Origin of the sequence: Dysgonomonas sp. HGC4, assembly GCF_001261715.1 — a bacterium.
Lineage (GTDB): Bacteria > Bacteroidota > Bacteroidia > Bacteroidales > Dysgonomonadaceae > Dysgonomonas_A.
Genome location: NZ_CVRU01000020.1, coordinates 1 through 57,671 on the forward strand (window position 1 = coordinate 1; position 57,671 = coordinate 57,671).

A 57,671-nucleotide genomic window follows, 5' to 3' on the forward strand; every position below is an offset into this window, starting at 1 on the left:
ATAGTGGCGGATATAGCTCTGACTTTAATATGAAAAGTGGACAAGTAACTAGAACCACAGCTACTGCTGGAGCTCATACTCATACTTTTAGTGGAACCTCAGCCAGTGGTGGTGCGGCTCATACTCATACCGTTAGTGGTACAGTAGCTAATGGTGGCGCAGCCCACACTCATACTTTTAGTGGAACCTCTGCTAGTGGCGGTGCAGCTCATACTCATACTTTCAGCGGAACTTCGGCGAGTGATGGTGCAGCTCATACTCATGCTGTAGCAGGTACAGTTGCAGTTCCTATTAAAGGGAATAGTCTGGCATTAGATAACAAATCAGCATACTATGTTGTAAATACGTTTGTGTATTTAGGTGTGTAATTAATTTCCAGAAAGAATATATTCTTTCACTATTGTGTAAAATAATAAAAGAGACAAATTGATATGTGTCATCAAAGTTTAGACAAGCTAAAATTGATTATCAAGATTGACTTTTGTCCGTCCTCTAAGATGTCCAACAATAAATAAAAACTTTCTAAATTATTCTTTGCAAGAAAACAAATAAAAAAGACTCTCAATTTCTTGAAAGTCTTTTTTGTTTTGTGATCCCGCTGGGGCTCGAACCCAGGACCCCATCATTAAAAGTGATGTGCTCTACCAACTGAGCTACGGAATCTACCTATTTGCTTTTCTTGAAAGCGAGTGCAAAGGTAGTATAATTATTTAAAAAATGAAATTTCAGAAAGAAAAATCATAACTTTGTTTAGATAAACTATATTCAAGAGGCCTTAAAGGCACAAAAAGACTGTCATAATGAACGAATCACCACTCAATACTCAGCAATCAAAATTAACAAAAAGCACCCTATGGCTCATGACAATAGGAGCAGGATTAGTTGTTGCTAATAACTACTACAATCAACCTCTCTTAGGCAAAATTGCAAGAGAGTTAAATGTATCGGAAGCCATAGCAAATAATGTTGCAATGATTACCCAAATAGGCTATGCAGCTGGATTATTCCTTCTTGTTCCACTTGGAGATATGTTTAGAAAGCGAAAAATCATAATTCTAGATTTTGTCCTTATTATAGCTTCTCTTATCGCCTTTGCCCTTAGTGAAAACATTACAACAATGATTATAGCCAGTTTCTTTATTGGCTTAAGCTCTGTTGTTCCTCAAATGTTTGTTCCTTTAGCTGCACAATTATCCGACCCCAAAGAGAAAGGTAAAAATGTAGGAATGGTTATGACCGGATTACTCATCGGGATATTAGCCTCTCGTATTTTCAGTGGAGTATTAGGAGAATATTTAGGATGGAGACAGGTCTATTATATAGCTGCAGGAATTATTTTCATCCTTTGGATATTAATATTCTTTCTGTTGCCTGATATAAAACCGACTTTTAAGGGTAGTTATTGGGGGCTTATGAAATCTATCTCACATTACATTAAAACAGTACCAAGTTTACGCCTTGCTTCAATAAGGGGAGCTTTGGCATTAGGATCTTTTCTAGCTTTCTGGACAACATTAACCTTTCACCTAGAAAGACCTCCATTCTTTGCAGGTAGCGATATTGCAGGAGAATTGGGTGCTGTTGGTATTGGAGGTGCTTTAGCTGCCTCCATGGTAGGACGAATTGCCGACCGTGTAAATAAAAATACATTAATAATGTGTGCTGCTGTTTTAATGATAGTATCGTGGGCTGTTTTAGGAATTTGGGGATTTACATATGCAGGACTTATTGTGGGTATCTTCATTCTCGATGTAGGGCTGCAATCTATCCATGTAAGTAATCAAACCATTGTTTTTTCAACGAATCCTGATGCTACAAACAGACTTAACACCGTATATATGACAAGCTACTTTATAGGAGGATCATTCGGTACTTTTGCAGGAGGCAAGGCATGGGAATATATGGGTTGGAACGGAGTTGTATTGACTGGAGGCGCATTTGTTGTTATATTATTATTAATACATTTGATTTTCTCTCCTAAAATGAAATAGCATGAATAATAAGTCTAATGAAAAATTCTCTTTAAGCAAAAGACTCAGAAGTTTCTCATATGCTTTCAATGGATTAAGAACAGTAGTCGAAGAAGAACATAATGCACGTATACACCTTATAGTATCTTCAATTGTAATAGTGTGCGGATTTATATTTCAAATTTCGATTATTGAATGGATAATTCTTTGCTTTGCAATAGGGCTTGTTATTTCTATTGAAATTCTTAATTCCGCAATTGAGAATCTGGCTGATTTTGTATCTCCTGAATATCATAATTTAATCAAAAAAGTAAAAGATATTTCAGCAGCAGCCGTACTCGTTAGTACAATATCAAGTGTTGTAATTGGCATTTTAATTTTTCTGCCGAAAATAATCCTTTTAGTAAATAACTAAAGAGAGATTTCACAGACCGACTAATTGGACTACTCATCTAATTCACTATTATTGAACCAACTACCACCATTAAGTGTTTTAAGAACAAACACTATCAATATGAAAAAGATATCTATAATAACCAGCCTTATCTTGCTTGCTATTCTCATTGGATGTAAAACAAAAGAATTAACGCCTGAACAACAAGCTAAGGCAAAGGAGTATGCCGAAAAAATAAAGAATCGCAACTTCACATTTCACGCAACCAGTGCACAGCCAATGTCTGGAAGAACGGTTAATCTCAATTACGACTACTATCTAAAAGTAAAGAACGATACTATTATAGCCAATCTTCCCTATTATGGACGTTCGTATGTTGCACCTATCAATCCAAGAGATATCAGCATAGATTTTACCAGCACCAACTTTAATTACTCTGACACCAAGAAGAAAGATGGAAGCTATGAAATAAAAATTGAGCCTTTGGATATAACAAACAGAGAAAACGTAGGAATCTCAATCTTATTACGAATAAGCCCAAGCGGGTATGGCACACTAAATGCTTTACCAACCAACAGACAAAATATCTCATTCTACGGTACAATTGATTAAAAGAATAATCCATTTAGGATATATCTGCTCCAAAATGCTAAATAATTTGTTAGCCAATATCAAATTGTTCCCTATCTTTAGAACAGACAAACTCCCTTTTGAAATAGCATCAAAACCGAGAAGGTCTATATATCAAAAAACAAACCAGAAAATAATACTATAAACTCAAAACCAATAAACGATGTCAATAGAACCCAGTGTAAGTGTTGGTATCTTATCCAATAAAACCATCACCTTTAATTTTCATACTGATTATCTATGTCTGCAACAAACTGCAAAAGGTAAGAATACTGCAACTTATCAGGAAGGAAAAATCTTATGGGATGGAGCGCTTTACGATCAATTATTATTTGAATCGACAAACAAGGAAGCTTCTTTTGTGATAGAAGATGTTATTATAGGAGTTAATTTTCATTGGGAACGAAAAGAGAATCAAGAGTTTCAAGGTGCATTGAAACTTATAGTTGAAGACGAGCAAATAACGGTCATCAATATAATAAAGATTGAAGATTATCTTACCAGTGTCATATCATCCGAAATGAGTGCAACAGCATCTCTGGAATTATTAAAAGCACACGCCGTAATATCCCGAAGCTGGCTTTTAGCTCAAATAGAAAAAAACAAAGAAATAGTAGCCGATAAAACTGAATATTCGTCTTTTTCTGAAACTGAAACCGAATCCATACGATGGTATGATCGTGAAGACCATGTAAATTTTGATGTTTGTGCAGACGATCACTGCCAACGCTATCAAGGAATAACAAGAGCCTCATCAAATATTGAAATTGTAAAACAAGCCATTGCAGAAACCAGAGGACAGGTTTTGACCTCTGAAAGTAAAATATGCGATGCACGTTTTTCTAAATGTTGTGGAGGTGCAGTAGAGGAATTTCAAAATTGTTGGGAGAACACCAAATTCTCATACTTAGTAAAACTCAGAGATGACATTAATCCAAATGACTTACCCAATCTAACAAAAGAAACAGAGGCTTTGAAATGGATAAAAACTCGTCCTTCTGCATTTTGCAACACACAGGATAAAAAGATTCTGGGTCAGGTTCTTAATAACTACGATCAGGAAACTATCGATTTCTACAGATGGAAGGTCTCATACAGTCAAGAAGAATTATCTGCCCTTGTATTAAGACGTTCGAGTATTGACTTTGGTGTAATACAAGAACTCATTCCTATACAACGCGGAACTTCAGGCAGGCTTATTAAATTAAAAATTGTCGGATCGAAAAAGACTTTAACTATAGGTAAAGAACTCGAAATACGCCGAATACTATCCACCTCACACTTGTATAGTTCTGCTTTTTATGTAGAAAAAGAAGGCAAACAATTTACTCTGATTGGTGCAGGTTGGGGGCATGGTGTAGGTTTATGTCAGATAGGAGCAGCTGTAATGGGTGAAAAAGGATATCTGTACGATCAAATATTGCTTCATTATTATGTGGGAGCAGATATTGAAAGGAGCTATAATTAATCTAAAAAATCACTCTTAAAGCAGATGATTACTTAATCCAAAATAATGAATCGCAATAAGTTTTTCTTTTTAGTGCTTATCTTGCTATTATCAGCAATTGGACTCTTTTTCATTTCACATAATGAGAAGTCTATTGACGATCGCATTATTGATTATAAAGTGGATTTAGCATCAAGTGATCTCGCATTGTATTGGAAAAATGACAGCAGCAAAATTATTAAAAGCATCCAGAATCTAAAAACATTTGCTGAAAGTAAAAATCGTGAACTTCTCTTTGCCGTAAATGGAGGGATGTACAACGCAAACAACACCCCACAAGGGCTTTATATTGAGAACTTCAAAACCTTAAGCCCCATAGACACGACTTCGGGAAGTGGGAATTTTTATTTGAAGCCTAACGGCGTCTTTTATATTACGGCAAATAACATCCCCGTGATTTGCAAAACTGAAGATTTTATTAACAATGGACATATAAAATATGCAACCCAGTCGGGTCCAATGCTAATAATTGACGGGCAGATACACCCCGAATTAAAAGAAGGATCTACAAATCTACAAATCCGCAATGGTGTGGGTATTCTGCCCGATAACAGAGTTGTTTTTGCCATGTCGAAAACTAAAATAAATTTTTATGACCTTGCGATGTATTTCAAATCGCAGGGTTGTAGAAATGCACTTTATCTTGATGGCTATGTATCACGCACCTACTTACCTGAAAAGGACTGGAAGCAAACCGATGGAGATTTTGGGGTAATTATAGGAATAACCAAGCCTCTTACAAACTGAACAAACAAAACCCAAAAGAGATAACACACCTTGACCAAATTACAGACTACAAACACTCTTTAATTACCAATAATAAAAAGTCTGACTAAGTATATCTAAACCTATTCTATCGGACAGATAACGTAGTACACTTAATAAACACTATCTGTAATGAAGGGTTATAGAAACTTTAATTTAAAATCACGCAACAAATAGCACATTTGCTACCTAAAAAAGCGGTATTTGAAATTTTCAGCAAATATTATTTCGTTAAATACCTTAAAATGGTGGCGAGTAGCTTTCTAAAACTTATCTTTGCTCTGAAAAAATAAATCTTAGGATATTCTACTTTGAGGAATAAAAATGTAAAATTATCCTGGAAATATTATATTTATTAGAATACTAGACATTAGATATTTGCAACTATCCATTGCCATATTTAATTGTTATAACCTATTATTGCTATTATTTATTTGAGCAATAAGAAGGTCTCAGACCTTAAGATAACAGACTATGACTCAACAAGCATCTAACCGACTACTCTCTCTGGATATTTTACGTGGGATAACCATCGCAGGAATGATTCTGGTAAATAATCCAGGCTCATGGGGTTCTATCTACGCTCCACTACAACACGCTGCGTGGAATGGATTGACCCCGACAGACCTTATTTTCCCTTTCTTTATGTTTATTATGGGGATCTCAACCTATATATCCCTCCGCAAATTCAATTTTGAATATAGCAAAGCAACCGTTCAAAAAATCATTAAACGTACTATAGTCATCTTTCTTATTGGCTTGGGCTTAGCATGGTTTGGCTTGTCGTGCAGTAATTTCAGAAGTTTATCGGACAGCGATCTTGGCTTTTTTGAACGATTCTTCCAATCCATTACCAATATGGAACATATACGAATCCTGGGAGTAATGCAACGGTTAGCTCTGGCATATGGTATTACCTCTCTGGTTGCTATATTTGTTAAACATAAATACATTCCCTATATAATCAGCGTCACCCTCTTCGCCTATTTTTTACTTCTTTTGTTTGGCAATGGGTTCGAATTCAGCGAAAATAATATAATCTCAGTCGTAGACCGAGCTATTCTCGGTGTCAATCATGTATATAAAGATGCAGGTATAGCAATTGACCCTGAGGGATTTTTAAGTACTATCCCAGCAGTTTGTCATGTATTAGTCGGTTTCTGCTGTGGTAAAATCCTGATGGAAGTAAAAGACAATCAGGTTAGAATCACCCGTTTATTTATTCTCGGAACAATACTTACATTTGCCGGCTTTTTGTTAGATTATGGATGCCCAATCAATAAAAAAATATGGTCACCAACCTTTCTTCTTGCCACTTGTGGTTTAGCCTCAAGTTTCTTGGCACTACTTATCTGGATTATCGACATAAAAGGGTATAAACGATGGAGTGTATTCTTCGAATCATTCGGTGTAAACCCTCTGTTTATTTATGTTCTGGCAGGAGTCCTCTCTATTTTAGTTGGTAATATAACATTTACATACAATAGTGAAACCATCAGTCTACATGGATTTATATATAATGAGGTTCTTCTTCCTTGTTTGGGCGATTACTTGAGTTCATTTGTTTTTGCACTCTTATTTGTAGCTGTAAACTGGTTTATCGGAAACATTTTATACAAAAGAAAAATCTATATAAAGATATGATATTACTGGCAGATGGCGGATCAACAAAAGTTGATTGGTGTTTGATAGATCAGGGACAAAAAATAAAACAAATTTATACCAGAGGAGCCAATCCCTTCTTTCGATCGCGCGAAGAAATAGGAGAAGAATTAAAATCCTTTTTGGTTCCAGAATTAAAAGGTTATTCTATTGACAAAGTGTATTTCTACGGAGCAGGTTGCGCTTTTACAGAGAAGAACGAAATCGTTCGCCTAGCAATAGCCGATAATATCAATGTTTCCGAAATCTATATCGGGAGCGACTTATTAGCAGCAGCTAAAGGATTATGCAACAACAAAGAAGGTATAGTTGCAATTATGGGTACGGGCTCAAATTCGTGCTTTTATAATGGGAAAGAGATTGTTAGTAATATATCTCCACTCGGATATATCTTAGGAGACGAAGGTAGTGGTGCCGTATTAGGAAAGCTTCTATTAGGGGCATGCCTCAAAAATCAACTGACAGAAGGATTAAAAGAAAAATTTCTCACCCAATTTGAACTAACTCCTGCCATTATATTAGACAGGGTATATAAACAGCCTATGGCTAATCGTTTTCTGGCAAACCTATCTGTATTCCTCATAGAGAACATTGAGGATCAAACAATATACAAGTTGGTATATAATGCTTTTAAGGACTTCTTCTTACGAAACATAATGCAATATGACTATATGAACAATGAGATTCATTTTACAGGTTCGATTGCTTTTCATTACCAAGAGTTATTAAAAGAAGTTGCCAAAGAACTAGATATTGAGATTACAACAATAATAAAGTCTCCTATGGAAGGGCTTATCAGGTATCATTCTCATTTAGAATAAGGGCACAGAAAGCAAAATAAGACAGATAAATTTGAGTCTATTTGCGACCTTAAATGTGCCCATCTTATAAGATAGATACTTATGTTTGACCTGTACTTGATACCCTAGATATCCATAAGATTAACTACAAAGCTGATTATGACCTTTAGAAAAATAACAGAGCAACCTTCGTTATATGACGATTTAGAGAAAAAGTCGGTCAAAGAACTTCTCATTGATATAAATAACGAAGATAAGAAAGTTGCACTAGCAGTAGAAAAAGCAATTCCCCAGATAGAAAAACTAGTCTCTCAAATTGTACCGCGCATGGAACAAGGCGGACGTATATTTTATATGGGAGCAGGCACAAGCGGTCGTTTGGGTGTATTGGATGCCTCGGAAATACCGCCTACTTTCGGTATGCCAAAAACTCTTGTCATCGGTCTGATTGCAGGAGGAGATACAGCATTACGCAATCCAGTTGAAAAAGCAGAAGACAACACCGAAGCCGGATGGAAAGAGTTACTAGCTCACAACATCAACGAGAAAGATACGGTAATAGGCATTGCGGCATCGGGTACCACTCCCTATGTTGTGGGAGCTTTACGCGAATGTCACAAACATGGAATACTAACTGCATCCATAGCCAGCAATCCTGATTCACCCATTGCACAGGAAGCCGAAATAGCCATAGAAATGATTGTAGGCCCTGAGTTTATTACAGGTAGTTCGCGGATGAAATCGGGAACGGGACAAAAAATGATACTCAATATGATTACCACCGCTACCATGATAAAACTAGGCAGAGTTAAAGGGAATCGCATGGTGAATATGCAATTATCGAATGCTAAATTAGTAGACCGAGGTACACGAATGATTATAGATGAGCTAGGACTAAATTACAATGAAGCCAACAGACTACTGTTATTACATGGTTCAGTAAAAAGTGCCATAGATGCTTATCGGGCAGAACATAAATAAGGTCTTAGATGTTTTAATGTCTTGTATTTGTTTTTTATTAATCAAACCTAAATTCTGCACAGAATGAATTTCTCCAAAATAATAAACAGGTCAGCAACCTTACTATTTATTTTGATCTCATGTTTATCTATTCATGATCTCAATGCACAAACCCTTCCTAAAAATGTAATAGCCAACATCAGTCAATACCTCACTTCTACTGCGCGCCAGGAAGTAGCAGGAAGACCAATAGCTATAGACTCTATAAGAATAGTAAAGAAAACAATTAATATATATGCAGGAGTAGAATTGTCGTATATACCTTTTAGAAAGAACAATGTTACTACGATTTATGCACAAGTAAAAAAACGCCTGCCTAAAGAATATGCAAGTTACTCTTTAGCTATCTTCTCCGACAAATACAAAATAGAAGATTATGTACCTTCATCTCTAAATGATCGATTCGCCAACAAACTAGATAAACCTCTTATAACAAACACCTCCCGTCCATTCAAAGCAGACCGAGGTTTACTAGGACACCATCTAGCCGTTTGGCAAAGTCACGGTTGGTACTATGAACAAAAGCTAGGCAAATGGCAATGGCAACGTGCTAGAATATTCCAGACCGTAGAAGATTTGTACACGCAAAGCTATGTACTACCCTATCTTGTACCTATGTTAGAAAATGCAGGCGCAAATGTACTTCTGCCTCGCGAGCGTGATACTCAATTGCATGAAATTATTATAGACAACGATCATAATAAAAGCCAATCAACATATAAAGAAAGAAAAGGCAAAGAGAAATGGGATGATGGAGAGGCTCCCGGATTTGCAAACTTTAAAGGAAATTATCAAGCAGGAGAAAACCCTTTTAAGATGGGTACATTCAGAGAAATACCAACTATATCGAAAGGCAAGGAAAGCTTTTGCGAATGGATACCCAATATTCCTGAGGCGGGAAAGTATGGTGTATATATTTCTTATCAGACAGTAGAGAATAGCACAGATGATGCGCTTTATACAGTACACCACCTTGGAGGAGAAACCGAATTCAAGATAAACCAGAAAATGGGAGGAGGTACATGGATATTCCTCGGATACTTTAGTTTCGAAGAGGGCATGAATGACAATTGTAAAGTTGTACTTTCGAATAAAAGCCAAAAATCGGGACGCATCCTTACTGCTGATGCTGTTAAAATAGGCGGAGGTATGGGTAATATTGCTCGCGTGCCACTTAACAACGAAACTAATACAATTACCTATAAACCAACTATCAGTAATTACCCCCGATATACAGAAGGTGCGCGCTATTGGTTGCAATGGGCAGGTGTACCCGATACTGTTTATAGTAGAACCGCAGGAGAGAATGACTATTCGGACGATTTTCAGAGTCGTGGTTTCTGGGTTAATTACATTGCCGGAGGTTCTAGTGTTTTGCCCGAAAAAGGAGGACTGAATATCCCTATCGATCTGGCAATGGCTTTTCACTCTGATGCAGGAACTACACCTAACGATTCTATTATAGGAACTTTAGGTATTTGCATGACACACTTCAACGACGAAAAATTTGAGAACGGAAAACCTCGTCTGGCCTCCAGGCATTTAGCAGATATGATTACAGATGAGGTAATAAAAGATATTCGCCAGAATTATGAACCTAAGTGGACACGCAGGCCCATATGGAATCGTTCTTACAGTGAGGCTCGCGTACCCGAAGTTCCCACTATGCTACTTGAATTATTATCGCATCAAAACTTTGCCGATATGCGCTATGGTCTCGATCCCCGATTTCAATTCATAGTGAGCCGTTCTGTTTATAAAGGAATGTTGAAATTTGTAGCCCACCAGTACGATTATGATTATGTGGTGCAACCATTACCCGTAACTAGTTTTAGTTTAGAATTTGTAGGTGATACCGAAGTCCGTCTAAATTGGATTCCGACATTAGACAGTACAGAGCCAACAGCTAAGCCAACTAAATACATAATCTACATGCGAGTTGATAACGGAGACTTTGACAATGGCGAAATAGTGCCTTACAGCAATGCCCAAGTGTCAATTGAAAAGGATAAGATATATAGTTTTAAAGTAGCAGCTGTAAATGATGGAGGTGAAAGTTTTCCTTCAGAGATATTATCTGTTTCGCGAAAATCTAACGAAAAAGGAAATGTTCTCGTTGTGAACGGATTCGATCGTATATCAGCCCCTATAAGTTTTACCGCTCAAGATAGTATTGCAGGTTTTCTGGATGCCATAGATCATGGAGTACCTGACAAAAATCAATATAATTATACCGGAAGTCAGTATGAATTCCGAAGGGATATACCCTATATGGGAAATGATACTCCCGGTTTTGGAGGTAGCAACTCCGATTATGAAACAACGGTGGTAGCAGGAAACACTTTCGATTACCCATTTCTCCATGGCAAATCGATACTTAAAGCAGGGTATTCCTTTATATCTTCGAGTCGTGATGCTGTTATTAACGGACAAACAAAGCTTGCCAAATATCAACTTGTTGATTTGATTCTTGGTAAACAAAGACAAACCAATATAGGCAGAGGATACTTTGTTCCCGATTTTAAAACTTTCCCTAAAGAACTTCAAACAAGAATAACAGCCTATTGCCACCAAGGTGGTAATATATTTGTTAGTGGGGCATTTGTAGGTTCTGATCTTTGGAATAGCGAAAATGTACTAGATGAAGATTTGGCGTTTGCATCTAATATTCTAAAATACAGATGGCGAGTAGGTCTAGCCGCAACAACAGCAGGTAATGTAAAATATGTAACATCTCCATTCCCGATGTTTAAAGGTCAAATGGATTTCTACAACAAACCCAATACAGAGTCATATGGTGTAGAAGCACCCGATGCTTTAGAGCCGTTAGGAGAAAACAGTTATACAATTTACAGATATTCGGATAATAACCTCAGCGCAGGAGTAGCTTCACAAACAAACTACAAAACATGTGTACTTGGCTTTCCATTCGAGGTTATTGAGGAGGAAGATCAACGAAACGATCTAATGAAAGGTATTCTATCTTTTATGTTTCGGAAGGATTAAGTTCCTTAGCTGTTCTGCTACGGGAAACACTGATCATCTGTAGCAGAATAGACAACATAATAATACCTAAACCGATAAAGAAAACCGGAGTCAGCTCCTTTGCTTCACCAAAGATGATTATAGCGAGGATGATACTGTATATAGGTTCTAGATTATAACTAAGATTGACCGTAAAAGCTGAAATATGCTTTAGTGCCTGTATCTGTAAAAGATACAACCCAATGGTACACACAGTAGATAACAGTACTAGATATATCCAATCGGGTATACTCGGCATTAAAGTTTCAACGGGAATAAAATAGAGATAAAACGGAAGAATAAGACTCATACAAACAAAGCCGCCAATCATCTCATAAAACAACATTGTTGTTGAACTATGGCTCACCCCTACCCTTTTGTTCATAATGGTAAATAAAGCACACAAAGCAGAGGATACAACTCCTAGAATAATCCCCATCCGATACTGACTATCGAATTGAAATATCAAGACAATACCGCCCAGAGTAATCAAGCTAAAAAGAAGCTCTTTATAAGAAACTCTATGTCGGTTAATCATAGGTTCAAGCACAGCAGTAAAGAAGCCCACTACCGAGAAGCAAACAACGCCTATGGATACATTCGAAGCTTTGATGCTCCCATAAAAGAATATCCAGTGTAAACCTAGTAATAAGCCCATTCCTCCAATTTTGAAGATTTCACGCTTTGGAATAGTTGGAAGTTTTTTTGTAGCCCAAAGGAGTGCATATAAAAGAAGTGAAGTTATAAGCATCCGATACCAAACCAGCAATCCCTCATTGAGAGAAATCAGTTTGCCAAAAATCCCCGTAAACCCAGCTATCAGGATGGATAGGTGCAGCTTAATAAATGCCTGTTTCATCTTTCTGTTCTAAAAATCGAGCAAAGATAATCTATATAAATAAGAAAGACCACCCAAAGGGCAGCCTTTCTATATAGGGAAATGACGAAGTTAATCGCTTATCATAATCTTTTAAATAAACCATCCTTATTGATCAAAACACTTGATAGAATAAAAAATATTCCAGTTATCACGAAAACAAGCCATATACTGACAAATGAATCAGCTTTAGCTAGATTACCAATCATATAAATAAGTGCAGACATAAGAACCACAATACCCGAGTAAAAGAGTAATTTACTTACCATTGAAACAATGCGGTTATTGCTCGCCTTATTATTCGTTTTCGTTAGGGAAAATCTTGTTTGTCTCATAGTCCTTAATTTAAATAGTAAACCTTTGATTAGAGTATAACTTTTAGAAACCTAAATATAATAATAAAAAACAAAAAAGGGGCTACGTAATATAAATTCCGTTCCCCTCTTCTATATCTGCTTCTTTGTAAAGCTCCTTACAACCTTTTAGGTTTAATATTCGTCTTCGTTAAAGAAAAAGTCTTCCTTACTTGGATAATCTGGCCAAATATCTTCGATTGTATCAAAAATTTCGCCCTCATCTTCCAATTCCTGAAGGTTTTCTATAACTTCCAACGGTGCACCCGAGCGTTGAGCATAGTCAATCAACTCGTCCTTAGTAGCAGGCCATGGTGCATCTTCCAATTTCGATGCTAATTCTAGTGTCCAGTACATAGTAATGTATTTATTATAATTCTCTTAATTCTTATTTTCGGCAAAAATAGCAGAATATTCCTTAGGAACAAGTAGTATCCCAGAAAATTTCCTTTCCATTCTTATTACATTCTCTTCGGGCAAGGATAAAGAAGTAATCAGACAAGCGATTCACAAACTTTAAAATATTGTCTTCCACTGGATAATCTTCCTTAACTCGGTAAATGCAACGCTCTCCACGACGTGCTATTGTACGACAAATATGAGCTCTGGCTGCAGCTTCGCTTCCTCCCGGCAATACAAATTGTCTAAGTGAAGGTAACTCGCTATCCATGCGATCCATTTCCTTTTCTAACAATGCAATATTCTCATCGGTTATAATACTGGCAGCTTTTGGAGAAATGGCCTCTGTCTCTGTTGCCAGATACGATCCCACAGTAAACAATTTATGCTGAATGAAAGAAAGTACTTTCAGAATATCTTCCTCTTTTATCTCACAAATAAGCAATCCTAAAAACGAATTTAATTCGTCGATAGTACCATATGCATCTAACCTTACATGTGACTTAGGAACCCTCATCCCACCAACTAAGCCGGTAGTTCCCTTATCTCCTGTTTTTGTATATACTAAACTTTTTTTCATCAATAAGTAATGTTAAATATCTATTACTATATTCTACAATAGCTAATCTTAGTTATCACTCTATTCAAAGGAATAAAAAGTCTGAGAACTTAACCTCAGAAACTGAGTTTGTAATTTCGTTTGTAATATTTTTTATCGAAGAATAATATTCCAAGATGGAATAAATCTAAAGACACTATTACATCATTTTGTTGAACTAACATTTTCCATAACGTTTGTAGCTTTCTATTTGTTCGGATTCCATCAATAATAATTACAGAATCTTTGTGTACCAAAGACAGCAAATAGATAACCAGTTCATTATGAGAGACATTGTAATTTTTAAGATTCACGAAGATACAATCTTTTTTTCCGTTTATTAAAGGAAATGGCTCTTCTGATTGTATTATATTACGATCCCACTCATTATAAAGCATTTGTGCCTGATTATATTTGGATGGAGTAAGTTCCACACTCAAACATTCGATATCGGAAGCCGTCGCGGTCATGTATAAAGTATGAACTCCAATACCTCCTCCCAATTCAAGAATTTGCTTTAGATTGAAATAATTAACAATCTTGAATAATAAACGATGTGTTTTATTCTCCTGAAAAGATAAGGCTGGAAAATCTTTCATGTGATTGCGAACATCCTCATAAGCATGGTAAGGTGTTTTTTCTTCAATCACTCTAGTGATAAAGCTGAAAACAAAAGGAGAGTGTATGCCATGCCCTTTGTGATGTCGTACTTTAAACAACAATCTTACACCAGCTTTTGACAAACGAAATATTTTAGGCATAGGGTTTAATAAATTTCCACAAAAATAGAATCTTATTGCAACAATCAAAACTCAAAACAGGACTAACCTGCAAAAAAATAAAAAATAGAGTAATATCTTTAGTCTGATATACTCTATTTTCTGTTTTATCTCTTATCAATTGAATTTATTTAGCTTTCAAGTCGTGCAAGATTGGAATCTTGACTGTCTTTACTTCTTTCTTCAATTCATCATTTTGCTGCTCGAAGATCACAATATTGTTTCCTCCTTTTTTCAACCAAACTCCGGGTATATATAAAGTTTGTTGTGGACCAACATTCCAATATCTTCCAATATTTTTACCGTTGATAAAGATGATACCTTTACCCCAAGCAGACATATCAATAAAAGTATCGCCAGTTTCAGCTAAATTAAAAGTACCTTCATAAATAACAGGTCTGCCTGCTAGCTTAGCATTCAATTTGCTATTAGTATCTTGAAGATTATCTAAAGCTTCCGACTTTCCAATCTTTGCCATTGTAGGAGCTTCGCTCATCGGAAGTTTATACATTTCCCAATCTCCCTCAATATCCATTCCATTGATCTGAACAGGGCTTATTATACCTTTATTGTTATGAACAATCTCTGCTCCATAATTGATACGTCCCATATTTTCGACCAATATTTCCAGAGAAGAGTTAAACGGAATATCAATTTCCATTGAATAGTTCTTATAATAGCGATTCAACTCACCTACTTTTTCGCCGTTCACATATACAATAGCATAATCACGTAACCCTGTAATTTCTAATGTTCCACTAATTGGTTGATTAAAATGTCTCGAATAAAGAACATATCCGTAACCTTGGTTCAATTGTTCAAAAGTCAATGGCTTTTGACTTTCAACTTTCTCCTGCTTCATTGCAAAATTTAAAGCATCAGCCACTTTAGTCAGTTTGATAGAAGGAATCTCAATCAATGGTATTTGCTTTGGAGCTTCCGGAATATCGTATTTTGCATATTTCTTAATTACATTCTTAAGAGAATCAAACTTAGGTGTTACCCAACCTGCTTCACTTATTGGTGCATCATAATCATAACTTGTTAAATCGGGTTGAATATCGTGATTCTTATCATAGTTAGCTCCACTTGTAAAACCAAAATTGGTACCACCGTGAGCCATATAATAATTGATAGACACATCATTCTTTAAGTACTCCTCAGTCTGTCTTGCAACTTTAGACGCATCCACTTTAGGATGAGGCTCAGCCCAATGAGCTAACCATCCGGGATAAAATTCGGCTACCATATACGGACCTTGTCCTCCGTTATACTTATCAACCACCTTCTTCAGGTTAGCAATATTGCTCTCTCCGTTAGCCGTAGGTAAAGCTCCGGGAGTAGAACCTCCTTCGAACAACCAACTACCATCGGATGTAAAGAAGGGTACTTCTGATCCTGCTGTTTTCAACTGAGCCACAATCTTTGCATTATAAGCACGATGCTCCTCTAATGAAATATCTTTACGTTGAGCCACATAAGAGCCAAACTCATTTTCAGCCTGAACCATAATGATCGGACCCCCTTTAGTTATTTGAAGATGGCCAACCTCTTTAAACAATCTATTGATATAAATCTCTGTATATTTCAAAAATTGAGGATTGTCTCGTCTGATTTCCATTCCTTCCACATTTTGAAGCCACCAAGGATAACCTCCAAACTCCCACTCTGCACAAACATAAGGACCCGGACGTAAGATCACCATCAAACCTTCTTCTCCTGCTATTTTTATATATTCTGCCAAATTATTATCTCCCTCGAAATCCCATTGACCGGGTTGAGGTTCATGAGCATTCCAAAAGACGTAAGTGGCAACAGCATTTAACCCCATTGCTTTCAACATCTGAAGTCTATGTCTCCAATACTGATGCGGTATTCTTGCATAATGCATCTCTCCCGAATGAATCTGAATCGGTTTTCCATCATAGACAAAATTTCCATCTTTAATTTCAAAGGTGTGTTTTGCCTGCCCATTGATCACCAAAGGGCTCATTAGAAAAAGGGTTAATAAAAAGAAGATCGTTTTTTTATTCATGGTTATTATATTAAGAGATCAGTGTTCTACTATTTTTTTGAATGGTATAAATTTACAGTACTTTTAATGAAAAACGAAATTTTAATGTATCAAATAAGCCGATTCCGGCCTAAAGAGCGATTAAAACAAGGGTTAAAGTAGAGACCATTCCGAGATTATTTTTATCTTTGATTAATTAATATTTTACCAACGGTATATCATATGAAATATATCAGCCTGATAATATCACTTTGCCTATGCTTCGCTTTAAATGCTCAAACTACTAAAGATTTGGCTCAGGCAAAACTTGACTATAAAAATAACGACTTTGCTAAAGCTTTACCTGTATTTGAAAGAGAGCACAGCAGCAAACCGACCGATCCGTCACTCAATCTTTGGTTAGGTGTATGTATCTTTGAAACAGGTGGAAACATCAAACAAGCCGAAGAATACCTACTGATTGCCGCTAAGCGCAATTTACCGGAATCGTATTTATATCTGGGTGATATCTACATCAAACAATATAGAGTTAGTGAAGCTCAACAACAATATGAGCGATATGCAAAAGTCAGACCGAAAGAAAAGGAAACAACTCTAGGCACTCGTAACCAATATTTAGATAAACTACAGAGGGCAATATCCAGAACTGAAGACATCCAAATTATCGATAGTTTGATTGTAAGTAAAGATGCTTTCCTTTCGGCTTATAAATTATCATCAGATGCAGGTTCACTAGCTGCTTTTAATGATATTTTTGATGCAGACAGAAGAATAGAATCTACAGTTTATATAAATGGAAAAGGCTCAAAAATCTATTTTGGGCAACCAACCAATAATAAGATGAGTCTTTTTTCGATGGATAAACTCCTAAATGGATATGGCAACGAAAAGAAAATATCAAATAACAACTTAGGTCTTACGGGTAACACTAATTATCCTTTCGTCTTAACTGATGGTTCTACAATTTACTTTGCTGGACAAGACGAAAAGGGTTTAGGAGGATATGATATTTATGTAACCAGATACAATCTGAATAATGATACTTATCTAACACCCGAATTACTAAATATGCCTTTTAACTCAACAGCAAATGATTACCTTTATGTATTCGATGAAGAAAAAGGCATAGGATGGTTTGCAACAGATCGCTTTCAACCCGAAGGAAGAGTATGTGTCTATACTTTTATCCCCAACGAAGAAGTGACGCTAGTGGAAAGTGATGATGAGATATACAAAGAAAACAGAGCAAAAATAGCATCTATCAAAAGTACCTGGAGACCAGGTAAGAACTACTCAAGTCTCATTGCCACAGCTAGAAAAGAAAATACAGTAGTTGAGAAGAAAGTCTCAGACTTTACATTTGTAATTGACGATAGATACACTTATAATGCATATACAGATTTCAAAAGTTCTACTGCACGAAACCTTTACTTTGAAGCTAATGAGAAAAGAAAAGCATTAGAAGCAACTGAAAAGGACTTAGAGGATAAAAGAACTGAATATATAAATGTATCAGGCAATCAACGTTCAACTTTAGCCAGCGTAATTCAGAATCTGGAAAATAGACAATCTCTGCTTTACAAAGAAGTTCAGGATTTAGATATCAAGGCTCGCAATGAAGAGATCAAAGCCTTACGGTAAAATCCAATCAGGCAGTGTAACATATTTATTATCTCGGGCAGTTTTAACCATCTTTGTTTTTTTAGACCGTTCAGAAACAAAAATGTTTGAAACCCTAAAACGCATTTAAAACTAATATTAATATATGACAGTCGAAATTATCATCATCGTTTTTTTGATTATACTAGGTGTCGGTCTTTTAGCAGCAGAAGTTTTTCTATTACCGGGAATAACAATAGCAGGCATTGCAGGAGGACTTATGCTTATTGGCAGCATTGCCTATGCATTCTATTATATAAATGAGACTGCGGGATATATAACCATTGCAGCAAACATTATAATCTCCATCGCTGCCTTTTTATTTATACTCAAATCAAATGCCCTGAATCATATCGCACTAAAAACGGACATTGATGCAACTGTAGATCAAACAGAAATTTTACAACTCACCATAGGACAGACTGGTATTACTTTATCCCGTCTCAACCCGATTGGGAAAGCCGAGTTCGACAATCAATATATCGTAGAAGTAAAATCTATTACGGGCGAATTTATTGATGAAGGAGAAAACGTGCAAATCGTAAAAATAGAAAAATCAAGTGTAATGGTACAATCTGTACCTCAATTAGAAAATCAAACAAGTATTAACTAATAATTTTATAATTATGCCATTTCTCGTAGTTACAATTGCATTAGCAGCATTCGTGCTTCTACTCATCTTTTTCTACTACGTTCCATTCTTTTTATGGATCAATGCCCTATCGGCAGGCGTACGTATATCACTCGTCCAGTTATTTCTGATGAGATTACGTAGAGTACCGCCACGCACCATCGTATATGCTATGATCGAAGCTCATAAAGCAGGTCTTAGAAATATTACTCGTGACGAACTAGAAGCCCACTTTCTAGCAGGTGGACACGTCGAGAAGGTAGTACATGCATTGGTATCTGCATCTAAAGCAAATATCGACTTAACATTTCAAATGGCAACAGCTATTGACCTTGCCGGACGTGATGTATTGCAAGCAGTACAAATGTCGGTAAACCCAAAAGTAATTGATACCCCTCCTGTAACTGCGGTTGCTAAGGATGGTATCCAGCTGATCGCTAAAGCCCGTGTAACGGTGCGTGCCAACATTAAACAGCTAGTTGGTGGTGCAGGTGAAGAAACAATCTTAGCTCGTGTAGGCGAAGGTATAGTATCATCTATCGGTTCATCCGAAAGTCACAAATCTGTACTAGAAAATCCTGATTCTATTTCAAAACTTGTTTTGAAGAAAGGTCTGGATGCAGGAACTGCATTCGAAATCCTATCTATTGACATCGCAGATATCGACATAGGTAAGAATATTGGTGCAGTACTTCAAATAGACCAAGCTCAAGCAGATAAAAACATTGCACAAGCAAGAGCCGAAGAACGTCGTTCAATGGCTGTTGCTCTAGAGCAAGAGATGAAAGCAAAAGCTCAGGAAGCTCGCGCAAAAGTAATAGAAGCAGAAGCTCAAATACCTATTGCAATGGCAGAAGCCCTTCGCAGTGGAAATTTAGGAGTAATGGACTATTACAAAATGCAAAACATCCAAGCTGACACAGACATGCGTGACTCTATCGCACGTCCAACAGGCAACTCTGGAGGTGGTAAAACAGATAAGAAGTAAAGGTTCATACCATTCATTACAATACAGAAAAGGGTCTGAGATTATTATTCTCAGACCCTTTTTATATTTATGCAAACCTCTTATACAATAACACTACATTGTATAGCTTTGATATTAGCTTTTAGCTATCAGATATGTTGCACCAAGAACTAAAAAACCTCTGAAATAAATTATCTCAGAGGCTTTTAATATATTAGAATGTAAATCTTCTTATTTCTTAGTGAAACGTTTACGTTCGTTCTCATCCAAATATATCTTACGCAAACGAGTTGCAGAAGGCGTAACCTCTACATATTCATCTTCTTTAATATATTCCAAAGACTCTTCTAGACTAAAGATAATAGCAGGCACAAGCTTTGCTTTATCATCAGTTCCGGAAGCACGCACGTTGGTAAGTTTCTTTGATTTAGTCAAGTTAACAACTAAGTCTCCTTCTTTTGAATGTTCTCCTACGATCTGACCCATATAAATATCGGTTTGAGATTCGATGAAGAAACGTCCTCTATCTTGTAGTTTATCTAAAGCATAAGCAAAAGCATTACCCGATTCACTTGCAATAATAGAACCATTTTGACGTTTTTCAATATCCCCTTTCCAAGGTTGGAATTCTAAGAAACGGTGAGCAATAACAGCTTCTCCTGCAGAAAGGGTCAAAGCAGCATTACTGATACCGATAATTCCTCTCGAAGGTATTGTGAATTCTAAGAATACTCTTTCGTTTTTCGATTCCATCATTGTCAACTCACCACGACGACGAGTTACAAGGTCAATAATCTTACTTGAATATTCCTCAGGAAGATTTATTGTAAGTTGTTCAATCGGTTCGCATTTCACACCATCAATCTCTTTGATAATAACCTTAGGTTGTCCAACCTGAAGCTCATATCCTTCACGACGCATTGTTTCGATCAATACTGATAAGTGTAATACTCCACGACCAAAAACAATCCAAGAATCCGTTGTTTCGGTAGGCTCTACACGTAAAGCAAGATTCTTGTCCAATTCTTTCATCAATCGCTCATATATATGACGAGATGTAACGAATTTACCGTCTTTTCCAAAGAATGGAGAGTCATTAATTGTAAACAACATAGACATTGTTGGCTCATCGATATCAATAGGCTCAAGAGGTTCAGGATTAGTAATATCTGCAATAGAATCACCAATTTCGAAACCTTCTATACCAATCAATGCACAGATATCACCACATTGCACAGACGAAACCTTAGCTCTACCTAAACCTTCAAAGACATTCAATTCTTTGATTTTAGATTTTACAATCGTTCCATCACGCTTACATAAAGAAACATCCATGTTTTCTTTTATTTCGCCGCGATGTACACGTCCGATAGCAATACGACCTACATATTTTGAATAATCAAGTGATGTAATCAACATCTGAGGTGTTCCCTGTAAAATTTCAGGAGCAGGAATATGCTCAACAATAGCATCAAGCAACGCAGTAAAGTCTGTTGCTGGTGTTTTCCAGTCATTCGACATCCAACCGTTTTTAGCTGAACCGTAGATTGTAGGAAAATCAAGTTGCTCTTCTGTAGCATCTAGGCTAAACATTAGATCGAAAACCATTTCGTGCACTTCATCAGGACGACAGTTGGGTTTATCTACTTTGTTTATTACAACAATAGGCTTCAAACCTATTTCGATTGCTTTTTGAAGTACAAATCGAGTTTGAGGCATTGGACCTTCAAAGGCATCAACCAACAATAAACAGCCATCGGCCATGTTTAGTACTCGTTCTACTTCTCCTCCAAAGTCAGCGTGACCCGGAGTATCAATAATGTTGATTTTTGTTCCCTTATAATTTATCGAAACGTTTTTAGAAAGGATAGTTATTCCCCTTTCTCGCTCCAAGTCGTTATTGTCTAGAATTAATTCACCCGCAGTCTGATTGTCCCTGAAAAGCTGCCCGGCAAGTAATAATTTATCTACCGTTGTAGTCTTGCCATGGTCAACGTGTGCGATGATCGCGATATTTCTAATATTTTGCATACCTATTTTTTGAGGCTGCAAAGATACAACAAAATATCGACAATCTTCTCATTCTATGAGAATACTGTCGATATTTAATTCGTTTATAATGATTATTTCTTTATCGAAATATCTGATCTAAAATAGCTGCCAATCGCAAACCGCCTCGCTGCAATTGTAATTCTACAACATCTGTATATTTATAAGCGTAGTCGTAAGACAATCTATCCTCATTATTTACTGACGAATAAATCTCATTTGCCAGGCAATGAGATTCATACAACCAATCCTCTAATGTTCCAGCCTCCAAAGTCTTCTTCTTCTCTTTAGATATAGTATTCAACAGATTAGCATATTCTGTATAGCTATATTTCATATAATCAATCAACTTACCATCCCAAACAGAATGTAGGTTGCTTTTATCACTAAACCACAATACCGAAATACGATTACCTCCCAGATCCTCTTCACGACCTACGTGCATGGGCTGATGTGCATCCCCCATAAGGTGTACCAAGAAATAGAGTGCAACTCTTTTTTGCTCAACAGACGAAACATTATCGGCTATAATCTGCTCCAACTTAGGAATCTCTTTGTAAATATTATCTTGTTGAATATTTTTGATATAAGCCACAAAATCTTCTTTTGACAAATTACCCGGAGCATTCACGTAGTGCCAAGTATGGGTATGATCATACTCTCCTGTTTTATCCGATTTGATAAAATCAGGCCAATTTGCCCAATATGCAACTGGCATATTATTTAGCAACTGGTTAATCTTTTTGCGTGTACTCGATTTAATATTCTGATCGGCAATTTGAGCCACGACTCTATGCCCAGTCATTCCCCAAGCGAATAATTGAGATGGTAATAAAATAGAAACAGCAAGAATACTAAGAACTAAAAACTTCTTCATATCAGGAATTTAAGGTCATAGACCCATTTATATTACTTAGGAAAGTTAAATAATTATATTAATCCACTATAACTAAACCAAGTAACGAACAGTTTAAATTATTCAAAAATTACAACAAATCTACACATTTTTCTAGTTGAAGCCCCCTTGACCCTTTAATTAAAATAAAGCGATCTTCTATCGGATTGTCTTTTAAGAACTTTGTAAAATCATCTAATGTAGCAAAACAGGGGTAAGTTGTATTTGTCTTACTAAAATGATCTCCTACAAAAAAAGCATTATCAATAGAATTTGAAGCTATAAAATCAACAATCTTTTGATGCTCTGCTGCACTATCATTACCAAGCTCCCTCATATCTCCCAAAATAAGAGTCTTGTTAGGAACATCCATTTTTGTAAAATTCTGTAAAGCAGCACCCATACTGGTAGGATTTGCATTATAGGCATCTATGATTAATGTATTTTTTTCGGTCTTTTTTAATTGTGAACGATTATTATTTGGAACATATTCTTCAATAGCCTTGCATATTTTTGCCGTTTTCACGCCGAAATACTTACCAATAGCAACAGCAGCCAATGCATTCGAAAGATTATATTCACCTATTAAATTCGTTTTTACAATATGATCATTCTTCGAGAATTTCCACACAAAGCTTAGATAGGGGTCATTTGCAACAGCCCTTCCACAAACGAAAAGAGAATCGTCGTTACCATAACTTATCGTAGCTATCCCCTCAGATATATTCTTTAAGTATGGATTATCATTATCTATAAATATTTTACTATTTTTTTGTTCTCTCAGGAAATCATAAAGCTCGCCTTTCGCTTTTATAATATTTTCAAATGAGCCGAACCCTTCGATATGTGCACGACCAACATTAGTGATAAGACCATAGTTCGGTCTGGCTATTTCTACCAATGTTTTTATTTCACCCACGTGATTAGCTCCCATTTCGATAACCGCTATTTCATGAGCTTTAGTCATCTTCAAGAGAGTTAGAGGTACCCCAATATGATTATTGAGATTACCATGAGTTGATAATACATTAAACTCTTGAGAAAGCACTGCTGTTATCAACTCCTTAGATGTAGTTTTACCATTAGTCCCGGTCACCCCAATTACAGGAATAGATAATTTACTACGATGAAAACTTGCCAGCTTCTGCAATGTAGTCAAACAATCATCTACTAAAAATATATTTTGAGAATCGTCGGCAAACTCGGCTTCATCTACAATTGCATATTTGCAACCTAACTCTAAAGCCTTTTTAGCATATAAATTTCCATTGAAATTGGAACCTTTCAAAGCAAAGAAAATAGAATTCTCTGCACAATTGCGTGTATCGGTAGTTATTGACGGATATTGTTTAAATATTTCGTACAATTGAGATATTTCCATAAATTGCGTATATGATATAATAAATAAAACTTATGCTTGATAAGGAACACCTCAGTGATCAATTTTGTTGACCTGAAAAGCAATAATCTTCCTTAATTTTTTAAGGTATGAAACCTTTTTTTAATTTTGACTAATATTAAGTGTAATCTGCTACTATAATTGCTGATAATGTAGCATTAAAAACTTAGTATTATTTTGTATCTTTCGCTTATATAAATACTCTGCAAAAATACCCCATTTATGGTATTTTATTTATGGTTTGAAGCACGTAATTTTGTATCAATTAATAATAAAACAAAAAAATATATTGGTCATGACTAAAATAGCAAAAAAACTTACCGACCTAATTGGTAACACACCTTTATTGGAACTATCAAATTACGAAAAAAATCACAATATCGATGCAAAAATCATTGCAAAGTTAGAATATTTTAATCCCGCATCAAGTGTAAAAGATCGTATTGCTTTTGCAATGATTACAGATGCCGAAGAAAAAGGAATATTAAAAGCTGATAGTGTTATTATTGAGCCAACCAGTGGAAACACAGGAATAGGTTTGGCTTTTGTAGCAGCTGCAAAAGGATACAAACTGACTCTTACAATGCCTGAAACGATGAGTATTGAACGCCGAAACCTATTGAAAGCTCTTGGCGCAAATATTGTTTTAACTCCCGGACCTGATGGAATGAAAGGAGCTATTGCAAAGGCTGTAGAGTTGAAAGAAAGTACTCCTAACGGAGTTATACTTCAACAATTCGAGAATCCGGCCAATCCTGCTATACATCGTAAAACTACTGCTGAAGAAATTTGGAGAGATACCGATGGACAAGTAGATATTTTTGTTGCCGGTGTGGGAACTGGTGGAACTGTAAGCGGAGTAGGCGAAGTTTTGAAGCAACGCAATCCTAAAATACAGATTGTTGCCGTAGAGCCAACCGATTCACCTGTATTATCAGGCGGTAAACCAGGTCCTCACAAAATACAAGGAATAGGTGCTGGCTTTATCCCTAAAACTTATGATGCATCGGTAGTTGATGAAATCATTCAAGTAAAGAACGATGATGCTATACTTACCAGCAGACTTCTAGCTCGCGAAGAAGGTTTATTAGTTGGTATCTCATCAGGTGCAGCAATATATGCTGCTGCTGAATTGGCAAAACGCCCAGAAAATAAAGGTAAGAACATAGTAGTAATACTTCCTGATACAGGAGAACGTTATTTATCGACTGTTCTTTATTCTTTTGAAGAATATCCCTTATAAGAAAAAGGTCTGTGACCTTATGATTGCAAATAATAAAGTGTACTATATTATACCCGAGAGCTATGTAAAAGTAGCTCTCTATTTTTCATAACCCATTTAACCATATCATTTATGAGCACCTATAAATTTGAAACACTCCAAGTACATGCCGGACAAGAGGTAGACCCAACAACTCATTCGCGTGCAGTACCCATTTATCAAACAAGTTCGTATGTATTTGAAGATGCACAAGATGGTGCAGATTTATTCGGATTGAGAAAATTCGGAAATATCTATACCCGTTTAATGAATCCAACAACTGATGTTTTCGAAAAACGTATAGCTGCTTTAGAAGGAGGTATAGCTGCTTTGGCAACTTCATCAGGTCAATCGGCTCAATTTATAGCTCTCAATAATATTGTTTCAGCCGGAGATAATTTCATTTCGACTTCACATCTCTATGGTGGTACATATAATCAATTCAAAAACCAATTCAAACGTTTAGGCGTAGAGGTTAAATTTACACCAAATGATACTCCTGAAGAGTTTGAGAAATTGATAGACAATAGTACCAAAGCTATTTATCTTGAAACAATTGGGAATCCTGATTTAAACATTCCTGATTTTGAAGCAATAGCTGCGGTTGCAGATAAACACAACATTCCTCTTATTGTAGATAATACTTTCGGTGCAGGTGGATATCTATTCCGTCCATTGGAACACGGAGCAACTATTGTTGTAGAAAGTGCTACTAAATGGATTGGTGGACATGGAACTTCATTAGGTGGTGTAATTATCGATAGTGGAAAATTCAATTGGGGAAATGGTAAATTTCCAGAATTCACAGAACCATCAGATAGTTATCACGGATTAGTATTCTGGGATACTTTTGGAGCTAATAGCCCATTTGGGAATATCGCCTTCATTATACGAGCTCGTGTAGAAGGACTGAGAGACTGGGGTAACACAATCAGCCCACTGAATTCATGGTTACTCATTCAAGGACTCGAAACTCTCTCATTACGTGTAGAGCGTCATGTAGAGAATGCTCTTGCAATTGCCGAATGGTTAGAACAACATCCACAAGTAGAATATGTAAACTATCCGGGATTGAAGAGTAGTAAATACCATGACCTTGCAAAAAAATACTTAAAGAAAGGTTTTGGAGGTGTATTATCCTTCAAAGTAAAAGGTGGTGCTGAACAAGCAGATAAATTGATCAACAGCCTTGAGCTGATTAGTCATCTAGCCAATGTGGGAGATGCTAAATCATTGATCATACATCCGGCAGCAACAACTCATGAACAACTTGACGAGAAAGATAAAATCGCAACAGGTGCAATTCCCGGGTTATTGCGAATCTCTGTCGGAATCGAAAATATTGCAGACATTAAAGCTGATTTAGATCAGGCATTCAAGAAACTATAATAAATAAAAAGAGACGTAAATTTACGTCTCTTTTTATTTTAACTAGATAAACCTTATTGAACTTCTTACTTTTGTGAACTACTTGCAACTGTCAATAAATCTGTTTTCGACTCATATACATGCATTACATACTGAATATCGTTTCCCCAAGCTTTCGTCGATTTATTCCACTCAACATATGATATAGCTTTAAGGCTTCCCTTATCATATTCATACATATACTTTTGATATGCTACCCATACTTTTTTACGAGATTCCCATTTATAAGAAATTCTTTCCTTAAGACTTCCATCTGCATTGTATTGGAGAACACACTCGGTCAATGGAACCAAGTTCATATCGTTTTCACCTTTACAAACAGTAGTTGTTACTGTACGCTTCTCTTTATCTTCAATTACATTCTTGTATAATTTATCACCTGCAAAGGAGTTGCTTATTGATAAAAAGAATGCCACCACCAAAGTACCTATTATTGTTTTCATGATTATGCTATTATTTGATTGTTATACTATTAATATTTTTTATTCTTACTATCTGTTATAGATAAGTATTTTACAGGAGAAGACTCATTGCTTTTATCATAAATATACATGGCATACTGAACATCTTTGTTCCAAGAATTAGAAGATTCATTCCACGACAGATATGAAATATTAATTAATTCGCCATTTATATTGTATTCGTATTTATATTTACTTACTACAAGCCATTGTTGTGTATTTGAATCCCATTTATAAGAGATTCTTTCTTTTAGATTTTTATCTGTATTGTATTCAAAAACTGTTTGTTTAAATGGAACCAAGTCTCTATTATCCGTACCATTATAAACGGTTGTTGTAACAGTACCAGTTTCTTTACTACCTTCTACATTCTTATGTATTGTATTGCCTCCAAAAGAAGTACTGATTGACAAACAGGCTGCTAGTATTGTAATAATTGTTGTTTTCATAATCTTGTTGTTATTTGCTTTATATTTAAGACGCATAATCTAAGCGATTGGTTACAGTCTGTTCTGATTTTTTTAATCGTATACTGATTTCTCAACCAGTATACGATAGATTGATTAATATGAGTAATGTGCTAAGTGTATTTCTGAGGTGACTGGTTTAGTATCTAAATAATTTACAGAAAGGTTTTCTTCATTTGTATCATTTATATACATCGCATATTGTATATCTTCCGCCCAAGTATCAGTAGTCTTATTCCATCGAGTAAAAGAAAGAGATAGCAATTTGCCATCAGCATTATAATCGTAATTGTATTTTTGAACAGCTACCCAGCTACGATTATTCGAATTCCATTCATATATTTTCTTTTCGATGAGGCTACCCTTGGAATCTGATACAATAACATATCTTTTAATTGGTGATAAGTATTTCTCGTTTTCTCCTTGGCAAACAGTAGTAGTGGTAGTACGATCTTGCTCATTAGTCTCAACACTCTTATAGATTGTATTACTTCCAAAAGAATTGCTTACTGATAATAATGCTACTACTGCTAGTGTGATAATTGTTGCTTTCATAATGTTATATATTTATTTGTTTTAATTTTTTACGTTTCTACTATATATAATGCCAAAGCCATGCCAAAACAATTAATCATCTAACAATCAAGAAATAACACATTTCACAACAGATCTAGATGTGTAAAATTTATTTACACACAACAGTATTTATTTTTACATATTAGATATTTCCAAAGGATTATAGACATAAAAAACGGATGCTGATTCTACAATCAGCATCCGTTTAGGAAATATTCTCTATTTTATTTTTTGTCTAGATCAATTATAATCATCTACACCCATAGCATCTGTAGAATTTCGAGCAGCCTTATTTGTTATATTAAATCGATAACCCAAACTAAACATAAAATATTGCCCAATCATATTAGTCTTCGTATCTGAAATATAATTTCCTGAAACAACACGCATAAGGTTATTACGATCATCCAAAATATCATAGCATTGAAACTTAGCTGTACCCTGTTTCTTCTTCAAGAAAAGCTTGGCAATAGACAAATTCCAAAGCATCTCCGATTTTCGGAAATTCTCAGCATACCCTTGATTATAGGTAAAACTCATCTCATTCTGAATAACAAAATCATTGGGAAGCTTTAGTAGCGTAGATGATTTCAGACCATAATTAGCCGTATTCATTCCCTCCTGATTAGGAAGGTTGTTTCTTGTTATATTATACGAGATATTAGCCTGTAAACGCTGCTCAAACTTATCAGACCGATAGTTTATAGAAAAGGTTTCACTCATTGTCAAATTATAAGTAACACTCTTGACACTATTCGAAAATCCTATATTTCGGACAAAATAACCAAAGGAGCTATTATCCACAGTAAATTTTTTATTTCTCAACGGAGTATTGAACATTATACCTCCATTTAAGCCCCAGTTTCCATTGACATTTCGATATGAGCTTTCAACATTTCCAAATTCGTCAATCGTATTATAATCAACTATTTTATTTACAATATAATTACCACCACCGGTAATCATAAAAAATGAGCCTTTCTCATAATTCGATTTCTGATAATAAAGACTAACCGTATTATCAAAGCTAGGTTTTAAGTCGAGATTTCCATACGTTCTATTAAGAGCATCAAGTATTATAGTATCTGCTGATATCTGCTTTAAGGTAGGCTGTTCGGTAGAACCATAATAATCAAAATCTAAAGTTACATTATTCTGAGGTGTATATGTAAACTTGAAAGTAGGAGAAAAGTTTACCACTGTTTGCCTCTGATTTTCGATGATAGAATCCTGCATCATCGTCTTAGAAGTAGAAGTAGAAGGATCGACATTAAAACCAATATTATATTCATATTTCTTCATTGCCGATTGAAAACCAACATTCATTCTCTGAGTAGTATATTGAGATGTAGTGTGCCTCGTAAAAGCAGTATCTACGATCGTATACTCGCCTTCACCATCACGTCTGAAAGTAAGCCTATCTCTATCCGAATAATCACGTCGATAAGAATAGGCGACCTTAATAGAATTATGTTTGGTTATCGGTTCAACATACGCAGCCATAAAACCCCAGCTATTTCCCGTATTATCAATAGACAGCTCTTGATCTATAATTGTTGTTTTATTAGAAGCATGGTAAAAAACAGGAGAATAATTAGTTCCTGCACTTGCTCCCCCACGAATACCTCCATTCAAGCTAAAGCTAATATTTCGTCCCGCACTATTCAACTTACGTCCGAATATCATAGATGCGTTTAAATTATGTGTATCTCCTTTTGTTTTATAGTCTGTCCATGCAGTAGTTGTATCTTGTATGCCTTGTACATAGGAGAAGTTATCATTGCGTCTTATATCATCACTTGTTCCCGTATTAATATTCATTCGGGCATAAATTGTCGTTACCGAATCGGGATTCCACTTCATATTTAACCCCAGAGAAAGGTCTCTTTTTATACTTCGAGTCTCAGATGATTGGGTACTAAGCCTATTACCTGTTTCGATGAAAGTCTTTGTATCACTATCCATTTTAAAGACATTGTCATTATTCTCATAGTGTAAATTTCCTCCAACATTAAGTTTATCGCTTTTCAAAGCATTAAAGTTGAATCCTATCTCGCTATTTTTGGTAATACCATCATACTGACTAGAAGCTCCACTATATTCAAAATCGTCTGTAATATTTTTAAGATTTCCGATTAAAGAATACTGATTATCATCCATCATATAGTGAGCATTCAATTTATTGGAATATCGACCATTACTTCCATAACCTGATCGTCCTTCCCCAAATATACTTTGCTTCAATGCCTCTTTTACCGTCAAGTTTAGAACTTGTTCTGCATTTCCATCATTAAAGCCAGTCACTCTCGACATCTCAGATTGCTCCTTAAACAGTTGCAATTTATTGATCATCGAAGCAGGAAGATTCTTCAATGCCAAATCGATATCATTACCAAAGAACTCTTTACCATCAATAAGAATCTTGGAGATAATCTTCCCATTAGCCATCAGTTTTCCGTCTGCGCTAATATCAATTCCCGGCATTTTCCGAACCAGATCTAACAGTAAAGCATCCTCTCCCACTCTATAGGCATCGGCATTATATTCTATGGTATCTCCCCTCACAACAATATCAGGTACAGGGGCAACTATTATCGCTTCGCCCAACATATAAGAAGCTTCGCCCAAATATATAGTTCCCAAATCAAGGGTTTCTTTTCCTTCTAAGCTAATTTTGCGGGTATATCTATTTGTACCTACATAAGAGATATCAATAATATAGTCTCCTTTAGAGTGATTAATTGTAAACTTCCCATTAGACGCACTCACCGCCCCTACAATATAAGTACTGTCTTTTACATTGAGCATACGCACAGATGCATAACTAATAGCTTCGCGATGCAAGCTATCACAGACAATACCTGTAACAGACTGGGCATAAGAAACAATAGTTATGCACAAACAAATAAAAAGACAATAAAAGCGTCTCAATGAATAGTGTTTACTTTATTTCGGTTTTTAAGATTACTTGATCATAAACCTGTTTATCACTCAATAAGTATCTCTCAAATTAATTTTGCCTAAAACTTGAAGAAGGCTATTCTACAATACTTATCTCATCAGCTATATAACGAAAAAAAAGAGCTTCTATTATGATAGCCCTTTTTTTCTATACTGCAAAACCACAATCGGTTTATTGTACTTAATCCTTTTGAGTAAAGAGCACCATCTTTACTCGAAGTTTATTTCCTATATCAATTACATTGATTATATCTTGTAAGTTAAGTGCCCGATCTGCTTGCAGAAGGACATTAACATCATCATCTTCATGACGTTCTCCTATTACAGTTGATAATTCTCCCTCAAGAGCTTCAAAAGGTACTTGCTTATCATTTACATAATAAGTAAGATCAGAAGTTACAATCAAATTAATATTCTTTTTAGTCGCCACCTTTTCAGCAGTCGACGAGTTGGGTAGTAATACCCGTATGGCAGCAGGAGTAACCATCGTCGAAACGATGAGAAAGAATAACAGCAAGAAAAACATAATGTCATTCAATGATGCTGTATAAACTTCTGCGGCTCTATTTTTACGACGTTGAATCTTCATAATTTTGGCTGTTAAGGTCAAAGACCTCTTTATTGCTTTCAGAATTAGATTTAGTCCTTTAAAAGACTAATAGCATTCTGGTTCTTTTTATACAATCTGATAGCTCTTAATGCTTCATTTGAATCTCTATCCAGATTAGTTACAATCTTGTCTATATTTCCATTTAAAACATAGTATCCTGCATAAGCAACAATACCAACTAACAGACCTGCTCCCGAACAAATCATTTTTTGATACAAACCATCTGATATGGTCGCAATATCTAAATCGGCTGTTTGAGAAATATTATAAAAGATATTAATTACCCCGAAGATAGTCCCCAAGAATCCTAACATGGGAGCGATAGAAGCAATAATTCCTAAATAATTCATGTGATTTTCTAACTTCGATACTTGTTGGCGAGCTTCTACTTCCATCGTTTCTTCGATTTCGGCAATAGTATCTTCTTTTTCTTTTAATCCCGCAGCGATAACCTTCCCTAAGATATAAGGTTTCTCGAAACAAAATTTCAACGCTTGTTCAATCTTATTTTCAGAAATAAGCTCAACTATACGTGACTGCCAGATAGAATCTGATTTTCCAACTTTCCTTATAATCAAAGTTCGTTCAATGATATAATAAATAGCCAGAATTGAAAGAATAGCAATAGGTAACATGACCCAACCTCCCTTAAGTATCAAACTGAAGTAATTTTCAGCGGGTGCGGGTGCTACTTGTTCCAGATTTGTTGTTACTGATTGTAGTAAAATAAATAAATTCATATATCAAAAGCAGATTAAGGTCTAAGACCCATTTATTACTTTGGTAAGATAAGTATAACTTACTGTTATCACAGAATAACGCTATATTAGATACTATACTTACTGCTATTAAAGAACAATCTAAGGTCGTACCTCTTTATGACATCGCCAGAGGTATAAACGACTAATTCGATAAATACAAAGTTAAGACTAAGTATTTATCGAATTAGTTTTATTTTGAACAAATATTGTTAAAAACCAAAGCTTACTGTATTAATATAATCGTAGAAGCAATTAATTACTCCAATACAGAAGATACCAACAACCGAAGCCACTAATGAGATTTTTAAATAACTATCTGTATTTAACGTTTCAATAGGAGAGTTATTCTTATTGATAAACATCGCTTTTACAACAAGCAAATAATAATACAAAGATACAACTGTATTTACCAATGCAAGGAAAACTAATACAGTGTTCCAAGGATTGCCCGACTCCATAGCAGCCATAAACACAAACAGTTTACTAAAGAATCCTGCAGTGAAAGGTATACCTCCTAAAGAGAACATAGATATCATCATTACTAAAGCCAATTTAGGATTAGTAAGATAAAGACCGTTGTAGTCATCCATATTCACTTTGCCTGTCTTGTTTTCAATTGCTGAAATGACACCAAATGCAGCCAAGTTAGAGAAAACATATACAAACACATAGAATATAGTTGCAGCCATACCTGCCGATGATCCTGAGAATACGCTTAACATGATATATCCCGCCTGAGATATAGAAGAGAAAGCGAGTAAACGCTTCAAGTTCTTTTGTCTTAGGGCAAATAGGTTACCTATTGTTATCGTCAATAAAATAAGAATCCAAATTATAGGCTGCCATACTCCTGCTAATGCAGGGAATACTTTGTATAAGATAATCATAAGGGCAAATACCGCTGCACCTTTTGATATGGTCGACAAATAAAGAGTAACATTGGTTGGTGCCCCTTGATAAACATCGGGTGCCCATAAATGGAAAGGAACCAATGAAATTTTGAAGAACAAACCTGAAAGGAAAAATATCATAGCCATAATAATCAATGGCGATGAGTATATACTCTGAAACATATCATCAAAATACAATGTTCCACATGCCCCATAAAGGAAAGATATACCAAACACCATAATGGCAGATGAGAATATCGCATTAAAGATATATTTAGCTCCTGCTTCAGCTGAGTTATTCTTGTATTTATCAAAAGCAACTAAAGCTGCCACTGGCAACGAAGCCATCTCAAGACCTATATAGAATATCATAAAGCTTCCTGAAGAAATCATCAAATACATACCCAGTAAGGTTAGTATTGTAAGCATGAAGAATTCACCGCGTTTAAATATTGATTCGGGCTTTTTCAACCATTCGTTAGCTTGCAGAAATATAAGGAATACACCTATATTCAGTACACATTTCATTGTTATCTGAGCCGCTCCTGTAACATACATCCCTCCAAAAGTCGTAAGGACATCTTTGTTTATAAAGAAACAGTAAACAGTATGCACAAGAAATAGCAAACAGGCTATAGGAAAATAGTACTTTTTTGCGTTGTCCGAAGCAAACAAATCATAAAAGATCAATAACAGAAATACCGCGATCAGCGATAATTCAGGCTTCATCAACAAATAATTGCTCAAATTCATTTCTTCAATATCTTTATTTGTTTGAGTATAGGAAAATGGCAATTACACCATATTTTCCAATTTTATCAGGCGTTATTCTGAATTTTACAAAAATCAACAATAGGTCTCAGACCTTATTTTACAATATATTTAGCAGCATTGGTGTACTTTACCGATATGATATAGATACCACTAGGATCAACCGTTTTATCAGTTGTCAATATCACCTCAATACCTGGTCTCGAATAAAACAGAGAAACATATTTGCCTCCGTTTCTTCTCTCGGTATTTGTCAGTTTATATTTACTCGCTGCTAATTCGCTTTTTAAAGCGTTATAAGATGCAACAGTTTTAAACTCCCAAGAAACCATTCTTACATCACTATCAAAAGAAGGTGTAATCAATGTTATTTTCGAATCTCCTGAATGAGTATAAGTGTAATTATTGGATAAACCACTCGCTCCATTTTCTTGAAGAGTATATCCTTTTGCTGTTACTATATTCGAGAAGTAGCCTTCTCCGTTTGGAGCCATATCAACTAATTCAGCTAAAGTAAAACTTTGAGCAGAAGCTAAAGCTGATACCGATATAAATGTAATTAGGAAAAATAATTTTACGATTCTTTTCATTGTTTCAAATGTTTAGTGTAAGCATGTATGAATTAAATTGGAGATCCATCCGGGGAATAATCCCACACCGGCAACACTTAGAACTAATCCTACAACTGCAACTTTTTCATACCAAACTGCATCTGTAAGTTCCAAATGATGGTCGTCTACGACAGGACCATATAATATTTTTCCAACAACTTTAAGTATATAAACGGCTGTTATCACAATTGAAGAACACGCCATTACTGTTAATACTCTATGGAACATATCTTGATGTTGGAATGAACCAACGAATATAGTCATTTCAGCAACGAATCCACTCAATCCGGGCAAGCCTAATGAAGCCAAACCTGCAATTACATAACAAACAGAAAGGAAAGGCATGATCTTCATCAAACCACCCAATTGTCTAATATCACGAGTATGTGTTCGTCCGTATATCATACCGATCAATGCAAAGAATAAAGCTGTCATCAATCCGTGAGAAAGCATCTGCATAATAGCACCCGTAGTTGCCGTATTATTCATCATAAGGATAGCAAACAATACCAATCCACAGTGACTAACAGAAGAATAAGCATTAATATATTTCAAGTCATTTTGTGCAATTGCTCCAAACGCTCCATAAACCACACTGATACCTGTTAAGATCAAGAAGATCCAAGAAAGCTCGTTTGCTGCTTGTGGTAATAAATGCATTGCTATACGGAAACATCCATATCCTCCCAGTTTCATCAAAACTCCAGCGTGAAGCATTGATACTGCGGTAGGTGCTGAAGCATGACCATCAGGAGACCAAGTATGGAATGGAAATAATGCTCCTAGCACTCCAAAGCCTAAGAATGTCAATGGGAATATCCATCGTTGAGCTTCTACCGGAATAGCACTATTTTGAGCAATCTGTAATATATTGAATGTATATTCACCAGTGACCGATGAATTAAAATAAATTCCAAAGATACCTACTAGAAGAAAGGCAGACCCACCCATCAGCATTAAAGTAAGTTTCATCGCTGAATATTCTTTTTTTCCTGTCCCCCAAAGACCGATCAATAAGTACATCGGAATCAAGGCTATTTCGTAGAAGAAGAACATAGTGAACATATCTAACGAAATAAAGAAACCATATACTCCTACTGCAAGTAAGGTAAGCCACATAAAGAAATCTTTAGGTAGTGGATCCATATTCCATGAGGCAAATACTCCGGTAAACATGATGATAGCAGTAAGCAACAACATTAACACCGATATACCATCAACACCGACAGCATAATGAATATTGAGTGCTTTGAACCAAACCACATCATATTGGAATAACATGGCACTTGAAGGGTCAGCTTCTCTTGCTCCCAAGAACATAAATAAGAAAACTACCGAAAATATCAACTCAATAGCCGTTCCTATCACAGCAACAGTTCTTACTTGTTTGATGTTTTTGCAAAAAAGAAATGCAATTAACATCAAAACCGGAATCAGGACAAATAATGAAAGAATATTCATTGTTTTATAATTTAAGAGGTCACAGACCTATTTAATTTAATATTTTGGCAATAAAGACTTACTTATTTACAAATAAAGCATATCAAACAGAAAGCGAATACTACTACAATAAGTAAAGCTCCCGACAAATATACTCCTGCATATTGTTGTATTCTTCCCGATTGTAATCCTTTGATTTTATCGGAAGCACTATTGGTTACAAAAGCCAAAGCGTTCATAAATCCATCAACAATAGTATGATCAAACCAAGCAATAGGTTTAGATATGCAGTTAAATATGATTTTACGTGTAACGAACAACCACAATTCATCGAAATAGAATTTATGATAAGCCCATTTGTAAAAACTACCAACTCCATTCGAAACTTTATCAGGCATATCAGTTTTCTTGAAATACATCATCGTTGCGATTCCGATACCAAGAAGGGCAACAGCCACACTTGATCCGGCAACAACCATATCAATATGTGCTTCGAAAGGCATTCTGTCTGCTGATATAAAATCGGCAAAAGGAACAAATCCGGAGAATACAGAGAATACTGCCAATATAATTAATGGAATTGTCATTGTAGCACCTGCCTCATGTGGAGCATGGTGATAATGTTTCTTTGTGTCGTTCCAGAATATTCTGTAATATAAACGGAACATATAGAATGCTGTAAGACCTGCACCTAAGAATAAACATGCGAACAAGAATTTATCGTGGTGTAAAGCCGCAGCTAAAATTTCATCTTTACTAAAGAATCCTGAGAATGGAGGAATACCAGCAATAGCTAAACATGCAATAAGGAATGTTATATGTGTAATTGGCAGGAATTTTTTCAATCCACCCATATCATCCATTTCATTACTATGCACAGCATGAATAATTGCACCTGCTCCTAAGAACAACAATGCTTTGAAGAATGCGTGTGTAAATAAGTGGAACATAGATGCCATATACCCCAATCCATCGTGACCAGAATAACCTGATACACCCAATGCTGTGATCATATATGCAATCTGAGAAATAGTTGAAAAGGCTAAAACCCGTTTAATATCCGTTTGTGTACAAGCCACTATGGCTGCATACACAGAAGTTATACCTCCCACATATCCAATTATAGTAAGAACCTCGGGTGTACCAAAGAGATATATAGGAAATAAACGTGCTACAAGAAATACCCCAGCAACAACCATTGTTGCAGCATGGATTAGTGCCGAAGCAGGTGTTGGTCCTTCCATCGCATCGGGCAACCAAATGTGGAATGGCATCATTGCTGATTTACCTGCACCACCCATAAATATAAATAACATTGCCCAAGTTAAAGCTGATATTCCCAAGAACGAAGCGCCCATAACACTTGATAAGTATGGAGCATCCAAAGCCGTTAGAGTTTGGAAGTCGAATGTTCCCGAATAATAAGACAATACAAGTATACCTATAAGGAAAAATAAATCTGCAAAACGAGTTACGATAAATGCTTTCTTAGAAGCAGCCACTGCACTAGGTTTAGTATAATAGAAACTGATAAGTGAGTAAGAAGAAACCCCTACTAACTCCCAGAATATATACATTTGAAAGATGTTAGTAGCAACTACCAATCCTAACATCGAAAAAGAGAACAGAGAAAGAAAAGCATAATAACGTTGGAATCCTCTTTCTCCTTTCATATAGCCGAGACTATATATATGCACCATTAACGAAACTGTAGTAATAACTACAAGCATCATTACCGAAATAGGATCTAACATGATTCCTAAATCGATATGCAATTTGTCTGTAAACTTCAACCATTGGTAAGGCTCAACAGCCATTAATGTTTCGTAGGCTCCCGAAGCTCCTTTTCCTATTCTGAAAAAGTATTCATAAGCAGTAAAGTACGACAATGCTGTCATAACTGCCAGAGACAAGGTACCGAGAGTTCCAGCAATGATTGGTTTCATTTTACCTCCCAACAGTCCCAATATAAGGAACATAATTGCCGGTAGTACGATTATTAATAATGTATAAGACATATCTATATCGTTATTTATTCTTTATAAATTAGGTCAACGACCTTATTAATGTTTCATGTTTGTTATGTTCTCATCTATATAAACGCTCTTCACATTGCGATATATAGTTATGATAATCGCGATGGCAATAGCTGTTTCGGCTGCTGCTATGGCAATAGAGAACAGAGCAAAGAAAAGCCCTTCGAAATGACCGGGATATAAGAACCGGTTAAAAATCACAAAATTCAGGTCTGCTGCATTCAACATCAATTCCATTGACATCAATACCATCAACATGTTTTTTCGAGACAGAAAACCATATACCCCAATAAAGAACATAAGTGTACTTACGGTCAAATATGCTTCCATGGGAACGGAAAAGGTTTCTACTAGAAATTCATTCATAATTGTATATTATTAAGCTATATAACTCTTTTTCTTTTTCTGTAACAAATTAGTTACAAAGCGGTTTGAAACCGTTATCGTTTACGGGCAATCATAATACCACCTATTATACAAGCCAAAAGCAATAAACTGATAGCTTCAAAAGGAAGTAAGTATTGATACTTTTCTGTACCCATCATAGTTGTTCCTAGCTGAGTCATATCAATAGCCGAATCTGCATAAGTATAGATACGAGATACGTTATAATAGATAATATGACCACAGATACCCAAACCAACGACTGAAACGAGAGCCGCTAATATCATTCGACCGGGTTTCTCATATTTCACTTCTATTCCAGGATCGTTAGTCAACAATATCGAGAATATATACAAGACCATAATACCACCTGCATACACTGCGACTTGCACAGCTGCAAGAAACTGATAATCCATCAACAGATACAGACCTGCTGTTGCGATCAACACAAACAGCAAATAAGTTGCTGAACGGATAATCATTTGAGTAGTAACTGCCAATAGTGAAAAAACGACAATTACAATTGCTAATACACCAAATATAATAAACTCTGCCATAATCAACCTTTACGTATTTTGATTATTATTCTTTTGTTACATTATCAGAAGTTGCACTATCTGCACTTTCCTGATTTATGATATTCTCTTTCTTTTCTGGTTCTACCGGTGCAGCGGCAGGTTTAGATTCAGCCGGAGGGGTTTGAACCGCAGCAGGCTTTTCTGCTACTGGCTTAGGCTCAGGCTTCTTCTTTTCACGAAGTTTCGATCCAAGATGATTAAGTTTCATATTCAGCTTACCTCTTGTAAACACTGAACTTTCAAATGTATTCTCAAATTTGATAGCATCCGAAGGGCAAGTCAACACACATAAGTTACAGAATGTACATGAACCCAGATTGTAGTAATATTCATCAAGAATTTTCTTCTTTTTACCTTCCTCTGTTTCTATTGTCTTAGACTTGATTACAATTGTTCCATTCGGACAATTCATCTGACAAATACCACAAGAAGTACAAGCATGCTCATTATTCAGATCGTGAGGCATTACCAACTCTCCACGAAAGCGATCCGAAATAACTAAAGTAGCTCTATTCTCAGGATACTGTTGTGTAATCTTTTTAGTAAATAGCTCCTTCCAAGTTACTGACATACCCGTAAGCAGGGCACCAATACCTTGAAATAAACCTTTAAAATATTGTGATACAGAACTCATCTTTATTCAGCTATAAATTTAAATATACTAGGAAATATATCTTCTAATGTTAGACCTGCTAATACGATAATTACCATAAGCAGTAGGTTAAACATATTAATAGGTAACAAGTACTTCCACTCAAGATTCAATAATTGGTCGATACGTAAACGAGGGAACGTCCATCTAACCCATAAGCTTAGGAACACTAAACATCCCGCTTTACCAAAGAACCATATATAAGAAGGAATATAATTCATTACTTCATTGAATCCATCAAACCCTTTCAATTGAATAGGCATCCACCCTCCAAGAAAAACAGTTGTGGCAATCGCTGCAATAATAAACATATTCAGATATTCAGCTAAGTAGAAAAATCCGAATTGCAGACCCGAATACTCAGTATGATATCCGGCTGTAAGTTCAGATTCAGCTTCCGGTAAATCAAAAGGTCCACGGTTTGTTTCGGCATGTCCCGATATAAGATATATAATGAATGCTATTACTGAAGCAATATGACCATTAAATAAATTCCAACAATATGTTTGACTTTCGATTATTGTAGAAAATTGCATCGATCCTGATAGTACAACCATTGTTATCAAAGCAAAACCGGCAGATAATTCATAACTGATAAACTGAGCACCGCTTCGCATAGCACCAATCATCGAGTATTTATTGTTACTTGACCATCCTGCAAGTAAAACTCCAATAATACCAAGTGATGAAACAGCAACAATGTAGAATACTCCGATATTAAAGTCAACAGCTTGTAAACCGCGTCCAAAAGGAATCGCTCCAAATGTCAACATCGAAGCAACAATCATAAAGAATGGAGCTGCATAGAATAGGAACTTGTCTACATTATCAACATGAATAATCTCCTTCAAAAGGATCTTAACCATATCGGCAACACTCTGCACCACACCATACTTCCCAACACGATTAGGCCCTAAACGACATTGAAAGAATCCGGTGATTTTCCGTTCTACATAAATTAAGATTAAAGCTAATACTGCATAGGCTGTCAATAAAGCAACACCTACCAATACAAATTCGATGAACAATACCCAAAACTCGGATAAACCCCAAGTTTCTCGAAGTAAGCTATCGATTAAGGCAGTCAAACGTGAAAGTTCTAACATATATCTTTAAATATAATAACTAATCTATTAATATCTTTCTTTAATTAGCGATCAATATCGGGTATCACATAATCCATTGATCCACCAATACCAATTAGATCCGAAAGCTTTTCTCCTGCACAAAGAGTTGGCATTGCAGAAACCAGAGCCATTGATGGTGATCTGAATTTCAGACGATAAGGAGTTTTATCTCCGCGACTTTCGATAAAGACACCAAATTCTCCACGAGCAGCTTCTACTCGTTGCGAGTATTCTCCCTCCGGCAGTTTTATAATAGCTTTTACTTTTGCTAAGAAATCCCCGTCAGGTATATTGTCTACTAATTGTTCTAATATTTGTAAAGATTGTTCAATCTCATCCAAGCGATTCAAGTAACGAGAAAACGAATCTCCTTCGTGGCGAATCACTTCCTTAAAGGTTACTTTATTGTATAAAGCATATGGATGATGTATTCTTAAATCACAAGCAAATCCCGAGGCACGACCAGCAGGTCCTGTAACGGCATAAGAAATAGCATCTTCTTTTGACAGAATACCAATCCCTTTTAGTCTACCTACAATAATAGGGTTACCTGTAACCAGTTTATCATATTCTTTAAGACGTTCTCTCATCTCGATTATAAAAGCTTTAATATCTTTCTGAAAATCGGGATATATATCGAACATTACACCGCCAACAACGTTATAATTTATTATAAGACGACCTCCCGATGTTTTCTCAAAAATATCGAGGATACGTTCACGTTCGCGCATTCCATAAATAAAAGCAGTAGTTCCCCCCAAGTCCATACACAGAGTACCCCATGCTATCAGATGAGAATCAATACGATTCAACTCATCCATAATAGTGCGAATATATTGTGCTCTTTCGGGAATTTCTATTTCTGCAGCTTTCTCCACACACATACACAAACCATGGCGGTTGATGTTAGAAGATAGATAATCTAACCGATCTGTAAAGTGTAGTATTTGAGGATAAGTAAGATTTTCGCTTAATTTCTCTATCCCTCTATGTATATAACCACTGTGAACATCTATTTTTTTCACAATTTCACCTTCCAAAGCTACTCTAAAGTGCATTACTCCGTGAGTAGAAGGGTGCTGTGGTCCAATATTTATAATATAATCGTCATCCTCAAATATCTTAATAACCTCTTCTTTTAAACCCTGAGGTGTTTCATAGATACGCGGAGCTGTATCAACCATATCCTTACTTTCAACCGAAACCGGATTGAGTGCCGGATCAGCATCATAATCTTTTCTTAAAGGATAACCTCTCCAATCCTGATTCAAGAAGAATTTACGCATATCAGGATGATTTATAAATCGTATTCCTAATAAAGCATATACTTCTCTCTCGTTAAAATCGGCAGTTTCCCAAAGATCGGTAACTGTATACAACAAAGGGTTAACCCTATCTGCGGTATTTGTTTTAAGAAGTATTTCTACTGAAACATTTTTGGATGATGACAACAAATAGTTTACCCCTAACAGTTCACCTCTATCGACCCCTGTTAATTGAACAAGAAAATCAAAAGGAAACTCAGCATTATAACGCAACGTTTTTGCCAAGTGGTGCAGTTTGTCCGACTCTACAGTCACAGTCAAGACTTTTTTGTCTTCAATGACTGCTTCAGGTACCGTATTTAAGATTAAATTCTTGATATTCTCCATTGATCACTCTTATAAGGTCTAAGACCTTTTTATTACTTTGGTAAAAACGTGGCTAAAGCCGGTTTATAGTTAATCGATTATCCTAAATTTCTAATTGAGAAGAAATCGGATTACCGAATTTATTTCTTCACTTTAAATAAAAAACGCTCCAGTTTTATCTTACGCTGCAATTGCATCAAGCCATAAAGCAACGACTCCGGACGAGGAGGACAACCGGGCACATATACATCTACCGGTATAATTTCATCAATTCCTTTCACTACGTGATAAGAATCAATAAATGGTCCACCCGAGATAGCACAACTACCCATAGATACAACATATTTAGGCTCTGCCATCTGATCATAAACACGCTTCAAAAGAGGAGCCATTTTATGAACAATGGTTCCTGCTACCACAATACAATCTGCTTGACGCGGACTATTACGGGTAACCTCCATACCAAAACGTGCTATATCATATTTTGCTGCCGCTGTTGCCATAAATTCAATACCACAACAACTGGTTGCAAAAGCCAAAGGCCAGATTGAATTTGAGCGACCCCAATTAATAAGATCATCCAATTTACCGATAACTACTCCAACACCATTTGCTTGAAGTTCTTTAACATAATCTTCAAGATACTCGTTATCACGAAACTCTTCGTTAGGAATTCCCTTGATATATATATTCTTTACTTCCATTGTAATGCTCCTTTCCTCCAGGCATAAGCTAAGCCCAAACCTAAAATCAACAAGAAAAATAATATACTATACAATCCAGCCATACCTAAATCTCGGACTACAGTAGCCCAAGGAAATAAGAAAATAGCTTCCACATCAAACATTAAGTAGAGTATTGCATATAAATAGTAACCCACCCTAAATTGCATCCAAGATGTTCCCTTCGTTGGGATACCACATTCATATGCTTGTCCCTTTTGTGCATTAAAAGAACTGGGAGATAATAATATCGCCATCCCTAAACCGGCACAAACCAGAAGCAGACCAGTAACAAAAACAACTAAAAATAAAGCAGAGTTCATATACTTGATTATTCAAAAAGGCTACACATTATAAGATCGAAAAGACAAACGAAAGGCAAAACTATCAAGTCGACTTGTCATAATCGGTGCAAAAGTAAGCCTTTTTTTTAATGCACAAAAGAAATACCCACAAAAGTGCATCTTTCATAGATTCAATCTATATCTATCCGAAATATATGTAAATCAAGATTAATCTTTAAGAATATTTAAACTAAAACAATCAACTAATAAACTAAAATTGTACTTTTGCGAATACTCACATATAAAACACGCGGGTTATTTCGTAGGTTATATACATTATTAATAGAATACTAGACATGGGTACAATAGACTGGACAAATTTATCTTTTGGATATTTAAAAACCGACTTCAATGTTCGGAGCTATTTTAAAGACGGAAAATGGAGCACTCCAACCGAAAGTTCTTCCGAAACAATAGAACTTCATATGGCTGCAACTTGTCTGCATTATGGACAAGAGGCTTTTGAAGGACTAAAAGCATTCAGAGGAAAGGATGGTAAAATCAGAATTTTCAGAATGAGAGAAAACTCTCTTCGCATGCAGTCTTCATGCCGAGGCATCATGATGCAAGAACTTCCGAACGAAGTTTTTGAAGAATCTGTTATCAAAGCGGTTAAGCTAAATGAAAGATTTGTTCCTCCCTACGAAAGTGGAGCAGCTCTATACATACGCCCTTTACTTATAGGCATTAGCCCACAAGTAGGAGTTAAACCATCAGCAGAGTATTTATTTGTTGTATTCGTAACCCCCGTAGGCCCTTATTTTAAAGAAGGATTCAAACCAACTCCACTTGTAATATTCAGGAGTTTCGACAGAGCTGCCCCTCTAGGCACAGGCACCTACAAAATTGGCGGCAATTATGCTGCAAGTTTAGTTGCAGGACATAAAGCTCACGAAATGGGATATTCTGCTGTATTATATTTAGATCCAAAGGAAAAGAAATTTATCGATGAAGGTGGTCCAGCCAACTTCTTTGCAATAAAGAACAATACATATATAACACCAGAGTCAACTTCAATACTTCCATCAATCACCAACAATAGCTTAATGCAATTAGCTGAAGATTTAGGAATGAAAGTTGAACGTCGCCCAATACCAGAGGACGAATTAGGATCTTTTGAAGAAGCAGGCATCTGTGGAACTGCGGCAGTAATTAGCCCAGTTGAAAGAATTGATGATTTAGAAGAAAACAAATCATACTCTTTTGTTAAAAACGGACAAGCCGGTCCAATATCCACTCTCCTTTATAATAAACTGAGAGCAATACAGTATGGAGATGAACCTGACACCCATAATTGGGTAACTATAGTTGAGTAAGTATTTAACTGTTTCACCAATCAATAGGTTAAATTAATGCAGCCCGAGAAATCACAAATGATACTACGAACTGAAGATTTAGTTAAAAAATACAAATCTCGCACCGTAGTAAATCATGTTTCAATAGAAGTTAAACAAGGAGAGATTGTAGGTTTATTAGGTCCTAACGGAGCTGGTAAAACTACAACATTTTATATGACAGTAGGATTGGTTATGCCAAATCAAGGACGCATATTCCTTGACGATCAGGAGATAACCAAATTCCCTGTGTATAAACGTGCCCAAAACGGGATTGGATATCTGGCGCAGGAAGCATCTATTTTTCGCAAGCTTACGGTAGAAGACAATATCAGATCGGTTTTGGAAATGACAGGGCAATCGAAAGAATATCAGAAAGAAAAGCTAGAGAGTCTCATTTCTGAATTTGGGTTACATAAAGTTCGCAAAAACCTAGGAGACAGGCTCTCAGGGGGTGAAAGAAGACGAGCTGAGATAGCTCGCTGCTTAGCCATAAATCCTAAATTTATAATGCTTGACGAACCCTTTGCCGGAGTAGACCCCATAGCGGTACAAGACATCCAGGAAATAGTGGCTCAACTAAAATATAAAAACATAGGAATTCTTATTACCGATCACAATGTAGATGAAACACTTAGCATAACAGATAGAGCCTATCTATTATTCGAAGGTAAAGTTTTATTTCAAGGTACTCCTGAACAACTTGCAGCGAATGAAACAGTTAAAGAAAAGTATCTGGGTCGTGATTTTGAGTTAAAAAGACGTATAATCGAACCCCCAAGATAATTATATATAAAAAAAACTATATCTTTGCCGCTCATGGGTAGACTACTTGCAATAGATTATGGAACAAAGCGCACAGGTTTAGCGGTTACTGATCCTTTAAGAATTATTGCGACAGGCCTTACAACTGTACCAACTCATACACTATTAACATATTTAAAAGATTATTTCGCAAAAGAGCCTGTTGATTATGTAATTATTGGCATGCCTAAACAAATGAATAATGAATTTTCTGAAAACATGAGACATATAGAACCCTTTGTGAAAAAGTTCTGTGCTCAATTTCCCCACATCCCTATCGAATATTACGATGAACGTTTTACTTCGGTAATAGCTCAAAGATCTATGATAGAAAGTGGTATGAAGAAAAAAGACCGTCAGAATAAAGCTATAATTGACGAAATAAGTGCAACTATTATATTACAAGACTACATGGAAAGTCTTACATACAAAAATAAGAATTTATGATACTTCCAATATATCTCTATGGCCAACCTGTATTGAGAAAAATTGCTCATAACATAGAAAAAGATTACCCAAATCTGAATGAGCTTATTCAGAACATGTTCGAGACAATGTACAACGCAGATGGAGTGGGTTTAGCTGCACCACAAATAGGTTTAGACATCCGTTTATTTGTTATCGACTTAGAACCCCTAGCTGAAGATAATGAAAAATATCATGGATTCAAAAAAGCCTTCATTAATGCTGAAATCTTAGAAAGAACAGGAGAAATAACCTCTGTTCAAGAAGGCTGTCTCAGTATTCCGGGAATTAACGAAAGTGTCCAAAGAGAAGAAACCATTAGAATCAAATATTTTGATGAAAATTTCGTTGAACATGAAGAAGTGTATTCTGATTTTTTTGCACGCTGCATTCAACATGAATATGATCACATAGAGGGTAAACTTTTCATAGATAAAATCTCAGGGATCAGAAAACAATTGATAAAATCGAAGTTAAACAATCTTATAAAAGGGCGTGTAAATTGCTCTTATAGAACAAAAGCTATTCAAAACAAACCTTGAGACTTATGAAAATTAAACTGCTATTATTGCAAATAGTTATAATATCTCTGTTGAGCTCTTGCGTCACACCCAAAGACACCAACCTTCTTCAAGACATAAAGAAGAATTATCCTATTGATGTGAATCTAAACAATGATTATAAAATTATCATTGGCGATCAACTTGTGCTACGCATCTATACACTAGATGAGAGCATGAGAGAACTTTTCTCGGTATATATAGTTAATCAATCTTCAGGTATAACAGCAGCCTCTATCGAACAAACAGCACCGAATGTATTGAATGTTTATTCAGATGGAACTGTTAAGATACCCTATTTAGGCAAAATCTTAGTGGAAGGCTATACAACAAATGAAGCAAAAAAAATTATAGAAGAACGATTTTCAACATTTTCTCCCAATCTAGTAATTGAATTAAATCTTCAAAATCGCTTTTTCAGCGTATTAGGAGAAGCTGGGCAAAATCGAATAGCAATGAACCTACCTAAGCTCACAATATTTCAAGCATTGGCAATGTCTGGCCCTATACAAACCTTTGGAGATCACAAAAAGGTAAAAATTATCAGACAAACTCCGAATGGAACAGAAGTTAAAACTTTTGACATACGTTCTAAAGATATTGTTGATTCTGAATACTACTATATACAGCCTAATGATGTTATATATGTACCAGAGATAACTAATACATTTTTCTTCGGACGTATAACCTCTTTCACAGGAGTACTAGGCCTTGTAGGATTACTAGGTACAATAGTAGGAGTAGTAGCTTTAATTTCAAGACTATCAAAATGAAAAAAGGATTTAAATATTTTTGTTATTGTCTAATTATTGGATTGACGACAGTATTGTACAGTTCGTGTACATCTCCAAAAACGACCAATTTATTACAAGACAAAGGTCCATTATATGCAGCAAAACCTTTTGAGGATTATAAGCTTCAAATAAATGATGAAATATCATGCTCCATATTAACAAGTAACAAAGACTTTTCAGATGTCTTTAACGGAGTAATATCCAGCGAAATAGGAGGAAGTAGATCCTCTTACCCAATAGTTGAAACAGGAGACATATCTATACCCTTTTTTGGAGAAATACAAGTCTTAGGACTAACAATTCCTGAAGCCGAAGAAGTTATACAAAATAGGATGAGACAAGCGATACCGGATGCTCAAGTCAAGGTTTTCTTAAAAAACAATTATTATTATGTAGTTTCAAATCAACAGAATGGACGTCAAAATATATACAAAGACAATATGACTATATTTCAGGCATTGGCTATCAACGGAATGCCTGGACCTGATCTAGAATTAGAGAAAGTGAAAATCATAAGACTTGATGAAACTGGAAGATCAATCATAAAAGAATTTGATCTTAGAGCTGAATCAATTATCGAATCTGAGTTTTACTATATCAAACCTAATGACATGATTTATTACTCTACCAGCAAAAGGGCTTTCTTCCGCATAAATTCAGTTACAGGACTGATTGCAACTATTATAGCCCCAATAACTGCTGCGTTGGTAATATTATCTTTCCGAATAAATTAAGAAATACAATTTAAGGATTTTACGAAATCATGGAACAGAATATAAACAGACCAGCCGATTTTGGAACAGACCCATATTTTGATGAAGTTCAAGCAAAGACAAAATTCTCTTTTGACTTCGTCCTTTGGTTCTACCGAATACTTAAATATTGGTATTTATTTGCTCTATCACTAGCTCTTTTCTTAGGATATGCCTATCTCAAGAACAAAAGCTGGACTCCATTATACCAGTCCGGAGCAGTCCTAATGATGGAAAGCAGAGGTGGAGGCGTAGCCTCAGGAGCTGTTCAATTGGGCAGTTTAGTGCAAAATTCAGTCAACCAGCAGATGATACTTAATTCATATGACATGGTTGTCCGTTCAATTGCCAAATTACCACAAATGAGAGTTGACTATTTCAAAAAGGGTAAATTTAAAGCTGATAATTGGTATGGATTAACACCAATTACGATTGAGGCTAAATACGTTGCACCCAGTGCATACAGTATTGTTTTTGAAATAGAACCAATAAATGCAGATAAGTGCCGAATATTTTATGAAGGTTCTGAAACCACACCTCCATTCTCTATGGAAGTGCCCTATGATCAATTTGTTCAAGAACCCAGATTCTACATAAAAATAAGTAAATCTCCTCGATTTGCAGTAAACTTTGAGCCTTTCAGCTTTAGGTTTGTATCTAAGGAGGAACTTATAGGACGTTATTCTGGAAGAATATCATCAGGTATGGTTAGAGAAGGATCTACTGCATTAGCGATATCAATATACGGAAGTAGCCCTGCTCAGGATATTGATTTCTTGCGTGCATTGCTGCAAGAATTTGAAGATTATAACTTAACTCTAAAAAACGAAGCAGCAGATAGAACAATTGCCTTTATCGATAAGCAAATGGCAATTATAGGCGATTCACTCCAACAATCAGAAGCTACCTTCAAGGATTTTCAAGATGAAACCGGACTATATAGAATAACAAAATCTGATGGTCGCGCGGAGCTAGAATCAGTAATGCAATCAATAGGAGAAGTTAAAGCTCAAGAAGGTTTGATCCTTAGACTTACCGATGAAATCAGTAATTCTATCTTAAACAGGACAGAACTTGTCGAACCTACAGCTTTAGGTTTGACTGAGCCTAAATTAACTCAATCGATTGGAGATTACAATAGTTTAATAAATAAACTTGCGAGTATGGGTAATGCCCACCCTATGTATTCAAAAAGTGAGCAATCTTTAACAAACCTCAGAATAAAGATTCTGGAAGAATTAAGGGCTCTACAAGACCGCATACAGAATAAAAAAGAAAGCCTAGATAGCAATACAAGAGAAATCGAAAGTAGAATGTCTACTTTGCCTGCTCAAGAAAGAGAATATGCACGTTACGAGAAGAAATATCAGGTAAATGATGCCTATTATACATATTTGAGACAAAGAAGGTATGAAGCTACTATACAGAAGGCCTCTAATATTCCCGATAACTTTATTATGGAAGAACCCAGACTAAAGGGAGGACCAGTAAATGGAGACGAAAAATCAAAGAATTACACATTCTTCTTTCTTATCGGATTAGCTTTGCCTTTAGCGTTTGTAGTATGTAAGGAGGAGATTTTCAATCATGCTATATCTACAAAAGAAGATTGTGAACGATTATCTGGTTTACCGGTAATAGGAACTATTGAGAATATATCCAAAAAATTATCATCTTCTGGTTCAACAACCTTAGTTAAGAATTTCCCTAAATCGAGTTTCGCTGAATCTTTTCGTAACATGCGAATAAGGATTGAGTATATGGCTCAAAAGGAAACAAATATATCAACTTTAATAACATCTGCCGAGCCTGGTGATGGAAAAACATTTATTGCAGGAAATATAGCTTCGGTATATCAATTGACAGGAAAAAAAGTTGTTCTGATTGACTTTGACTTAAGACGCCCTTCTGTAGGAAAACTGTTAAATATCGAAAGCAAAAAAGGAGTATCAAACTACCTGATAGGACAAGTTACTTTGGATGAAATAACATTAACTCATCCGGAGTATGAGTTTGATGTAATTACGGCAGGAACACTGCCTCCTAACCCTAGTGAGTTAATTAAAACTAAAAAGACAAAAGACTTACTAGACCACTTGAAGACCAAATATGATTATGTAATAGTAGACTGTAGCCCAATAGGATTAGTGTCCGATGCATATATATTATCAAAATATGTAGATACTACCCTATTTGTCGTACGTAGAGCTAAAACAAACAAAGCTTTTTTCAAGAGTGTTGTTAGTCAAATGCGCAATGATGGCTTAGAGCATGCTGCATTAGTCTTTAATGATGTAAAAGGAAGAGAAGGATATTATGGAACTTCGAGATATTATGGAGACAAATCTTACTACTTGAAGCGGAACTCGTATTATCACGATGACTATTTCGAAAAATGAAAAATATATAAAAAGAGGGGCTTCAATTGCCTCTCTTTTAGTTTCTATAAGTAGAATTCATATATTTGCCGTTCATAACATTTTATAGAACCGTGAAGAAATATATATTAATACTTTTTACGCTTTTTCAGTCGGTAATACTCTCTGCTCAGATTAACACAGACAGAGTTACATTAATCGGACGTAATGCGTTGTATTTCGAAGATTACATTCTTGCTATACAATACTTCAATCAGGTTATAAAATCAAAACCATATCTGGCTGAACCTTATTACTACAGGGCAATAGCCAAGTATTATCTTGACGATTTTAAAGGAACGGATGAAGATTGCTCACAATGCATTGAGCGAAATCCTTTTTTCACGAATGCTTATCAATTACGTGCAGATGCACGTCAAAATCAAAAAGATTACGATGGAGCGCTAGAAGATTATAAAGTAAGCCTCAAAAATAATCCAGATGACAAGTTTATCCTGATAAATATGGGTATAGTCAATATCGAGAAGAAGGACTATGAGGAAGCCGAAAAAAGTTTAGATCGGTTAGTTCAAACAAACCCCAATTATACTCAAGGGATATTAACCAGAGGTAGTTTATATTTAGAGAGAGGCGATACTATAAAAGCTTTGGAAAGTTATAGCAGAGCAATTGACAAAGACAAATACTTTGCACCTGCTTATTCAATGCGTGCCTCAACTTATTTTTCACAAAAGGAATACGACAAAGCCTTAAGTGACTTTGATGAAGCTATAAAACTTGATCCTACTATGACTGGCAATTACATCAATCGAGGACTTACAAAATACTACAAAAACGATTTAAGAGGAGCTATGGCAGACTATGACCACGTAATAGACATAGAACCTAAGAATCATATTGCCCATTTCAACAGAGCCCTTCTACGCGCTCAAGTAGGAGATGATAATAAAGCAATATCCGATTTTGACTTTGTTATACAGAATGAGCCCGATAATTTTATAGCCTACATGAATAGAGGTATACTAAAAAACAATATTGGCGACATAAAAGGTGCGCTAGCCGACTTAAATATAGTATTGAAAGAGTATCCCGATTTTTATCAAGGGTTTTATCTGAGATCTGAAATTAAGCGTAAACAGAACGATTTGCGAAGTGCAGAGCAGGATTATCTATACGCCCGACGAAAAGAAGAGCAAACGAAGAAAGATGCATTGGCCGGAAAAGACATGGATAAAACGAGAGAGAAATCAGATAAAACTATTGACAAATTCAACCTTCTTGTTGTAGCGGATAAAGAAGAGGAAGAAAAGAGCAAGTATAATAGTGAAACTCGTGGAAAAGTTCAAAACAAACAAGTCAATACAGAACTAGCTCCAACATTCATAGTATCTTATTATGAGAAGATGAATGATTTCCAAAAGTTCATCCATTACAATCAAGATCTTGAAAACCTCAATAAGCAGAATATTCTTAGTCGAAAATTGATTATTACGAATCAGGAAGTAGCATTGGATAGTACACAGATTGCAATCCATTTTACCTCTATCAATGAATATTCAAAACTGATTGATGAACAACCTCAAAATTCAATATTATATTTTGCTAGAGGTATTGATTACATGTTGGTGCAAGATTTCAGCAGTGCAATTGAAGACTTTAGAAAAGCGACAGTCATCAACCCTAAGTTTACACTTGCCTATTTTAATCTGGCAGTAGCATATTCTAAGCAATTAAAGTCTAAAGATATTCTTCCTGAATTGTACAATCAAGCTCCTCAAACAGAATTGAGTATCAACATGAAGCTTGGAGGAGCAGACAAGTCTGTATCTACCACTTCAGGAAGCAATTCAGATACAGACTCTAAGACAATGAGATCAAGGCTTGAATATGAATCTATTCTTAAAAGCTATGACCGAATCATAGAACTATCTCCTGATTTCACCTTTGCTTACTATAATAGAGCAGAAATAAAATCGGTTCAAAAAGACTTTAGAGCTGCAATTCTTGATTATAATGAAATATTACGTCGAGATCCTGAATTTGCCGAGGCATATTACAATAGAGGCTTAAACAGATTACAGATAAAAGATACTGATAGAGGCTTAGATGACTTACGAAAAGCCGGTGAGCTCGGAATGGTAAGCGCATACAGTATCATTAAAAGGATGACTCAATAAGTATTGTAAAAATAAACAACCATAAAGAGCAAGCATATCTATTATATAGAAGTATGCTTGCTCTTTTATTATCAATAAGAGAATTAGATAAATAAAGAATCTTTTGATAGAACAGCCACTTTTTTCCTATATCCGATTGCTGATTCTATAAAATTCTTAATTTTGCAGATCAAAATCATAAAACATTATCTTCGCTTGTAGGGAGATAAATAAAAATAGTATACAAATGATTAAAATTACATTTCCTGATGGTTCTGTGAGGGAATTCCCCAAAGGAACAACTTCAATGCAAATTGCAGAGAGTATTAGCTCAAGATTGGCTCAAGATGTATTAGCATCTAGTGTCAATGGACAAACATGGGATCTAACCCGTCCAATAGAAGAAGATTCTACGGTAAGTCTGTTAAAATGGGATGATACAGAAGGAAAGCATGCATTTTGGCACTCATCAGCACACTTAATGGCCGAAGCTGTACAGGAATTGTATCCTCATGCTAAATTCGGAATTGGTCCTGCCATTGAAAATGGCTTCTATTATGATATAGATTTTGGTGATACCCCTGTAAAAGATGCAGAATTTGCTGCTATCGAAAAGAAAATGAAGGATCTTATCGCCCAAAAAGAAGAAATAGTTCGCAAAAGCATATCAAAAGACGATGCCCTAAAATTATTCGGAGATCGTAATGAAGGATATAAAGTGGAACTTATCAACGATTTGGCTGATGGAACCATAACAACATATACACAAGGATCTTTCACCGATTTGTGCCGTGGACCTCACTTACCCAATACTTCTTACATCAGAGCTGTAAAGATACTAAGTGCAGCAGGGGCTTATTGGCGTGGTGACGAAAAAAGAAAACAATTGACTCGTTTATATGGAATTACCTTCCCTAAACAAAAAATGCTAGACGAATATCTAGTATTATTAGAGGAGGCAAAAAAACGTGACCACAGAAAGATAGGAAAAGAACTAGAACTATTTGCATTTTCTGAAAATGTAGGAAAGGGATTACCTCTTTGGTTACCTCGTGGAACACAATTGCGCCTACGTTTAGAAGATTTTTTGAAGCAAATACAAAAGAAATTCGACTATCAACAGGTTATGACTCCGCATATTGGAAGCAAGCAATTATATGTAACATCTGGCCATTATGCCAAATATGGCAAAGATTCTTTCCAACCTATTCACACACCTGAAGAGGGAGAAGAGTTTCTTCTTAAACCAATGAACTGTCCTCACCACTGTGAGATATATAAAATAGTACCACGCTCATACAAAGACCTGCCTCTTCGCCTAGCTGAATTTGGCACAGTATATCGTTACGAGCAAAGTGGAGAACTTCATGGTCTGACTCGTGTTAGAGGATTTACTCAAGATGATGCGCATATTTTCTGTACACCGGATCAGCTTAAAGCTGAATTTTTGAAAGTCGTAGATATTATCTTTATTATTTTCAAAGCTCTTGATTTTGAGAACTTCGAAGCACAAATCTCATTAAGAGATCCAAATAATAGAGAAAAGTACATTGGAACTGACGAAAACTGGGAAAAAGCAGAACGTGCAATCATAGAAGCTTGTGACGAAAAAGGGCTACCTGCTAAAGTTGAATTAGGAGAAGCTGCATTCTATGGACCAAAGCTTGATTTTATGGTGAAGGATGCTATTGGAAGACGCTGGCAACTTGGAACAATTCAGGTAGACTATAATCTACCCGAACGTTTTGGTCTAGAATATAACGGAGCAGACAATCAAAAACATTGCCCTGTAATGATTCACCGTGCACCGTTTGGCTCTATGGAACGCTTCATTGCTGTACTAATAGAACATACTGCCGGAAAATTCCCTCTTTGGCTCACACCCGACCAAGTCGTAATTTTGCCAATCAGCGAAAAATTCAACGACTATGCACATAAGGTATCTGCATTCTTAAAAAACAAAGACATTCGCTCTCAAGTGGATGACAGAAACGAAAAAATAGGCAGAAAAATTCGTGATAACGAATTGAAACGAATCCCATATTTACTCGTTGTAGGAGAGAAAGAAGCAGAGAGTGAAGAAGTTTCCGTAAGAAAACAGGGTGAAGGTGATAAAGGTTCGATGAAATTTACTACCTTTGCCGATCAAATTACTGAAGAAGTTGAAAAAATGATGAATGCGTGGAATCATTGATTCACTGTCCATTATAAATAAACGGATAATCAACAGCATAAAAGAAAAAATAAAACAGAAAGGAAATAATCTTTTTTAATGAGGAACAACAGAATAAATAACAACAAAAAAGAAGAACTTCACAGAATTAATGAAAAAATTCGTGTGCCCCAAGTTCGTCTGGTTGGAGAAAACATTGAGCAAGGAGTTTACTCAACACATGAAGCTTTGAAAATAGCCGACGAAAAAGGCTTAGACTTAGTCGAAATCTCTCCTAGTGCAGATCCTCCTGTTTGTCGCATCACTGATTATCAGAAATTTCTATACCAACAAAAGAAAAAACTGAAAGAGCAAAAAGCTAAAACAGTTAAAGTTGTAGTAAAAGAGATTCGTTTTGGTCCTCAAACTGATGATCATGATTTCAACTTTAAATTAAAACATGCCAAATCTTTCTTGGAAGAAGGTTGTAAAGTAAAAGCATATGTGTTCTTCAAAGGTCGTTCGATCTTATTTAAAGAACAAGGTGAAGTTTTACTACTACGCTTTGCTACAGAATTAGAAGACTTCGCAAAAGTAGATCAACTACCTCAATTAGAAGGTAAAAAAATGATCATTATGCTATCTCCTAAAAAAGTACAACCAAAACCAAAACCAGTAGAAGATAAGCCACACAAAGTGAAAGAAGCGAAACCAAAGACTGAGGAAAAAGCGACAACTGAATCTGAGGGAGAAACTCAGACTCAAGATACGCCCGCAGCAGAGTAAGCTCAAAAATGAATAGAGGAAAACACCAGTAATGGTGCTATTTTAAATAATTAAATTAAGTTTAATAAGATGCCAAAAATGAAGACTAATTCCGGTGCCAAAAAAAGGTTCAGCCTTACCGGATCAGGAAAAATCAAAAGAAAACATGCTTTCAAAAGTCACATCCTGACTAAGAAAACTAAAAAACAAAAAAGAAATCTAACTCACTCAGCTACTGTCCACAAGTCTGACGAGAACAATGTTAAGCAAATGCTTAGATTGAAATAATTTCGAAGTTTTTTAAAGCAAATTTTCAATTAGGTTTATTAACCGAATGTACGCATCAAAAGAGTTCTTATTAATAAAGGAGAACCGCTAACATTCAAAACATCTTACAATTATGCCAAGATCAGTCAATCATGTTGCCTCGCGCAACCGCAGAAAAAAAGTATTAAAACTAACAAGAGGTTACTACGGTGCCCGCAAAAATGTTTGGACAGTTGCCAAGAACACTTGGGAAAAAGGTCTAACATATGCATTCCGCGACCGTCGTGCTAAAAAACGTAACTTCCGTGCACTTTGGATACAACGTATCAATGCAGCTGCACGTGCAGAAGGAATGTCTTACTCTCGTTTAATGGGTGCTCTTCACAAAGCAGGAATTGAGATTAACCGCAAAGTTCTAGCTGACCTTGCTCTTAATCATCCAGAAGCATTCACAGCTATCGTAAATAAAGTGAAATAAATATATTCTACGATATAGAAAAAGATCAAACAGTTATTGTTTGATCTTTTTTTTGTTTATATTCTTTTATCTTTGACGTAAATTTGAGTAAAAGAAATAATGCAGAGGGACTACTTCATAGATGTTATAAAAGGCATCACAATTATAAACATTGTAATCATTCACACCATCTACCATTCAGGTGGAGAATTTCCAGTCTTCCTAAAAAACTTTGTTTTACTGGCCGATGTTCCTATCTTCTTCCTTTGCAGTGGACTTACATCCTCCGGAAATATAAAGAAAACAATCATCAGATTATTTAAGCTACAACTAAGCTTCATGCTTTTTATCTCTATTGTATTTATAATTTCATCGATATACACACAAGATGTATCGTGGGGACTATTCTTTGATAACATATCGCATGACTACAAAACAATGCCACCATTTCACTCTGTGAATTATTCATTATGGTATATCAAAGCTTATTTTATAATTGCAGTTATTGGCTCCATTATTATTCATTTCGCCTCTACTAAACTAAGAATAGACATTATTCTATCCATCCTATTTTTAGGAATACTATATTCAAGCTTTCAAGGTTATATACTTGACAGTATCTATATATCAATCATTAATTTTTACTTATTCATATTCTTATTAGGCTTTAGGCTTAAAGATATC

At 35.7% G+C, this 57,671-nt stretch carries 53 protein-coding genes, 1 tRNA gene and 1 pseudogene (1 of these 55 running past the window's edge); 28 read left to right on the plus strand and 27 right to left on the minus strand.

The features are described from left to right. Positions 1-368: hypothetical protein (locus tag HGC4_RS18330; protein WP_221406857.1), on the plus strand; the 368-nt coding region annotated here is incomplete at its 5' end. Between the two features lie 222 nt (positions 369-590). Here the strand turns inward: HGC4_RS18330 and HGC4_RS01885 are convergent. Next, positions 591-663: transfer RNA gene (locus HGC4_RS01885), tRNA-Lys, on the minus strand. Between the two features lie 137 nt (positions 664-800). On the opposite strand from HGC4_RS01885, the gene HGC4_RS01890 reads away from it, so the two are divergent. The 9 genes from HGC4_RS01890 (at position 801) to HGC4_RS01930 (ending at position 11,754) form a co-directional block, all read left to right on the plus strand. Beyond that, positions 801-1,991 carry an MFS transporter gene (locus HGC4_RS01890; RefSeq protein ID WP_050708421.1) on the plus strand — a complete coding sequence of 397 codons (1,191 nt, stop codon included), beginning with the start codon at positions 801-803 and terminating at the stop codon, positions 1,989-1,991. A 1-nt stretch (position 1,992) separates the two neighbouring features. Continuing rightward, the gene (locus HGC4_RS01895) at positions 1,993-2,385 is read left to right on the plus strand and encodes a diacylglycerol kinase family protein (protein WP_050708422.1); all 393 of its coding nucleotides are present in this window, start codon (positions 1,993-1,995) and stop codon (positions 2,383-2,385) included. 99 nt (positions 2,386-2,484) lie between these two features. After that, positions 2,485-2,976, plus strand: coding sequence for a DUF4251 domain-containing protein (locus HGC4_RS01900; RefSeq protein WP_050708423.1), 492 nt, complete (start codon positions 2,485-2,487; stop codon positions 2,974-2,976). Positions 2,977-3,157: 181 nt separating this feature from the next. Further along, positions 3,158-4,462 (plus strand): SpoIID/LytB domain-containing protein, encoded by a 1,305-nt coding sequence (locus HGC4_RS01905; protein WP_185099936.1) that lies wholly within the window; start codon positions 3,158-3,160, stop codon positions 4,460-4,462. Between the two features lie 45 nt (positions 4,463-4,507). After that, positions 4,508-5,248: a phosphodiester glycosidase family protein gene (locus tag HGC4_RS01910; protein ID WP_050708424.1), complete on the plus strand. Its 741-nt coding sequence runs from the start codon at positions 4,508-4,510 to the stop codon at positions 5,246-5,248. Positions 5,249-5,740: 492 nt separating this feature from the next. Then, positions 5,741-6,910 carry an acyltransferase family protein gene (locus HGC4_RS01915; protein ID WP_050708425.1) on the plus strand — a complete coding sequence of 390 codons (1,170 nt, stop codon included), beginning with the start codon at positions 5,741-5,743 and terminating at the stop codon, positions 6,908-6,910. Then, positions 6,907-7,749 (plus strand): BadF/BadG/BcrA/BcrD ATPase family protein, encoded by an 843-nt coding sequence (locus HGC4_RS01920; RefSeq protein ID WP_050708426.1) that lies wholly within the window; start codon positions 6,907-6,909, stop codon positions 7,747-7,749. The genes HGC4_RS01915 and HGC4_RS01920 overlap by 4 nt, the downstream gene beginning before the upstream one ends. A 138-nt stretch (positions 7,750-7,887) precedes the next feature. Then, complete coding sequence (gene murQ, locus HGC4_RS01925) at positions 7,888-8,709, plus strand: N-acetylmuramic acid 6-phosphate etherase (RefSeq protein WP_050708427.1); 822 nt, start codon at positions 7,888-7,890, stop codon at positions 8,707-8,709. A 63-nt stretch (positions 8,710-8,772) separates the two neighbouring features. Further along, on the plus strand, positions 8,773-11,754 hold the full coding sequence (locus tag HGC4_RS01930) for a golvesin C-terminal-like domain-containing protein (protein WP_050708428.1): 2,982 nt from the start codon (positions 8,773-8,775) through the stop codon (positions 11,752-11,754). Here the strand turns inward: HGC4_RS01930 and HGC4_RS01935 are convergent. The 6 genes from HGC4_RS01935 to HGC4_RS01960 all read right to left on the minus strand — a co-directional run bounded on the left by HGC4_RS01935 (position 11,735) and on the right by HGC4_RS01960 (position 16,813). After that, a complete protein-coding gene (locus HGC4_RS01935) occupies positions 11,735-12,631 on the minus strand; it encodes a DMT family transporter (RefSeq protein ID WP_050708429.1) in 897 nt (298 codons plus the stop codon). The genes HGC4_RS01930 and HGC4_RS01935 overlap by 20 nt on opposite strands. 101 nt (positions 12,632-12,732) lie before the next feature. Beyond that, positions 12,733-12,984: a hypothetical protein gene (locus HGC4_RS18790; RefSeq protein ID WP_185099937.1), complete on the minus strand. Its 252-nt coding sequence runs from the start codon at positions 12,982-12,984 to the stop codon at positions 12,733-12,735. 153 nt (positions 12,985-13,137) lie between these two features. Then, positions 13,138-13,359: a DUF2795 domain-containing protein gene (locus tag HGC4_RS01945; RefSeq protein WP_026626020.1), complete on the minus strand. Its 222-nt coding sequence runs from the start codon at positions 13,357-13,359 to the stop codon at positions 13,138-13,140. A gap of 61 nt (positions 13,360-13,420) precedes the next feature. Beyond that, on the minus strand, positions 13,421-13,981 hold the full coding sequence (locus HGC4_RS01950; protein ID WP_050708431.1) for a cob(I)yrinic acid a,c-diamide adenosyltransferase: 561 nt from the start codon (positions 13,979-13,981) through the stop codon (positions 13,421-13,423). A gap of 95 nt (positions 13,982-14,076) precedes the next feature. Further along, positions 14,077-14,760: an O-methyltransferase gene (locus tag HGC4_RS01955; RefSeq protein WP_050708432.1), complete on the minus strand. Its 684-nt coding sequence runs from the start codon at positions 14,758-14,760 to the stop codon at positions 14,077-14,079. Positions 14,761-14,905: 145 nt separating this feature from the next. Then, entirely contained in the window at positions 14,906-16,813 is a 1,908-nt protein-coding gene (locus tag HGC4_RS01960) for a glycoside hydrolase family 35 protein (protein ID WP_050708433.1), read from the minus strand. A gap of 201 nt (positions 16,814-17,014) precedes the next feature. Here HGC4_RS01960 and HGC4_RS01965 point away from each other — a divergent pair, with 201 nt between their 5' ends. From HGC4_RS01965 to floA, 3 genes are all read left to right on the plus strand, one after another. After that, positions 17,015-18,433, plus strand: a complete 1,419-nt coding sequence (locus HGC4_RS01965; RefSeq protein ID WP_050708434.1) for a tetratricopeptide repeat protein — start codon at positions 17,015-17,017, stop codon at positions 18,431-18,433. Between the two features lie 124 nt (positions 18,434-18,557). Continuing rightward, a complete protein-coding gene (locus HGC4_RS01970) occupies positions 18,558-19,064 on the plus strand; it encodes an NfeD family protein (RefSeq protein ID WP_050708435.1) in 507 nt (168 codons plus the stop codon). A 13-nt stretch (positions 19,065-19,077) separates the two neighbouring features. Then, entirely contained in the window at positions 19,078-20,070 is a 993-nt protein-coding gene (floA, locus tag HGC4_RS01975; RefSeq protein ID WP_082204041.1) for a flotillin-like protein FloA, read from the plus strand. Positions 20,071-20,280: 210 nt separating this feature from the next. Here the strand turns inward: floA and typA are convergent, their stop codons facing one another. The 3 genes from typA to murF form a co-directional block, all read right to left on the minus strand. Further along, the gene (typA, locus tag HGC4_RS01980; RefSeq protein ID WP_050708437.1) at positions 20,281-22,080 is read right to left on the minus strand and encodes a translational GTPase TypA; all 1,800 of its coding nucleotides are present in this window, start codon (positions 22,078-22,080) and stop codon (positions 20,281-20,283) included. Positions 22,081-22,180: 100 nt separating this feature from the next. After that, entirely contained in the window at positions 22,181-22,975 is a 795-nt protein-coding gene (locus HGC4_RS01985; protein WP_050708438.1) for a S1/P1 nuclease, read from the minus strand. Between the two features lie 109 nt (positions 22,976-23,084). Beyond that, the gene (gene murF, locus HGC4_RS01990; protein ID WP_050708439.1) at positions 23,085-24,374 is read right to left on the minus strand and encodes a UDP-N-acetylmuramoyl-tripeptide--D-alanyl-D-alanine ligase; all 1,290 of its coding nucleotides are present in this window, start codon (positions 24,372-24,374) and stop codon (positions 23,085-23,087) included. Positions 24,375-24,687: 313 nt separating this feature from the next. On the opposite strand from murF, the gene cysK reads away from it, so the two are divergent. Continuing rightward, positions 24,688-25,635 (plus strand): cysteine synthase A, encoded by a 948-nt coding sequence (gene cysK, locus HGC4_RS01995; protein WP_050708440.1) that lies wholly within the window; start codon positions 24,688-24,690, stop codon positions 25,633-25,635. 111 nt (positions 25,636-25,746) lie between these two features. Continuing rightward, a complete protein-coding gene (locus tag HGC4_RS02000) occupies positions 25,747-27,042 on the plus strand; it encodes an O-acetylhomoserine aminocarboxypropyltransferase/cysteine synthase family protein (protein ID WP_050708441.1) in 1,296 nt (431 codons plus the stop codon). Between the two features lie 65 nt (positions 27,043-27,107). On the opposite strand, the gene HGC4_RS02005 is transcribed toward HGC4_RS02000, so the two are convergent. From HGC4_RS02005 to HGC4_RS02085, 17 genes and pseudogenes are all read right to left on the minus strand, one after another. Then, the gene (locus HGC4_RS02005; RefSeq protein ID WP_050708442.1) at positions 27,108-27,524 is read right to left on the minus strand and encodes a DUF3836 domain-containing protein; all 417 of its coding nucleotides are present in this window, start codon (positions 27,522-27,524) and stop codon (positions 27,108-27,110) included. A gap of 29 nt (positions 27,525-27,553) precedes the next feature. After that, positions 27,554-27,991 carry a DUF3836 domain-containing protein gene (locus tag HGC4_RS02010; protein ID WP_157258070.1) on the minus strand — a complete coding sequence of 146 codons (438 nt, stop codon included), beginning with the start codon at positions 27,989-27,991 and terminating at the stop codon, positions 27,554-27,556. 114 nt (positions 27,992-28,105) lie between these two features. Further along, positions 28,106-28,564 carry a DUF3836 domain-containing protein gene (locus HGC4_RS02015; RefSeq protein ID WP_050708444.1) on the minus strand — a complete coding sequence of 153 codons (459 nt, stop codon included), beginning with the start codon at positions 28,562-28,564 and terminating at the stop codon, positions 28,106-28,108. A 261-nt stretch (positions 28,565-28,825) separates the two neighbouring features. After that, positions 28,826-31,486, minus strand: a complete 2,661-nt coding sequence (locus HGC4_RS02020) for an outer membrane beta-barrel protein (RefSeq protein WP_185099938.1) — start codon at positions 31,484-31,486, stop codon at positions 28,826-28,828. A 241-nt stretch (positions 31,487-31,727) separates the two neighbouring features. After that, positions 31,728-32,135, minus strand: a complete 408-nt coding sequence (locus HGC4_RS02025) for an ExbD/TolR family protein (RefSeq protein WP_050708446.1) — start codon at positions 32,133-32,135, stop codon at positions 31,728-31,730. Between the two features lie 50 nt (positions 32,136-32,185). Then, on the minus strand, positions 32,186-32,896 hold the full coding sequence (locus HGC4_RS02030; RefSeq protein ID WP_050708447.1) for a MotA/TolQ/ExbB proton channel family protein: 711 nt from the start codon (positions 32,894-32,896) through the stop codon (positions 32,186-32,188). 230 nt (positions 32,897-33,126) lie between these two features. After that, positions 33,127-34,560 (minus strand): NADH-quinone oxidoreductase subunit N, encoded by a 1,434-nt coding sequence (locus HGC4_RS02035; protein ID WP_050708448.1) that lies wholly within the window; start codon positions 34,558-34,560, stop codon positions 33,127-33,129. A gap of 113 nt (positions 34,561-34,673) precedes the next feature. Further along, positions 34,674-35,168 carry a hypothetical protein gene (locus tag HGC4_RS02040; RefSeq protein ID WP_050708449.1) on the minus strand — a complete coding sequence of 165 codons (495 nt, stop codon included), beginning with the start codon at positions 35,166-35,168 and terminating at the stop codon, positions 34,674-34,676. A gap of 12 nt (positions 35,169-35,180) precedes the next feature. Next, positions 35,181-36,650, minus strand: a complete 1,470-nt coding sequence (locus tag HGC4_RS02045) for a complex I subunit 4 family protein (protein WP_050708450.1) — start codon at positions 36,648-36,650, stop codon at positions 35,181-35,183. A 62-nt stretch (positions 36,651-36,712) separates the two neighbouring features. Continuing rightward, a complete protein-coding gene (nuoL, locus tag HGC4_RS02050; RefSeq protein WP_050708451.1) occupies positions 36,713-38,647 on the minus strand; it encodes an NADH-quinone oxidoreductase subunit L in 1,935 nt (644 codons plus the stop codon). A 45-nt stretch (positions 38,648-38,692) separates the two neighbouring features. After that, positions 38,693-39,031: an NADH-quinone oxidoreductase subunit NuoK gene (gene nuoK, locus HGC4_RS02055; RefSeq protein ID WP_050708452.1), complete on the minus strand. Its 339-nt coding sequence runs from the start codon at positions 39,029-39,031 to the stop codon at positions 38,693-38,695. 74 nt (positions 39,032-39,105) lie between these two features. Beyond that, positions 39,106-39,606 (minus strand): NADH-quinone oxidoreductase subunit J family protein, encoded by a 501-nt coding sequence (locus tag HGC4_RS02060; protein WP_050708453.1) that lies wholly within the window; start codon positions 39,604-39,606, stop codon positions 39,106-39,108. A 184-nt stretch (positions 39,607-39,790) separates the two neighbouring features. Further along, positions 39,791-40,261 (minus strand): annotated as a pseudogene (locus HGC4_RS02065) (4Fe-4S binding protein); the annotation flags it as partial. Between the two features lie 2 nt (positions 40,262-40,263). Then, entirely contained in the window at positions 40,264-41,385 is a 1,122-nt protein-coding gene (gene nuoH / locus HGC4_RS02070) for an NADH-quinone oxidoreductase subunit NuoH (RefSeq protein ID WP_050708455.1), read from the minus strand. Positions 41,386-41,429: 44 nt separating this feature from the next. After that, complete coding sequence (locus HGC4_RS02075; RefSeq protein WP_050708456.1) at positions 41,430-43,058, minus strand: NADH-quinone oxidoreductase subunit D; 1,629 nt, start codon at positions 43,056-43,058, stop codon at positions 41,430-41,432. 119 nt (positions 43,059-43,177) lie between these two features. Then, positions 43,178-43,741, minus strand: a complete 564-nt coding sequence (locus tag HGC4_RS02080) for an NADH-quinone oxidoreductase subunit B (RefSeq protein ID WP_050708457.1) — start codon at positions 43,739-43,741, stop codon at positions 43,178-43,180. After that, positions 43,732-44,082, minus strand: a complete 351-nt coding sequence (locus HGC4_RS02085; protein ID WP_050708458.1) for an NADH-quinone oxidoreductase subunit A — start codon at positions 44,080-44,082, stop codon at positions 43,732-43,734. Before HGC4_RS02085 ends, HGC4_RS02080 begins: the two co-directional genes overlap by 10 nt. 317 nt (positions 44,083-44,399) lie before the next feature. Here HGC4_RS02085 and HGC4_RS02090 point away from each other — a divergent pair, with 317 nt between their 5' ends. The 13 genes from HGC4_RS02090 to HGC4_RS02150 all read left to right on the plus strand — a co-directional run. Continuing rightward, positions 44,400-45,419, plus strand: coding sequence for a branched-chain amino acid aminotransferase (locus tag HGC4_RS02090; protein ID WP_050708459.1), 1,020 nt, complete (start codon positions 44,400-44,402; stop codon positions 45,417-45,419). A 57-nt stretch (positions 45,420-45,476) separates the two neighbouring features. Beyond that, the gene (gene lptB / locus HGC4_RS02095; protein ID WP_242047169.1) at positions 45,477-46,223 is read left to right on the plus strand and encodes an LPS export ABC transporter ATP-binding protein; all 747 of its coding nucleotides are present in this window, start codon (positions 45,477-45,479) and stop codon (positions 46,221-46,223) included. Between the two features lie 33 nt (positions 46,224-46,256). Then, a complete protein-coding gene (gene ruvX, locus HGC4_RS02100) occupies positions 46,257-46,688 on the plus strand; it encodes a Holliday junction resolvase RuvX (protein ID WP_050708461.1) in 432 nt (143 codons plus the stop codon). Then, positions 46,685-47,248, plus strand: coding sequence for a peptide deformylase (gene def, locus HGC4_RS02105; protein WP_050708462.1), 564 nt, complete (start codon positions 46,685-46,687; stop codon positions 47,246-47,248). The genes ruvX and def overlap by 4 nt, the downstream gene beginning before the upstream one ends. 5 nt (positions 47,249-47,253) lie before the next feature. Continuing rightward, on the plus strand, positions 47,254-48,039 hold the full coding sequence (locus tag HGC4_RS02110; RefSeq protein WP_050708463.1) for a polysaccharide biosynthesis/export family protein: 786 nt from the start codon (positions 47,254-47,256) through the stop codon (positions 48,037-48,039). Then, positions 48,036-48,794, plus strand: coding sequence for a polysaccharide biosynthesis/export family protein (locus HGC4_RS02115; RefSeq protein WP_050708464.1), 759 nt, complete (start codon positions 48,036-48,038; stop codon positions 48,792-48,794). Before HGC4_RS02110 ends, HGC4_RS02115 begins: the two co-directional genes overlap by 4 nt. Before the next feature lie 29 nt (positions 48,795-48,823). Further along, positions 48,824-51,211, plus strand: coding sequence for an exopolysaccharide transport family protein (locus HGC4_RS02120; protein ID WP_050708465.1), 2,388 nt, complete (start codon positions 48,824-48,826; stop codon positions 51,209-51,211). 92 nt (positions 51,212-51,303) lie between these two features. Beyond that, positions 51,304-53,367 (plus strand): tetratricopeptide repeat protein, encoded by a 2,064-nt coding sequence (locus tag HGC4_RS02125; protein ID WP_050708466.1) that lies wholly within the window; start codon positions 51,304-51,306, stop codon positions 53,365-53,367. 226 nt (positions 53,368-53,593) lie between these two features. After that, positions 53,594-55,540, plus strand: coding sequence for a threonine--tRNA ligase (gene thrS / locus HGC4_RS02130; protein ID WP_050708467.1), 1,947 nt, complete (start codon positions 53,594-53,596; stop codon positions 55,538-55,540). Positions 55,541-55,618: 78 nt separating this feature from the next. Then, positions 55,619-56,284, plus strand: a complete 666-nt coding sequence (gene infC, locus HGC4_RS02135) for a translation initiation factor IF-3 (RefSeq protein WP_050708468.1) — start codon at positions 55,619-55,621, stop codon at positions 56,282-56,284. Positions 56,285-56,353: 69 nt separating this feature from the next. Beyond that, entirely contained in the window at positions 56,354-56,551 is a 198-nt protein-coding gene (gene rpmI / locus HGC4_RS02140; protein ID WP_050708469.1) for a 50S ribosomal protein L35, read from the plus strand. Between the two features lie 112 nt (positions 56,552-56,663). After that, positions 56,664-57,008 carry a 50S ribosomal protein L20 gene (gene rplT, locus HGC4_RS02145; RefSeq protein WP_050708470.1) on the plus strand — a complete coding sequence of 115 codons (345 nt, stop codon included), beginning with the start codon at positions 56,664-56,666 and terminating at the stop codon, positions 57,006-57,008. Positions 57,009-57,107: 99 nt separating this feature from the next. Next, a protein-coding gene (locus HGC4_RS02150) for an acyltransferase family protein (RefSeq protein WP_050708471.1) crosses the window boundary here: on the plus strand, positions 57,108-57,671 show its 5' portion. Its footprint extends 447 nt past the window's final position; the window shows 564 of its 1,011 coding nt (coding positions 1-564); the start codon lies at positions 57,108-57,110; the stop codon falls past the right edge of the window.

Excerpts from the sequence above, each read along its gene's own strand:
- HGC4_RS01930 (WP_050708428.1), top strand. The coding sequence starts at position 8,773 with ATGAATTTCTCCAAAATAATAAACAGGTCAGCAACCTTACTATTTATT.
- HGC4_RS02025 (WP_050708446.1), bottom strand. The coding sequence starts at position 32,135 with ATGAAGATTCAACGTCGTAAAAATAGAGCCGCAGAAGTTTATACAGCA.
- rpmI (WP_050708469.1), top strand. The coding sequence starts at position 56,354 with ATGCCAAAAATGAAGACTAATTCCGGTGCCAAAAAAAGGTTCAGCCTT.
- HGC4_RS02045 (WP_050708450.1), bottom strand. The coding sequence starts at position 36,650 with ATGAATATTCTTTCATTATTTGTCCTGATTCCGGTTTTGATGTTAATT.
- HGC4_RS01935 (WP_050708429.1), bottom strand. The coding sequence starts at position 12,631 with ATGAAACAGGCATTTATTAAGCTGCACCTATCCATCCTGATAGCTGGG.
- HGC4_RS01960 (WP_050708433.1), bottom strand. The coding sequence starts at position 16,813 with ATGAATAAAAAAACGATCTTCTTTTTATTAACCCTTTTTCTAATGAGC.
- HGC4_RS01970 (WP_050708435.1), top strand. The coding sequence starts at position 18,558 with ATGACAGTCGAAATTATCATCATCGTTTTTTTGATTATACTAGGTGTC.
- HGC4_RS02120 (WP_050708465.1), top strand. The coding sequence starts at position 48,824 with ATGGAACAGAATATAAACAGACCAGCCGATTTTGGAACAGACCCATAT.
- HGC4_RS18790 (WP_185099937.1), bottom strand. The coding sequence starts at position 12,984 with ATGAGACAAACAAGATTTTCCCTAACGAAAACGAATAATAAGGCGAGC.
- HGC4_RS02010 (WP_157258070.1), bottom strand. The coding sequence starts at position 27,991 with ATGAAAACAACAATTATTACAATACTAGCAGCCTGTTTGTCAATCAGT.
- HGC4_RS02115 (WP_050708464.1), top strand. The coding sequence starts at position 48,036 with ATGAAAAAAGGATTTAAATATTTTTGTTATTGTCTAATTATTGGATTG.
- HGC4_RS01945 (WP_026626020.1), bottom strand. The coding sequence starts at position 13,359 with ATGTACTGGACACTAGAATTAGCATCGAAATTGGAAGATGCACCATGG.
- HGC4_RS02080 (WP_050708457.1), bottom strand. The coding sequence starts at position 43,741 with ATGGAAGTAAAGAATATATATATCAAGGGAATTCCTAACGAAGAGTTT.
- HGC4_RS01915 (WP_050708425.1), top strand. The coding sequence starts at position 5,741 with ATGACTCAACAAGCATCTAACCGACTACTCTCTCTGGATATTTTACGT.
- floA (WP_082204041.1), top strand. The coding sequence starts at position 19,078 with ATGCCATTTCTCGTAGTTACAATTGCATTAGCAGCATTCGTGCTTCTA.
- HGC4_RS01950 (WP_050708431.1), bottom strand. The coding sequence starts at position 13,981 with ATGAAAAAAAGTTTAGTATATACAAAAACAGGAGATAAGGGAACTACC.
- lptB (WP_242047169.1), top strand. The coding sequence starts at position 45,477 with ATGATACTACGAACTGAAGATTTAGTTAAAAAATACAAATCTCGCACC.
- HGC4_RS02035 (WP_050708448.1), bottom strand. The coding sequence starts at position 34,560 with ATGAATTTGAGCAATTATTTGTTGATGAAGCCTGAATTATCGCTGATC.
- nuoH (WP_050708455.1), bottom strand. The coding sequence starts at position 41,385 with ATGTTAGAACTTTCACGTTTGACTGCCTTAATCGATAGCTTACTTCGA.
- murQ (WP_050708427.1), top strand. The coding sequence starts at position 7,888 with ATGACCTTTAGAAAAATAACAGAGCAACCTTCGTTATATGACGATTTA.
- HGC4_RS01895 (WP_050708422.1), top strand. The coding sequence starts at position 1,993 with ATGAATAATAAGTCTAATGAAAAATTCTCTTTAAGCAAAAGACTCAGA.
- HGC4_RS01900 (WP_050708423.1), top strand. The coding sequence starts at position 2,485 with ATGAAAAAGATATCTATAATAACCAGCCTTATCTTGCTTGCTATTCTC.
- HGC4_RS02000 (WP_050708441.1), top strand. The coding sequence starts at position 25,747 with ATGAGCACCTATAAATTTGAAACACTCCAAGTACATGCCGGACAAGAG.
- infC (WP_050708468.1), top strand. The coding sequence starts at position 55,619 with ATGAGGAACAACAGAATAAATAACAACAAAAAAGAAGAACTTCACAGA.
- def (WP_050708462.1), top strand. The coding sequence starts at position 46,685 with ATGATACTTCCAATATATCTCTATGGCCAACCTGTATTGAGAAAAATT.
- HGC4_RS02040 (WP_050708449.1), bottom strand. The coding sequence starts at position 35,168 with ATGAAAAGAATCGTAAAATTATTTTTCCTAATTACATTTATATCGGTA.
- HGC4_RS02015 (WP_050708444.1), bottom strand. The coding sequence starts at position 28,564 with ATGAAAGCAACAATTATCACACTAGCAGTAGTAGCATTATTATCAGTA.
- typA (WP_050708437.1), bottom strand. The coding sequence starts at position 22,080 with ATGCAAAATATTAGAAATATCGCGATCATCGCACACGTTGACCATGGC.
- HGC4_RS02110 (WP_050708463.1), top strand. The coding sequence starts at position 47,254 with ATGAAAATTAAACTGCTATTATTGCAAATAGTTATAATATCTCTGTTG.
- HGC4_RS01955 (WP_050708432.1), bottom strand. The coding sequence starts at position 14,760 with ATGCCTAAAATATTTCGTTTGTCAAAAGCTGGTGTAAGATTGTTGTTT.
- HGC4_RS02085 (WP_050708458.1), bottom strand. The coding sequence starts at position 44,082 with ATGAACTCTGCTTTATTTTTAGTTGTTTTTGTTACTGGTCTGCTTCTG.
- murF (WP_050708439.1), bottom strand. The coding sequence starts at position 24,374 with ATGGAAATATCTCAATTGTACGAAATATTTAAACAATATCCGTCAATA.
- HGC4_RS01920 (WP_050708426.1), top strand. The coding sequence starts at position 6,907 with ATGATATTACTGGCAGATGGCGGATCAACAAAAGTTGATTGGTGTTTG.
- HGC4_RS02005 (WP_050708442.1), bottom strand. The coding sequence starts at position 27,524 with ATGAAAACAATAATAGGTACTTTGGTGGTGGCATTCTTTTTATCAATA.
- HGC4_RS02090 (WP_050708459.1), top strand. The coding sequence starts at position 44,400 with ATGGGTACAATAGACTGGACAAATTTATCTTTTGGATATTTAAAAACC.
- HGC4_RS02060 (WP_050708453.1), bottom strand. The coding sequence starts at position 39,606 with ATGGCAGAGTTTATTATATTTGGTGTATTAGCAATTGTAATTGTCGTT.
- thrS (WP_050708467.1), top strand. The coding sequence starts at position 53,594 with ATGATTAAAATTACATTTCCTGATGGTTCTGTGAGGGAATTCCCCAAA.
- HGC4_RS02030 (WP_050708447.1), bottom strand. The coding sequence starts at position 32,896 with ATGAATTTATTTATTTTACTACAATCAGTAACAACAAATCTGGAACAA.
- HGC4_RS01910 (WP_050708424.1), top strand. The coding sequence starts at position 4,508 with ATGAATCGCAATAAGTTTTTCTTTTTAGTGCTTATCTTGCTATTATCA.
- ruvX (WP_050708461.1), top strand. The coding sequence starts at position 46,257 with ATGGGTAGACTACTTGCAATAGATTATGGAACAAAGCGCACAGGTTTA.
- HGC4_RS01890 (WP_050708421.1), top strand. The coding sequence starts at position 801 with ATGAACGAATCACCACTCAATACTCAGCAATCAAAATTAACAAAAAGC.
- HGC4_RS01985 (WP_050708438.1), bottom strand. The coding sequence starts at position 22,975 with ATGAAGAAGTTTTTAGTTCTTAGTATTCTTGCTGTTTCTATTTTATTA.
- cysK (WP_050708440.1), top strand. The coding sequence starts at position 24,688 with ATGACTAAAATAGCAAAAAAACTTACCGACCTAATTGGTAACACACCT.
- rplT (WP_050708470.1), top strand. The coding sequence starts at position 56,664 with ATGCCAAGATCAGTCAATCATGTTGCCTCGCGCAACCGCAGAAAAAAA.
- HGC4_RS02075 (WP_050708456.1), bottom strand. The coding sequence starts at position 43,058 with ATGGAGAATATCAAGAATTTAATCTTAAATACGGTACCTGAAGCAGTC.
- nuoL (WP_050708451.1), bottom strand. The coding sequence starts at position 38,647 with ATGTCTTATACATTATTAATAATCGTACTACCGGCAATTATGTTCCTT.
- HGC4_RS01965 (WP_050708434.1), top strand. The coding sequence starts at position 17,015 with ATGAAATATATCAGCCTGATAATATCACTTTGCCTATGCTTCGCTTTA.
- HGC4_RS01905 (WP_185099936.1), top strand. The coding sequence starts at position 3,158 with ATGTCAATAGAACCCAGTGTAAGTGTTGGTATCTTATCCAATAAAACC.
- nuoK (WP_050708452.1), bottom strand. The coding sequence starts at position 39,031 with ATGAATGAATTTCTAGTAGAAACCTTTTCCGTTCCCATGGAAGCATAT.